Annotated in this window: 38 protein-coding genes (1 of these 38 only partly in view); 13 read left to right on the forward strand and 25 right to left on the reverse strand. The window is 43.5% G+C overall.

Going from position 1 to position 57,671, the window contains the following annotated elements:
- On the reverse strand, positions 1-1,354 hold a 1,354-nt coding region (locus tag ALKIM_RS19155), incomplete at its 3' end, for a CHC2 zinc finger domain-containing protein (RefSeq protein WP_052345415.1).
- A 165-nt stretch (positions 1,355-1,519) separates the two neighbouring features.
- Between ALKIM_RS19155 and ALKIM_RS0105020 the strand changes: the two genes are divergently transcribed.
- The gene (locus ALKIM_RS0105020) at positions 1,520-1,855 is read left to right on the forward strand and encodes a helix-turn-helix domain-containing protein (protein WP_026473679.1); all 336 of its coding nucleotides are present in this window, start codon (positions 1,520-1,522) and stop codon (positions 1,853-1,855) included.
- On the opposite strand, the gene ALKIM_RS0105025 is transcribed toward ALKIM_RS0105020, so the two are convergent.
- The 5 genes from ALKIM_RS0105025 to ALKIM_RS0105045 form a co-directional block, all read right to left on the reverse strand.
- Positions 1,856-2,197 carry a hypothetical protein gene (locus ALKIM_RS0105025; protein WP_157363787.1) on the reverse strand — a complete coding sequence of 114 codons (342 nt, stop codon included), beginning with the start codon at positions 2,195-2,197 and terminating at the stop codon, positions 1,856-1,858.
- Positions 2,198-2,277: 80 nt separating this feature from the next.
- Entirely contained in the window at positions 2,278-5,883 is a 3,606-nt protein-coding gene (locus ALKIM_RS0105030) for a hypothetical protein (protein WP_026473681.1), read from the reverse strand.
- 8 nt (positions 5,884-5,891) lie between these two features.
- Positions 5,892-14,024, reverse strand: a complete 8,133-nt coding sequence (locus ALKIM_RS0105035) for a T9SS type A sorting domain-containing protein (RefSeq protein ID WP_026473682.1) — start codon at positions 14,022-14,024, stop codon at positions 5,892-5,894.
- Between the two features lie 66 nt (positions 14,025-14,090).
- Positions 14,091-18,599, reverse strand: a complete 4,509-nt coding sequence (locus ALKIM_RS0105040; RefSeq protein ID WP_026473683.1) for a hypothetical protein — start codon at positions 18,597-18,599, stop codon at positions 14,091-14,093.
- 31 nt (positions 18,600-18,630) lie between these two features.
- Complete coding sequence (locus tag ALKIM_RS0105045) at positions 18,631-19,530, reverse strand: hypothetical protein (RefSeq protein ID WP_026473684.1); 900 nt, start codon at positions 19,528-19,530, stop codon at positions 18,631-18,633.
- Between the two features lie 341 nt (positions 19,531-19,871).
- Here ALKIM_RS0105045 and ALKIM_RS17710 point away from each other — a divergent pair, with 341 nt between their 5' ends.
- Genes ALKIM_RS17710 through ALKIM_RS20240 form a run of 3 tightly spaced genes read left to right on the forward strand, consistent with a single transcriptional unit; the run spans position 19,872 to position 23,553 of the window.
- Positions 19,872-21,614 carry a M56 family metallopeptidase gene (locus ALKIM_RS17710; protein ID WP_044117759.1) on the forward strand — a complete coding sequence of 581 codons (1,743 nt, stop codon included), beginning with the start codon at positions 19,872-19,874 and terminating at the stop codon, positions 21,612-21,614.
- Positions 21,615-21,625: 11 nt separating this feature from the next.
- Entirely contained in the window at positions 21,626-22,012 is a 387-nt protein-coding gene (locus ALKIM_RS0105055; protein WP_026473685.1) for a BlaI/MecI/CopY family transcriptional regulator, read from the forward strand.
- Between the two features lie 17 nt (positions 22,013-22,029).
- On the forward strand, positions 22,030-23,553 hold the full coding sequence (locus tag ALKIM_RS20240) for a TonB family protein (protein ID WP_026473686.1): 1,524 nt from the start codon (positions 22,030-22,032) through the stop codon (positions 23,551-23,553).
- Positions 23,554-23,639: 86 nt separating this feature from the next.
- Here ALKIM_RS20240 and ALKIM_RS0105065 read toward each other — a convergent pair whose 3' ends face one another.
- From ALKIM_RS0105065 to ALKIM_RS0105080, 4 genes are all read right to left on the reverse strand, one after another.
- A complete protein-coding gene (locus tag ALKIM_RS0105065; protein ID WP_026473687.1) occupies positions 23,640-24,029 on the reverse strand; it encodes an HU family DNA-binding protein in 390 nt (129 codons plus the stop codon).
- A gap of 112 nt (positions 24,030-24,141) precedes the next feature.
- Positions 24,142-24,720 carry an NAD(P)H-dependent oxidoreductase gene (locus ALKIM_RS0105070; protein WP_026473688.1) on the reverse strand — a complete coding sequence of 193 codons (579 nt, stop codon included), beginning with the start codon at positions 24,718-24,720 and terminating at the stop codon, positions 24,142-24,144.
- Between the two features lie 568 nt (positions 24,721-25,288).
- Positions 25,289-27,754 carry a bifunctional UDP-N-acetylmuramoyl-tripeptide:D-alanyl-D-alanine ligase/alanine racemase gene (locus tag ALKIM_RS0105075; RefSeq protein WP_026473689.1) on the reverse strand — a complete coding sequence of 822 codons (2,466 nt, stop codon included), beginning with the start codon at positions 27,752-27,754 and terminating at the stop codon, positions 25,289-25,291.
- A gap of 149 nt (positions 27,755-27,903) precedes the next feature.
- Positions 27,904-28,494, reverse strand: coding sequence for a thymidine kinase (locus ALKIM_RS0105080; protein WP_026473690.1), 591 nt, complete (start codon positions 28,492-28,494; stop codon positions 27,904-27,906).
- 101 nt (positions 28,495-28,595) lie between these two features.
- Between ALKIM_RS0105080 and ALKIM_RS0105085 the strand changes: the two genes are divergently transcribed.
- The 4 genes from ALKIM_RS0105085 to ALKIM_RS0105100 all read left to right on the forward strand — a co-directional run bounded on the left by ALKIM_RS0105085 (position 28,596) and on the right by ALKIM_RS0105100 (position 31,938).
- Positions 28,596-29,366 (forward strand): hypothetical protein, encoded by a 771-nt coding sequence (locus ALKIM_RS0105085; protein WP_026473691.1) that lies wholly within the window; start codon positions 28,596-28,598, stop codon positions 29,364-29,366.
- A 13-nt stretch (positions 29,367-29,379) separates the two neighbouring features.
- Entirely contained in the window at positions 29,380-30,057 is a 678-nt protein-coding gene (rsmI, locus tag ALKIM_RS0105090) for a 16S rRNA (cytidine(1402)-2'-O)-methyltransferase (RefSeq protein ID WP_026473692.1), read from the forward strand.
- Positions 30,058-30,250: 193 nt separating this feature from the next.
- Positions 30,251-31,123, forward strand: a complete 873-nt coding sequence (locus ALKIM_RS0105095; protein ID WP_026473693.1) for a Cbp1 family collagen-binding glycoprotein adhesin — start codon at positions 30,251-30,253, stop codon at positions 31,121-31,123.
- Between the two features lie 122 nt (positions 31,124-31,245).
- The gene (locus ALKIM_RS0105100) at positions 31,246-31,938 is read left to right on the forward strand and encodes a YjjG family noncanonical pyrimidine nucleotidase (protein WP_026473694.1); all 693 of its coding nucleotides are present in this window, start codon (positions 31,246-31,248) and stop codon (positions 31,936-31,938) included.
- Here ALKIM_RS0105100 and dnaB read toward each other — a convergent pair.
- Complete coding sequence (gene dnaB, locus ALKIM_RS0105105; protein WP_026473695.1) at positions 31,935-33,488, reverse strand: replicative DNA helicase; 1,554 nt, start codon at positions 33,486-33,488, stop codon at positions 31,935-31,937. The two genes, ALKIM_RS0105100 and dnaB, sit on opposite strands and share 4 nt — an antisense overlap.
- A 189-nt stretch (positions 33,489-33,677) precedes the next feature.
- Here dnaB and ispE point away from each other — a divergent pair, with 189 nt between their 5' ends.
- Positions 33,678-34,496 (forward strand): 4-(cytidine 5'-diphospho)-2-C-methyl-D-erythritol kinase, encoded by an 819-nt coding sequence (gene ispE, locus ALKIM_RS17720; RefSeq protein ID WP_044117760.1) that lies wholly within the window; start codon positions 33,678-33,680, stop codon positions 34,494-34,496.
- Here ispE and ALKIM_RS0105115 read toward each other — a convergent pair.
- The 8 genes from ALKIM_RS0105115 to ALKIM_RS0105150 all read right to left on the reverse strand — a co-directional run bounded on the left by ALKIM_RS0105115 (position 34,493) and on the right by ALKIM_RS0105150 (position 45,629).
- A complete protein-coding gene (locus ALKIM_RS0105115) occupies positions 34,493-37,831 on the reverse strand; it encodes a ligand-binding sensor domain-containing protein (RefSeq protein WP_157363789.1) in 3,339 nt (1,112 codons plus the stop codon). The genes ispE and ALKIM_RS0105115 overlap by 4 nt on opposite strands.
- Positions 37,832-38,090: 259 nt before the next feature.
- Entirely contained in the window at positions 38,091-39,530 is a 1,440-nt protein-coding gene (gene asnS / locus ALKIM_RS0105120) for an asparagine--tRNA ligase (RefSeq protein ID WP_026473697.1), read from the reverse strand.
- A gap of 163 nt (positions 39,531-39,693) precedes the next feature.
- Positions 39,694-40,851 carry a hypothetical protein gene (locus ALKIM_RS0105125; protein WP_157363791.1) on the reverse strand — a complete coding sequence of 386 codons (1,158 nt, stop codon included), beginning with the start codon at positions 40,849-40,851 and terminating at the stop codon, positions 39,694-39,696.
- 40 nt (positions 40,852-40,891) lie between these two features.
- On the reverse strand, positions 40,892-41,578 hold the full coding sequence (locus tag ALKIM_RS0105130; RefSeq protein WP_026473699.1) for an ABC transporter ATP-binding protein: 687 nt from the start codon (positions 41,576-41,578) through the stop codon (positions 40,892-40,894).
- A gap of 118 nt (positions 41,579-41,696) precedes the next feature.
- Positions 41,697-42,920: an ABC transporter permease gene (locus tag ALKIM_RS0105135; protein WP_026473700.1), complete on the reverse strand. Its 1,224-nt coding sequence runs from the start codon at positions 42,918-42,920 to the stop codon at positions 41,697-41,699.
- Positions 42,921-42,923: 3 nt separating this feature from the next.
- Positions 42,924-44,150: an ABC transporter permease gene (locus ALKIM_RS0105140; RefSeq protein WP_026473701.1), complete on the reverse strand. Its 1,227-nt coding sequence runs from the start codon at positions 44,148-44,150 to the stop codon at positions 42,924-42,926.
- A 30-nt stretch (positions 44,151-44,180) separates the two neighbouring features.
- The gene (locus tag ALKIM_RS0105145; protein WP_084555808.1) at positions 44,181-44,945 is read right to left on the reverse strand and encodes an outer membrane lipoprotein-sorting protein; all 765 of its coding nucleotides are present in this window, start codon (positions 44,943-44,945) and stop codon (positions 44,181-44,183) included.
- A 216-nt stretch (positions 44,946-45,161) separates the two neighbouring features.
- Complete coding sequence (locus tag ALKIM_RS0105150) at positions 45,162-45,629, reverse strand: GbsR/MarR family transcriptional regulator (protein WP_026473703.1); 468 nt, start codon at positions 45,627-45,629, stop codon at positions 45,162-45,164.
- Between the two features lie 286 nt (positions 45,630-45,915).
- Here ALKIM_RS0105150 and ALKIM_RS0105155 point away from each other — a divergent pair, with 286 nt between their 5' ends.
- Positions 45,916-47,943, forward strand: a complete 2,028-nt coding sequence (locus ALKIM_RS0105155; protein WP_026473704.1) for a S9 family peptidase — start codon at positions 45,916-45,918, stop codon at positions 47,941-47,943.
- A gap of 33 nt (positions 47,944-47,976) precedes the next feature.
- Here ALKIM_RS0105155 and ALKIM_RS0105160 read toward each other — a convergent pair whose 3' ends face one another.
- The 4 genes from ALKIM_RS0105160 to tgt form a co-directional block, all read right to left on the reverse strand.
- Positions 47,977-48,297: a biotin/lipoyl-containing protein gene (locus ALKIM_RS0105160; RefSeq protein ID WP_026473705.1), complete on the reverse strand. Its 321-nt coding sequence runs from the start codon at positions 48,295-48,297 to the stop codon at positions 47,977-47,979.
- Between the two features lie 11 nt (positions 48,298-48,308).
- Positions 48,309-49,853, reverse strand: coding sequence for an acyl-CoA carboxylase subunit beta (locus ALKIM_RS0105165; RefSeq protein ID WP_026473706.1), 1,545 nt, complete (start codon positions 49,851-49,853; stop codon positions 48,309-48,311).
- 343 nt (positions 49,854-50,196) lie between these two features.
- Positions 50,197-51,276, reverse strand: a complete 1,080-nt coding sequence (locus tag ALKIM_RS0105175; RefSeq protein WP_026473707.1) for an LptF/LptG family permease — start codon at positions 51,274-51,276, stop codon at positions 50,197-50,199.
- Positions 51,277-51,383: 107 nt separating this feature from the next.
- Positions 51,384-52,514 (reverse strand): tRNA guanosine(34) transglycosylase Tgt, encoded by a 1,131-nt coding sequence (tgt, locus tag ALKIM_RS0105180; RefSeq protein ID WP_026473708.1) that lies wholly within the window; start codon positions 52,512-52,514, stop codon positions 51,384-51,386.
- A gap of 150 nt (positions 52,515-52,664) precedes the next feature.
- On the opposite strand from tgt, the gene ALKIM_RS0105185 reads away from it, so the two are divergent.
- From ALKIM_RS0105185 to rsmG, 3 genes are all read left to right on the forward strand, one after another.
- Positions 52,665-53,801, forward strand: a complete 1,137-nt coding sequence (locus tag ALKIM_RS0105185; protein WP_026473709.1) for a glycosyltransferase — start codon at positions 52,665-52,667, stop codon at positions 53,799-53,801.
- A complete protein-coding gene (locus ALKIM_RS0105190) occupies positions 53,792-54,397 on the forward strand; it encodes an RNA polymerase sigma factor (protein ID WP_026473710.1) in 606 nt (201 codons plus the stop codon). The genes ALKIM_RS0105185 and ALKIM_RS0105190 overlap by 10 nt, the downstream gene beginning before the upstream one ends.
- A 76-nt stretch (positions 54,398-54,473) precedes the next feature.
- Positions 54,474-55,094, forward strand: coding sequence for a 16S rRNA (guanine(527)-N(7))-methyltransferase RsmG (gene rsmG / locus ALKIM_RS0105195; protein WP_026473711.1), 621 nt, complete (start codon positions 54,474-54,476; stop codon positions 55,092-55,094).
- A 5-nt stretch (positions 55,095-55,099) separates the two neighbouring features.
- On the opposite strand, the gene ALKIM_RS0105200 is transcribed toward rsmG, so the two are convergent.
- Both ALKIM_RS0105200 and ALKIM_RS0105205 read right to left on the reverse strand, forming a co-directional pair.
- Positions 55,100-56,461 carry a sensor histidine kinase gene (locus ALKIM_RS0105200; protein WP_026473712.1) on the reverse strand — a complete coding sequence of 454 codons (1,362 nt, stop codon included), beginning with the start codon at positions 56,459-56,461 and terminating at the stop codon, positions 55,100-55,102.
- Positions 56,451-57,671, reverse strand: the 3' portion of a protein-coding gene (locus tag ALKIM_RS0105205) for a sigma-54-dependent transcriptional regulator (protein WP_026473713.1). Its footprint extends 156 nt past the window's final position; only the last 1,221 of its 1,377 coding nucleotides appear in the window; its start codon lies beyond the right edge, outside the window; it ends in the stop codon at positions 56,451-56,453. Before ALKIM_RS0105205 ends, ALKIM_RS0105200 begins: the two co-directional genes overlap by 11 nt.

Consider the following 57,671-nt stretch of genomic DNA (forward strand, 5'->3'; position numbering starts at 1 on the left):
GTTGCGATAGGTCGTTTTCTACTAAATCGCTGCGTAAATCCAGCTTTTCGGCGGCTTCCCGGACTTCTTTTCTGACTTGCTTTTCTTCGTACAAATCCAATCTTGTGCGGTATTTAATGGCGGTTTCCAGATGCTGAACGTCCAGACTGATGGTCATGCGGTCGAAGGTCTTGGGTAGGCTGCCTTTTACTATGTAGCGGGCGGATTGGGTTTCGTAAATTATCTTGTTGAGGGTGGTGATATTTAACTGTTGAGACAGGGCACTGCGTCCGACTTTCGGCGGATGCCCTGTCTGGACGCTTCCTTTTTCTTCAATTGAAAAATCTTCAGTTGAAGAAAAAGATGGTGGTAAAGGTTGTTGGTTGGTGCTGCCGGCCGGCTGTCGTTCTTCGATTAATTGCAGGATGGCTTCCTTTCCATAGTTTATCCAAAGACTGTTGACGTCCTCGCCTTGGGGAGTGGCAACAATGCTGATTTTAACGCCCTGCCCTGCCAGTTCCTCGGCGTATTTAAGGGCTCCTTCTTTGCCGGCTTGGTCGCCATCAAAAAAGAAGATGATTTCTTTTTCTGTTGTTGTGTTTATTTCTAAAGGATTACTCCATGCTGTTATGGCCCTCTTGTGTTCTGTGCTTAGGCCATTGGTGCCGTAGGCGGCCAATATCGAAGCGTCTCTTAATTCTGCGATTTGGATAAGACTGGCAGCATCGATGATGGCTTCGGTAATGATTAATGTATGGGTGTCTTGTGGCGGATAGCTTGGATAAAGGCCTTTGCGGTTTTCGCTGTAGTAATGGCGGCCGTATTCTATGTTATAGCCGTTGCTTTCTGTTATTCTGCGGCCGTAGAGGCTTGTGATATTGCCCGCCTGGTCTTTCAATGGGAAGGTGATGCACTGTTTGAGTTTGTTCCAGTACTGGCCGCTGTTATAGCCGATTTCCATTTCGGGGTTTAGGCCGCGGCCTTTAAGGTAGTCCAGCGCTTTGGGGCTGCGGGGAAGGCTTGCTATTTGCCGGGCAAAAAGCCCTGCAAAATCTTCTGCCTTCCCCTTGGCAGCTCCTTTGGATGCAATCCCCATTACATCTTTAGCGTTGGTTTCTTCTCCGGATAGTTCTGTAGCTTTTTTCAAGGCTGCGTGCTTGCTACTCTTTTCGTATTTCTCAATAAATTCTATCTGGTCACCGGTGGCACCACAACCAAAGCAATGGAAGGTGCCGGTTTCAGGGTATATTTTACAGCTTGGTTTGTCGTCTTGGTGGAAGGGGCAGCGGATGTGGTTGTTTTTGTCAATTTGGATGTTGTAATGGGACAAAACCTTGGTTATGGGTAGTCGTTGTTTGATGTCGGGGATTTGCATGGTGAAAAATTCTTTTAAAATTTAATTAACCTTTTTCGGTCAAATTTAATCCAATCATATCACACGGGCAAATCTTTTTTATATTTTATTTTCTCTTAAAAGGGTTGTATTTTTACAAAAAATGCACAAAACAAGGTTAATACAAACCGCTTTAGGTTCGATAACATGGAGACTTTCGGTAAAAAACTGGCAATACTGAGAAAAGAGAAAAAACTATCTCAAACTGATTTGGCTAAACAGCTTAACACTTCGGTTAGTGTAATTTCTCGCTACGAACGTGATGAGATGACGCCAAGCATTGATGCAGCAAAAAAACTGGCTACACTGCTTGATACAACGGTTGGTTATCTTTTAGGAGAAAATGAAAATGCCGACATGTTCAAAAACCCGGATATGTTACGCCGCTTCAAGGACATTCTTTCGTTCCCTGAAGATAAACAGGAACATATCCTGTTTGCTATCGATTCGATGATTAAAGCGACTAAATTAGAGAGACTGTAGTTAGTCAATTACATTTATCACTTTGATATCATACTTCTCAAACTCATCTTTCATTTCCATTAACTCTTCTGCCTTAATTCCAGTACAAGCATATTTCAATAATCTATCATCACTTATCTGAACCTCAAGCCTTTGATAAGGATGTCGAGTTTTTCTTAAGTTTACAATCTGGACATATTCAATATTAGAATAATATATTAAACGCCTAAAAGGATATGGCTTCAAGCGGTTCTTGACAACAATCTTCTCTTCATCTAGAAAAAAATCATTGCTTTCAATTAACGAAATTCCCCAAAAAACAACATTTCCAACATATCCAATAAAAACAAGTTCATTCTCCAACAGAATTCCTGTTATCGTAATGAAACAAAATATTACTAATGAATAGATTACAAACGACTTCAAGCGACTTTTAAATATCATCATTTCGAAATTTCAATATCTTGGTATACTTCAACCCCCTGAATAACAACATTAGCTGCACTAACAATATCAGGATTCAATTTTAAAAATATTACACCTTCAACTACATCAAATACAGCATTTGCTGTCTGAAGCTCTTGAGATTCTCCTATAAAATACGTAATTGAACAAAAAACCACATCATTATAATCGGTGGGTATATATTTTAATTTTCCCTTTAGCTGTGAATTATCAGACAACCTAATAAACATCTGAGCAGTATTACCCACAAAAGAAACTCCCCCACCAACTAAAGTAACCCAGAAAACAGTACCTGTACCACCTGTTAACACAGTAACACCCACAGTTGTAAGTCCAATCATAGCATTATTATAGTTTCTTATTAATGCTTGATTTTCCTTCTCTATTTGATAAAAAGCCTTTAATCTATCGTATTCTCTTTTCCGTTCTGCTAAAATTCTCTCCTCCTTCTGTTTCGTCAATAAAACATCTGTGTATTGGCTAACAACAGTTTTACTTACTTCTTCTAACTCTTGAGCTCTGACATAAAAGACTTTCTTCAACCTATCTGCATCCTTCCTATTAATCTCAATTGAGTTAAAGACAAATGAAATTAGATACGATGTATATGAACGGAATAAAAAGTCATAGTAATAATATTGTCTAAAAACATCAATCTCCTCTTGGTCAGTAAAATATTTTGAATTTACAGCAATACTGCTAAAATAATCCTCTGCAGAACTTTCAAATTCTTCCATATAAAACCCCCACTGATTTATAGTCTTATCAAGATATACATACTCCCATGGCTTCGGCCGTTTATTTTCTTCAAAATGACTAAAAACATCTTCAAACTCCATCGTAACAAAACTCTCATACAAAGAAAAAGCCCCCTCCTCCTCATCCTGCGCCCACGAAAACAAAATCTTCTCCGGGTTATGAATCAAGTCCCATTGAGGTTTCCAGAGTTCGGTGCCGCCGGCGTAGTCCATGAGGTTTTGGGTTTGGCCTTCGCCAATGATAAAGGCTTTGGGGCTAAAGGTGTGCCGCATCATGAATGCGCCATGCGCCAGTTCATGGGCCACCACCTCGAGTGAGGGATTGCCATATATAAATCCTACCTGCCGTTGCAGGGGCATATAGCCCGCCAAACTGCGGTCTTTAAAGGTTACATCTTCCACAAAGAAGAGGTACAGACTGCCCGGTTCCATTTGTCGCCCGCTGCTTTCAAAGGCCGTGGCTATGGCACGCTGGTCGCTGTTATAGGTTGATGCGGTGCCGGAACCTCCATGTGTCATTCTACCACCGGGAAACGTTAACGTTACAGGGTCTTGCACAATAACCGTCCAGGTGCAAACGGCCTGACGGTATATACTGTTTAGCCGGGCTTCAAGTTCATTTACCGATGGTAGCCGGGCATTGTTCACCGAAATGATGTGTACGCGCCTTGGCTCTTCGTCGAAGCTCACTACGTTGAGCTTGCCCACTATCTCTTCCTCGCCATCGGCCGTTGGCCGATAGGCATATAAGGCTCTCTCGCTGCCATGGTAGGCACCGTTTACCGACATGCCACCATCGACCAATACGGAAGGAATGCCCATCTCGTCGCGGAAATGAAGTCCTTCTGTTATGTCAACACCTACCCTATCGGTTCGGAAACTGCCCACGCTCTTAAATGCCGGCCTGTATCCATTGTGCAAAGCCGGATAGTAATGCTGTATGGCTTGCTTCTGTTCGGTGTATTTATCAAACCCAAATGACTGCAAAGGATGTGCCACGAAATTCACCATGGCACTTGTTGAAAGGGAGTTGGCCTCCTTCTCCTTCTTGTAATTGTTCATCAGACGATTGTTGCCACCGCCCGTTTGCTGATACTCTTTTACGCCCATCACCTCGCCCCGGGAGGTAATTACCAACTCATCGCCGTTACTGTTGGTGATTAAGCATTTCTTAGCCTCTTCAACCGTAATGCAGAGGGGTGTTTCCTCAACCGTTCCATCAGGATTTAAAGTTATAGCAATCAACTGACCATCCCTAACATGAATATTGTCAAAACTGGCCACCACCTGTATCGTGTCGGCTATTTGAGCATCTGAAAAAATGACTGCACCATAATCGAGCAGTTCATTCACTGTTGAAGATAGTGCATCCAAATCTAACAAAAATGCGGGATTATTGATGCTTTTACACTCCATACTTACAATCACGTTATCGGTATTTACCTGTAAGTCCCAGAAGTCGCATGGTATTTTAATTTTCCATAACTCCGACCAAAAATAGAATACCCCCCTATAGGTATCAGCTCCTTGCTGCTCCACGTTTTTAATGATAAAACGCGTGGTTCCTGATTTATTTGAAAGCGTATCGCCAGAAATCAGGTTGGTTCGCAGGTCGAAATTGGTAATTTCAACTTTGGGGATGTTGTCGTCGCAAACACAATCCGGACAATCATCATTGATAATTGCAGGCTTTGGCTCAGGCATCACAAGCTGAACCCAATCCGAAAAATCGCTGGTAGTGTTTGGGTCGCCATTGCAAACTGACTGGGTACGCAACTCATAGGTATGCCCTGGCTCAAGGTTATAAAACTCCACTTTACTGTCGAAAGTCTGACTCGCCAGAAACCAGTTGTTGGCTTTATTACGCACTTCCACGTTGTAAGCTGTGTGATTTTGAGCAGGAGTCCAATCAAACGTACCTTTTTGACCGATTGTGGTGGTTTGTATTTGGTTTACCTTGTCGCATTTTGATTTATAAACAAACGTGCGCACTTCACTTTGCCCATTTTGTTCAAATGGCATCCGGCCGCTCTCATCAAAAGCTGTAACCCGCCATGCGTAAGTCATCCCTTCTTCCATCATAACTGATGCAGGGTTAAAGGCGTAAAGTGTTGTATGGGTTAAATGCTCATGAATGGCGGGCATTGAGGCCGCTACATTATATGGGTTAACACCTTGTACGCGCACCTCCCACAACTCGAATTTATAGCGGACACTTCCGGCAGAAACAGGTGAGCCCACACTACTGGCAAGCCACGAAAAGGATATGGGCATTCCAACAAACTGCCCCAACTCGACACCATTGTCTGGTGAGCGCAGCACAGGAGGCTTACCAACAGCCATCCATGCCGTGGCCGTACTGGTATTTGATATAACGCGATTGGTTTGAAAATGGAGCACCTCAACACTAAAACGATAGAAACCTTCAGGCAGGAGCCCGCTTCGGCGATAGGATTCTTTGCTGTAACCCTTAAACTGAAGGTTATTGATATTGAAATAATCGACAAAATCCTCTCCAAACAGAACGGTGGCACTTCCCCCATCTAAATAAATCGGGATGGTATTAATGGTTGGTAAAGTTTCGATGGTAACACCTGCTGTCTCCATTCTGATGCGAAGCTTAACTGGCAAATTGGTCACATCCAAATCTTTCACCACAATGGTGACCATAAGCCGCTGTGAGCCCTGAGCACTGTAGTCGCTCAAGTTTAATGAGTATGGCGGCAGCAAAGATGTGGTAACATAGATGGGGTAATTGCCCTGCGACCACAACGAAACAATGCACCACTGCAGCAAAAAAAATAGTATGGGTAGGGTTTTGCGCATTTCGGGTTTTATTCAATTATAATTTTAACTTGTCGCCTCTCGTTCCCGGCATTCAGTATCACCACATAAACTCCTGTGTTTACATTGGCAAGCGTAAAAGTTTCGGAGTAGAAATTGAACCCCGTTCTGGTACGTTCTTCCAACTTAACACCGCGGCTTATACTGAATACTGATAGCTGTATCGATGATTCTTCCTTAAGCTCTATATGTACCATGAAGCGACCGTCGTTGGGATTTGGTGACACAACAAATGACTTGATGAGCGGATCTTTGTAACCAAGGGCGTTTTCTTCTTCATCTGACAACCGTTCCGATTTAACTTCAACCTGCTTCACTTTTTTTGAGAAACAACCACCGGAAAAAGCATTCAAAACCACATTGTACATGCCTTGGTTGAGTGCTTTCAAATGAAGAATATAATTCTGAGCATCCACAGGAGTATGATCAGAAAAGCCATGAGTGGAGAACTCCCAGGTAAGATGGTCGAGGGGTAAATTTGAGAGTTCAAAAATCATTATCGTATCGCCAACAAATGCTTGAGATGCCATCAAAAAATCAGCTTTTAAAGCATCATTGCCAATGGAAACACGGATGGTATCATAGGCAAAACATCCAACGGCATTTGTCACCCTTAAATTGTAATAACCCTCGTCTGAAACAGTAAGATAGCGCTCTGTCGACAGCAATTTATCATCCTTCGTCCATTGGTGTGCCACAAAGTTTTGCCCATCAATTTCGATTGAATTACCCGGACACATTGTAAAGTCATCACCAACCTTTACAGTCTCCATGGGCGGTTCATCAATCATAAAGGAGGCTTCAAACAAACAGTTGTTGGCATCGGTATATGACAAACGATATGAACCTTTGCTTAGGTTTAACGCCACGGGCCCGGTATCACCATTACTCCATCTGATATTGTACCCTCCCACACCGCCAAAAGGCAACACCTCTATTTCGCCATCGCTATACCCATAACAGTGCGCATCTTTAAGTTTTAAAACCGACAACCCAAGGGTGTCTGGTGTGGCAATGTTAAAATATCTGGTTGTTTCACACTGGTTGGCATCCCTTACAGTTACAAAATAGCGGCCTGCTTTGAGCCCATCGGTTGAGAAACCGGTAGCGTTATTGGACCAATGCAATTCATACGGTGCGTATGGCACTGCGGCAGTCACCTCCTTAACAGTTGCGGAACCGTTGCTGTCGCCATAACATAATACGGGACTGGTTTCCAGACCCGAGATTTCCGGAAGTGTAGATGGATTAATAAAAAACTCAGTATTGAGGTGACAATTGTGCTTATCCCAGACATTCAACCGATAAAATCCATTCTGCTTAAGATTTTCTACAAAAAAATCACTGCCCACGGTTGCACCGGCAGCATTGCTCCATTGAAAACGGTAAGGCATGGTACCTCCGGAAATCTCTACAGCAACTCTTCCGTTGTCCAGATTGCAGGTTGTATGTGCCACATCGGCATCGCTTAAACTTAGAACCTCTGGATGAGGAACAACAACTGTCACACTTCCCTCGAAAGGGCAGTTGTTGGCATCGGTAAATTGGTATAAAAGCGTTCCTGCTGACAATCCATCATCAAAGTAAAAAATCCGCTCATCATCATCTGTATCAAAAACCTCGGTTTTATTCTGCCATAAAGGTTGAGAACTAACCATGGCATACTTGTAAGGTGCGGTTCCCCCGTTGATGTCGAAAAAGACTCTGCCATTGGACTCACCAAAACATTGAACGCCATCAATACGCTCAATTATTGCACTCAAAACATCCGGCTGGGTGATGGTTATCGACACACTGCTCTCAACGCCTTTCTGGTCAATCACAAAAAAAGTATGCTCTCCTACTGGCAAATCATTCCATCTGAAATAGTTTTGAAAAGTACCTGATGCTTCGTGTTTGTATTGATAATTGTTCCATCCACCAGCAGCGCCCACCTGCACCCATGCATCTTCAAATCCTTCACAGCTCTGATTCTGAAATCGGGACACAGTAATCTGAAGTTCCTGATCAGGTTGAAGAACCACGAAATCATACGAAATGGTATTCTCATACACATCGGTAACATCCACTCTGTAGCTTCCAGCTGTCAAACCATGCGCCTTGGCTAAATTACCAAACGACTCAAATAACACATCGAGAAGCAGCCCTGAAGCGTCATACCAATTATAAGAAAAACCGGGTGCCCCGCCTGTGATAAAAACCATTACTGAACCATCGTCTTCACCAGGCTTGCTCACATTATTAACCTCTACATTTTGAAAAACGAAAGGTTTGTATGGTACAATATTAAATACAGATATTTCGACTTCATTCTCTCCAAATGCCTTAACCAAATAGCTGCCTGAGGGCAAGTTTACAAGACTTATCTCGCCCTGTTCAACCGGTAAATCATCGTCCGTTAATACATCCACCCTATTTCCCGGGTAATATATCTCTATCGATGTAATATTCTCTAAGCTTGAAACCAACACAGCATACCCATCGGCAGCTTCAAAGCGCGTTTCATGCCCCAACTCTTTTATTTCAAGCAATCCATCAGAAACTGAGGGCAAATATATTCTGTCAGAAACTGCACAACCCTCAGTCTGGCTTACCAACACTTCATAATACCCTGAACCTATTCCAGATACCTCCTTTTGATTTAAACTGAGCAACGCCCCATTTTGAGTAATGTTTCGCCATTCATAAGTAAGTTGGGTGCCACCTCCACTCACAATGACTGCTATCAGTCCATCCTCGGCTCCTTCGGCCGAAGGCGATTGTGTCACAAACCTATCTATCTTCAACAGACTCGATGCAGATAAGTCGGTAATGGCCAAAGCCTCACACCCGTTTTTGTCTTCCACTTTAACACTATAACCACCTGCTGCTTTGCCCTCAAATTCAACGAGTCCTGGCAGGTCGAGGATTTTACTTGAAAGCCAGTTATCGATGCTTACTTTATACGGTTCGGCACCTCCGGACACTTCCAGTTTTAAGGTACCATTATTGCCACAAGTTGGATCGATGTGGTCAGTGGCTTTAACCTCAAGTTTACCCGGCTCACCTATTTCAATCAATGTTGATACAGAAGCGCCCAACTTATCCTGCACAAAAACTTTATAAGAACCCGCACTTAGCTCCTCATAATTGGAGATTGAAGTTGTGCCCGTATGTGTAGCCAATCGATAGGTGTAATCGCCCCAGCCCCCGCTGCCTTTTATCTGAAAGCTACCTAACCTGGCATTGCACAGCGCATCTTTTACTGACACTATCTCAATCTGGAGAGGTGATGGTGGCGCTGGCACCTCTATTTTTTCGCTGGTAAACACACACCCATTGCTGTCTGTAACCTCTATTTCATAGAGCCCTCCGGATAAACCGGCTAGTTCAAATTGATGTCCTGCCGCCACATCCCTTACAGGAAGCATCTCTGACTCATCCTCGCCAAGCAGTCGTTTTGTTTTTATCTTCATTGAACCTTTCAGCTTGCCACCTACCGTCCTGGCTCTTATCAACCCGTCGCCGTTGCCAAACACGATTTCAGGTACGATTGCTCTCACCTCAAGACCAAGCTGTTCAGGCTGACCTATGGTCACCATTAACGGTTCAGATTCACAATTTTTTGTATCTTTCAGCAACATGGTGTAGCTCCCGGGGGCCAAATTTTTCACCTTAGAATCAGCACTGAGATTTACTTCCTCGAGCTCTAAACTTCCTTCAGACATAAACAGTTGGAAGACATTATCACTACCCGAAACATTCTTAATTTCGATATATCCATCTGTCAGACCATTGCAACTCACATCTGCAAACGTATAGCTATCAATTTTCGGGTTTTGATACTGCGCAACCGTAAACGAATCATCAATTATACACTCACCAACATCAGAGACAGATACAGTGTAATCACCTGCACTTAAATTTTGGAATGTGAAGTGGGGCAAATCTGAAAATTCATCTGACTCATTAGGGAATTCCATCACCAACACATTACCCTTCATTATTTTATAGCGATAAGCATTGTTTCCGCCCGACACATAAATTGTAGCAGCCCCTAAACCAACTGCACAAATAGGGTCAGTTACATTCACATCATCAATCTTAAGCAAATGCGGTTCTGTAATTATGGCAACCCCAATGTTCACCTCCTGACAACTGTTCTTACTATCCTTTAAATAGATGTCGTAACTACCGGGAGATATTTTTTTTGCAGATTCTGATGGATTCAACCATGAATTGTTATTTCCGTACTTCCACTGATAGGTACCACTTCCGCCCTCCAAATCTTTAATAGAAATTACACCGTTGTTTTTGCCATTACAAGTAACATTATTAACTGACAGACCTGCCCGTACGGGGGTAGGGGCAACAAACTCTTCTAAAACTTTACGAACCAGCACTTTTGAAAACGTTACTTCACAATCTAAAACAGGAGTATCCTCAACAACTGTGTTTTGAATTAAGACTTCTCCTATGGACTCCGAAAAAGACCAGGAAGCTTTATTTAAGAAGTCAACACCATTATCACTTAACAGATATGAGCCGTCGGAAAACCCTCCTCCCAAATCGCTAAAATTCAACACAAACAAATCTCCCGGGCAATTAACTGAATTAGGGGTTAATGTAAATGTTAATAAAGGGATAGGCAATGTGAATGTGGCCAAATCCACTTCGCCATTATCACATGAAAACGCAAACCGGTAAACCCCATCCAGAGATAAAGCCTGTTTTTCGAATCCATATATTTCATTTTCTAGCTCGATTGATTTCTCAAATAAAACCGCAGCATCCTTATATATTCTCACCTTGGGCTCAGAATTGGCTAAACCATTCAATTGGGTAATTGTACCATTTAATAGCACAGTAGCGCCATCCTTATCTTGTTCAACAAGTAAATCAATTGACGCGTTGACCTTTGGCCCACCTACAACAATCTCTGGCAATGAAAACCTACATGTTTGATCATACACATCCGTATGCAATGCAACAAAGCTATAATTACCCTGGGGCACCCCAACTTCGCCATTATCCCAGTTGTTGGGCAAATTGTCATTACCTAACCAAGTAACCAGTCCTGTTTGATTACTAAAATCAACCTTCAGTGTGCCTGTGCCACCGAAAGTAGTTGCATGCTCCGGAGCGCAAGTCACCGAAAAAGCCTTATTCAAAACCGGTATCGTGTCTGTGAAAACGCAACAACCATCAATATAAACCTGAACATCATATAACCCAGCAGTCAACTCATCAATGCAATTCCAAAGCCCATCGGCAAAAAAACTCTCTTTCTTATACACATTTCTTGTTTCAACATGCATTAGTTTAACTATAACCATGGCATTTTCTTCTAGGGCAAAGCCATTCAAGGCAATAGATACTCGTCCGTTTGAAACATCACCAACCACGCATGTCACATTTTTTACTTCAAGCTCAACACTTCCGGGATTTAACAAATTAATTGGGTATTCAGCAGCTACTTCGCCATGTTCATTTATCAAACTAACAAGTTTCACAACCCCATAACCAAGGCCACTTATTGTTATCTCATCACCAAATTTCTCTAAAATTTGGTCTTCGTAATGATACACAGGGTGGCCTCCTCCCTGATAGATTATTTTGGCTTCTCCATCATTCAAACAAAATGAGGATGGCTGTTTAGTTATAACATGTGTCAGGTTTGGTTGAGGAGGAATACGCACTTCAACTTTAAAGGGAACACTGCAATTGTCCTTATCTATTAATTCGTAATGCTCAGTTATATTCGGCGTCACACCATACAACCTGTAACCGAATCTGTTTTGTATCCATTTATTCCAATAATTACTTCTGAACTGCTCTTCCCACTCTTTAAAATAATTGAGAGTGAAGAAATCGTTATAGTAGTGGTCAAAGTCATAAATCATGGAATACAACACATTGTTGCTTTTAATAATACACAGCCTATTAGCTACATCTATTCCCTCAATGCTGGTTATTTGCAATGAGTTACTAATAACTCTGACACTTACGCCATCATACATATAGAGAACAAAGCCATCATTTGAGGTAAAAAAACAGAGTTGTCCATCATTTGACACCCTGATATTCTTGCCAGAGTCGGCAATCTTCTTCTTTGTAATTTCACCATTTGAACCAATGGTAGTCCAATAGAATGGGTCAGAATCAGAACTTAGGTTCGGTTCTCGAGTAATCAGAACATTTGAACTACAACCATATACTACCAATGAAAACTTAACATTGTAAAATGCAATTTGTGTCCGTGTGCTACTGATAAAATAATAAAGGCTCCCATCATCATCAGCTGAATAAAGAACATTGTTGTGATAAAGATTTGAATCCCAACCAAATTCAACTTTTACACCTTCTGGATACGTCAACACACCTCTCTCTCGATTATTCAGATTTTGAGGATCAAAGAAAAAAAGATACTGTTTATTTGGTGAAACCAGATGTTTATTACTCTGGTTAAAACCGTTGGGAGGCAGATACACATTCGTAGGTTGTACATAGTTACCAGTATATTTATAAGGGGTTTGTCTCTGCGATTTCCAAATATTAAAGCGTGTCTCAAAATAGCGCCCAAACGCACAATCTCTATTCTGTTGACAAAGCAAATTTTGATACTCCGCTTCAAACACACTTTCTACTTCGGCCTTTTCAGCATCACTGAGTTGGGTAAATAAAGGCGGAACATTAACGGGAACTTGCTGAACAACAATCCCATTTTTGGTTATCACATAAGGCTTGCGCAAATTTGCATACTCATAGTCATCTACAATATTTAAAATGGCGTAAGGATTAGTCATGCTAAGCAGATGATAACTGCTTTCGCCAATTAGATTTTTCGCATCCTCCTGCGAAACTTCAATCGATCCGGGTTTACCCGAAACTTTAAACTCACGGGTGCAAAAAACTTCTGATTCATTTGGACTTGATAACTGCAAATAAAATGTTGACTCCTCGGTTACTTCCTTAAAAGGATCATCTAACTCACCATTTGTAAATGGAATCAACCTATAAACCAACCCTCCTGAGTTTAACTCACTGTTTTCATACAGCTCCATGGAGCAATTTCCTGAACTTACCAGATTACCCGAAACTAATAGCTTATATTTCCAGACAAACTGTTCATCGGAATCCTCCATATACCAGGCATCAGTAACATCGGGGAGATGAACAAAGATATTTGCTTGGGTTCGTCCATCCGTTACTTCACAGGCAGTTCGCGTCACATCAGAAATGTAAAACTGTGGACCTGGAGGATCAAAGCGGGCGTCACCAGTCCCCATGCCATAGCTCAACTCATTGTTCATAAGGGTTTTCTTAACCCTGAACTTCAAATTCTTTCCTATTAACTCCTTATAAAGCGTTGAGTTTTTCTTTCCTGCAATTTGGGAAAAGTACAGTTTAATCTCTGAATTAGGTAGGATTCTTATATGAGGTAAATCAATCCATTTAGGTTCTAATGTATCATCACTAATCGCAACCTGTAATACAGGTGAGCCTTTTGCATTCTGATAAAAACTCCCTACTGAAATAATCAATTGTCCCGATTCTGAGGGGAGACGTAATGCATTATTTCCTTCGGCATTGTTAGCAAAACCGATATGAACTGGATCATCAACAATCACGTCAAAAAAGATATCATACGACTCATGATTACCAAAATTAATCCAATTGGAACATGGGTCGCTTGCACCAAAGCGTTGCGATTCATTTAAGCCAACAAGGCGATTAGGCTTACTCTCATTATCAAAAAAATCTCCATATATATGTGTGTCATTTAATATGTCGGTTACATGTAGGTCATAATGAAGTTTTATATCTATACCATTATTTATCGCCAAGTTAAACTCTCTTCCCAAGGCTCCTGTTCCTTTTAATACATGGTTAAAAAAGACTCCCGATCTCAATTGGCTTATGGTTACACCCTTTATTTCACCTTTTTCAACCAAACCATCCATCAACCTAATATCCAGCTCTTTAAATGCAGGCTTTTTACCTCTATTGCATTCGCTTGATGAAATAAACCGCCCTTTAACACCTATACAATAACGTAAGTTGTTATCCCCTTCTATTGAAGCTTGTGCAAATAGGTTAGGCCAACAAAGTGCAATTATTAAAAGGGTGACTGTAATCTTCATTGTTCTATTTTTTTGAACTTACATCTGTAATTCTCACACATTATAAAACGCAACGAACGATATAACTCATCTAATATCAACTACCCGGCTTACATTGGACGTTCGGATTGCTTTCCCCGGTAAACGATAATAAAATTTCAGAGCATACGCTCCATTACCCAAAGTCGGAACGTGATTGGCTTTTAAAATATCTACCAGAGCGCTATTTGCAGAACCTGATACCAAGAAATGCCTTATAAGCAAATTTCGTATGGTCAAGAAATCACTATCAACATACCATGCCACGTTATAATTTATAGCACCCAAACGAGACATTGTAACTCTGCCACCTGTTTGTATGGCATTATCAGTCAATAAAACCTCGCTGGAATGCAAACCCAATACTACTACCCCCTCTTGTGTTGGAGGACTCAAATTCTCCAACTGCAAAACAGAGTTTAAAATCTCATTTTCATACAGGAAGCCCTTGATATAAGTGTTATACCATTGGGTGTTCTGATAATCGGGAATAATCTCAATTAAATTTTGCTCTGATTGGGTCATATTTTGCTCAAACAAATCAAACATTTCAGTAGGCTGCGCCGCCTCATTAAAGTTTGAAATCAACTGATAAACATAGGGATACACCTGCCATCTCACGCCATCAAAATTTTTCACACCTCCCATCTTCTCCGCAAAAGTTTTATAGGAACTGCTTCTAAAGTGAATGGAGAATAATGCTTCCTCCTGTAGCAATAAAAGAGAGCCCTCAGCTTGCTGAGTTCGAACAAAAAGTGAGTCGGAACCGCTAATGTTTGTGATATTGGTCGAGATATTATCTATTAATCCGGAAATGGAGTTGGGAACATTCAACAACGCCAGACTATAAATTTCATTGTTACGGAAATTAAACCCTGCAAGCGAGTAATCAATCTCCATCTGGATATCACCACCAGTAACGTTTGTGCTAAATGTGAAGGTGGTGGATTGTGCATTACCATTGCTGTCTGTTAACCTTATTTCCTGTCTGAAACCTTCAGGCGCATCGGTGGTAAACAAATAGTCATAATTTTTACTTAGCAGCAGGTAACCTTTGTCATATTCATTGGTGTAAAAGTTATACTGTCGGTTGATAGGATAACTGTATTTAATATGCTCAGGCAATATAAATTTAGGTCGATTGCCACTCTTAAAGGTCACTTCTTTCTCTTCAAATACAGGCTTGCCATCATGTCCTGTCACCTTGCTCCAATTGCCGGTAACCCGACGTTCAAAGCCTACTTTGGCTCTAACCACATAATCAGACTGACTTTCGAGAATATCATGCGAATCAAACACCAACACCCGCCCTTCATCAGAGAACTTGCGGGCGCCTTCAACCTCTTTACCTGTAGCTTTATGAAAAAACCGAAACTCATCGAGTGTGACTCTGTACCATGCCTTTTTACCCTGATCTTCCTCCACTTCCATCTCTAAACCTACCGGAATACTAAATATCACCTGAGGAGCAACAAACACATTTACATCTGACTCCTCCGCGTTGGGTGTCAGCTGTGCAATAATGTCATCTCCAAACGGGCTTCCGCTTACAATACGGCATTCGTCACCTATCTCAAATCCAAAATCACATCTGCCTGAAATTAATCCCCCCATCACACTAAACCGACCACCAACTGTTCCGGCAAAATAAAGAGGGTTGGGGCCTGCGCCTTCGAGCAGTGCCGCAGCTGATATATCTAGGATACTAAATCTTCGTCGGCTACCAAATACTCTTGCCTGCAAACCTATATCTGCCTCAACCCATGCCCATGCTTGGGCCCGCGCATACCAGCCGTTTATTCCTAAAGGAGGTTCACTTCCGGCGCAGAATGCGCTTGCACCATAATTCTTTAATAAAAACTCAGCACCCAAGCCGGCACCCATTCTTGCATAAAAAGGAGTCATCTCGGCATTAAACTTTATGCTTAACGACTGGCCAAAGGCAATGCCTTTACCCTCTGCTATTTCGTAGTCAGACCTACTGTTTAAACGCTCCTGTTTTGCTCGACTAAAATTACGGAGAACATTCTGTGGAGGTGGAGGAAGCTCCGGAATATTGTCGCCTAGCATAAAATACCCTTCGGTTCGGGCTAGCTTCATTATCTCAATGCCCAACCTATCCTTAGGTGTGCCTATATGCGCATACCATTCGTCCTTAGCTACCCTAATCGAAGCCCAGCCCATGCGGCCTTCTGGCCCTATGCCCTTAATAAATCCGGCATTTAGGTATGAGTTTAAATCGGCATTAAACACTTTGTGTGCAACATCGTACTCCATGAGTATGGAAGCGGTTAAAAAACCACCGGTTTTATTCCCAGGAATGCCGAGCTCACTCTTTGTTGATGGCGTTAACTCACCTCTGGCAGATTCCAATTTACCTGCCGCCGATTTAATGCTCTCAGACATTTTACCCCACTTGGCAGGACTATCCATAAATGCAGCATCGCCCCTTAATTGCACAAAGTTCATCCCTCCATCCTGATTAAACTGAATCTCAAACGTAACTTTGGCATTAAATGCAGATGGAACAGCCAACATACCAAATTTGGTAGAAGTCATAAACCCCATTCCAACAGAGCGATCGGGCTTATAATTAATGCCCGACAGAGATTTACCAAACTCACTCGACGAATCCAACGAACTGGTTTGCTGCATCTTTCTATATAGTCCACCCCCAAAACCATAAAAAGAGATTGGCACTGGTGCCAGAACGATACCGCGTTCTGGCGAAGTTTCAAAATACACATCCGTAAGAAAATAACGGTAATCATCTTTCTTGCCGAAGACACCCACCGCATCAAAAGTAAAAACATCAAGTATCTCAAATTTCACATCGCCTCTAAAGCCACTACCATAAACCTCATCCCCGCTTTTAAACTCTACCAATCCTTTTACATTGTAAGCAGACGATTTGTAATCCACTTCTACTTTCCCTACATCCACACGATCGAACTTCCATTTGGAATAATCACCATATAATTCTAAGGCTACTTTCCCTCCAAAAACATCGCTCAATATTACGCCTGCCTCAAAAGCAAGCCCTGCCCCTTTCTGACTATTAATTGGATTAATGTTTTCTATGTATAACTCAAATCCGGCAATATCGGGCGATGTATGTTTACCGGTAAGGCCTACCACCCCTATTTCAAAATATGGAGCAGCCCTGCTTATACGCATATTTTCAAACGGAATGTCCGGAATTTTTAGTCGTTTTGAATCCTCTCCCTTACCCAGTGGTGCATCAATAGAAAGAATACCGCATGCATTTATTGTAGGATAGATGCCCCCATTCTTCACCTCTATCTCTACATAAGAGTTTTTATTTAAATCGAGTGTACATCCCAATGTTGAAAACTCAAATTTCCCATGAACACCGACCTCAAACTCATAGCTATTAGTTCCCAGGTTAAAAAAAGCACGATATGGAAGCAATGAGTTTTTTCCGAAAGGCGGAATGTTGATGTCACCACTGAATCCTAAACCTGCCACACTGTTTTTTAACAGCTCAAGCGAAAATCCACTTAAAGAGATGCCCCAACTATCCTTTTCAAGTAAACTACTGCTAAATATTTCTGATTGAACTAATGCTTTGCCTGTAAAGCCATTGCGATCCAGAACAACATTCTCAAGTCCCAATGTAATGCGGTCTGCCAATGCAGTTGTCTTACCTTCTTCAATCTGCACACCCGGCTTAGAAAAAAAGTCTGGAAGTGTGACTGTGGCACTGGTTATCGACACTCCCTTCCACAAGTTACGGGCATCCACATCTCCATTTGGAAAGTATCCATCAGGGAAACGGGCAGTGGCAGGCGTAAACACATCGCTTTGATCAAGTGTTGCTCCCTTTAGATTAAACACAAAACCTTCCAGTCCCTCAAAAGCAAATGATTGCCCAAACTCAAAATTGAGAGAAAAATTATCGAAATCATCGAAGTAGCTTTCAAGAGATGCAGTTAACCATCCCCCAGAAGGATTACCGTTGGCATCAACGGGGAATATTTTATCGGAGTTTACGACTAAATCCATTTTCGCAAAGAAGGATTCAACGCCATCACAACCAAAATTAACCCGTGTGCCGCGATTAATAACAAGTATGAGGTTGGAACCCATATCTCTTCGCACAGGTGTAATCAACTCCAATGAGCCAGAAGTGCCTAATCCTTTCTGTCCCTCAATATCCACATAACCTTCAAAAGCGATACGTGCTCCATCCTCCTTGAAAGTAAATACACAAGAGGCCAGCACACGGTTTTTTCCTGTTGCATTATTATAGGATAGTTCACGCAAAACTAAGTCGTAACCATTTTTGCGAATTCCAACCGGGAGAGTAAGGACCTGGTCGCTAATTAATTCACTAAATGAATTGATATAAGCACCGGCGTTTTGAACTGTTGCCATTGCAGCAAATGCAGCCTCAACTTTTTTCTCATTTAATTGCTTATGTTTACCTACAAGGGTTAACAAATCATCGGAAGCAGCAAATATCCCAACGGCAGGAAAACATAAGAGAAGCCCAAAAAATAAAGCCAGGCGGCGGTATCTGAAAAAGGTTAGCATGAATGGGTCAGGGTTAATCAATTTGGGTTTGTCAATAAGCGTTGGTATAAATCTTATAATTGGGATGGTTTAAGAACCAACTACGAGCTGTGAGCAAGGCTTTGTGATAATCATCAGTATCCAGACTTCCAATAGCACTCACTTTGATTGGAAAATCGACGATTACCGGAGCCAAAAGTTCTAAAACCCGATATCCGCAAAGCATCTCAGTCTCATAATCGGGATCAGCTGATATGCATGCCATCTCGTCGCTCTGAATGTATTCAACACAAATATTCAGCAACTCACGTTGGCGGGTGTATATAATATCTGGCAAAACATACTCAACAAGTTGATTATTCAACACCATTGACCTTAGTGTTTCAGCACATGCAAAGATACTTGCATCATCTCCCATACGTGCCAAAGCCAATTGTACAGCCCATCTTTCAGCTGGAGGCAAGTCATTTTGCATTACCTGTTTCCTCATCCATTCCCGACCAGCTCCAACATACCCGGCGAGCATAATCATTCTTTTGCGATGTGGCATCCTGCGATTTAACAGGTAACTTTCAAACATATCAACAGTCTCGGGTGAAAACGCTTCTGAACCAAACGATTGAAGCCAGATAAGAATTTGTCCTACCACGCTCCCATCAGGATCGGTACAGCCCTTTAAGAGCGCTGAAACAAATAAATATTTCTGGGATGCAGGAACTTGCAACCCCTTGCGGTAGATAAATGAGTAAGCCTTTTGGCGGAAGCTGCGTAGGGAATCTTTAAGAAATGGCTGTAAAAGAAGCGGAAGATCTGCTCGGGCATCAACCAGCAGTTCATTCTCCTTTTTTAAGTTGCTTTGACCGGTTAATCGGAACTCTTCCAGATATTTATCTATCTGTCCGAAAGCCGGTATCCCTATGAAGAATAGAGCTAATAGAAGAAAAGGTTTCATGATGTCAGGTTAAGGTACTTTTGCAAAGAAAATAACATTTTTTAAAAGTCAAGCGCTTCGGGAATTAATTTAACACTATTCACAAAAAAACTCGGGTAAAAAATCGTGACTTTCAAATATCACAATCTGGTTTAACACCAATATAATCGACCAGATACATCAAGTGAGAAACATTTAAACAGTCATTTAGAATAACCAGAAATGACTACTCAAATATTTTTTTGACTATCTTTTTAGTCGTTTTTTCACCAAACCTATTGCGCAACTAAATATTTAGTCATAAGTTTGTGTTGAAGGATTGACAAAAACAACTGAACCATTCACCCTCTAACCATTGCTGTATGGAATTTCTACCCGAATATCTGCTAAAATCCTCGAGTTGGCTGATCTGCTTTGCGCTGACATATTTTCTGTTTCTTCGCAACGAAAGATATTTTCTCCTGAACAGGATTTTTCTGATTATTGGCGCATTGGCATCGGTAGTTTTTCCTTTAATAAAGTTTTCATACACGGTGAAAATTGCTCCGGCAATCATTATACAACAACCCATCGGCACCATTACAGCGTTAACAGAGGCATCTCCGGTTGAAACAACTGCGCACACCAATTGGGAACTATTAATCACCCTGGCATTTCTGGCAGGCGCTTTGTTTTTTCTGGGTCGTATTTTTAGTCAAAGCCATAAATTTTTCAGAATTATAAAACACTCTGGATACCGGCAGGAAGGAAACATCAAAGTGGTAACAACCGATGCTATTAAGGCACCATTCTCTTTCTTTTCCTATGTGTTTGTCAATCCTTCAACATCAGACAATGCAAAAAGGGAAATAGTAAAGCATGAAGCCGAACACATTCGTCAGTTTCACTGGATAGATTTGGTTCTATCTGAACTAATTTGCATCCTGCAATGGTTTAATCCTTTTGCTTGGGTATATGGGCATTTCGTAAGGCAAAACCACGAATACCTGGCCGACAGCAAAGTAATTCAAACTTCTGAAAATCCGGCCATTTACAAGGCAGTCCTTCTTAACCACCTGCTTGGAGCAGAGGTTATCAGAATTGGACACTCCTTTAGCTATTCTCTTAACAAAAAACGATTTTCAATGATGACAAATAAACCAACACCCACCATCAGGAAGATGAAAACGCTTCTCATCTTACCAATGATAATTATTACATTTTATGCTTTTGCTAAGCCGATTTATGTATATAATCAGGCAGAGGCAACACCTCAGGTTGAAACAAACGAAACACATGGCAAGACCGTTTCAGGTTTGGTTTACAACGAGGATGGCAGCCCTTTGCAAGGTGCCAGCATAATACTTCGCGGAACCACTTTAGGTACAGTTGCAGATGAAAACGGAGCATTCATATTATCAAATGTACCCGAAGAGGGGCAAATCGTGATTTCATTCATGGGAATGACATCCGAAACCGTAAAACCAGAATTCGACAGTACAATGAAAATCACGCTCAAAAAAAAGATTGAAGAGCTTGACAGAGTTGTTGTAGTAGGCTATGGCGAGATGAATCCATCGGCCGCCACAAGCGATGTCGTGGAAATAAGACACAACAACTCTGCTGAAACTGAAGCACTGCCCCTCTATATTCTGGATGGCATGGAAGTCTCCAAAGCCGAGGTTGACAAACTGAAGCCCGACAACATTGACCACATAAGCGTAATCAAAAACAATGAGTCCATAGCAAAGTATGGAGACAAAGGCAAAAACGGTGTGATTGAAATAGTCACCAAAAAACCAGCAGAGAAAGCACTTTTCTTTGTTGTGGAAGAGATGCCGGAGTTTCCTGGTGGCAATGAAGCGTTAATGCGATATATTGCAACCTCAATCACTTATCCGGCCGCCGCCATGAACAACAAGATAGAGGGAAGAGTTTATGTGCAGTTTGTGATTAAAGAAAATGGACTGATTTCAGATGCCTCCATCATTCGAGGCGTGGATGTCAGTCTGGACGAAGAAGCCCTACGTGTAATACGTGCCATGCCACCTTGGAAACCCGGCAAACAAAGAAACATCCCCGTGAATGTGTCATACACATTACCCATCGATTTTGTGTTACAATAGAAAATAGAGCCATGCAACTGACCAAAGCTGAAGAACAAGTAATGCAGATATTATGGCAACTGAAAGAAGGGCCTGTACGTGATGTTCGCGAACAGTTCCCGGAGCCACGTCCTGCACGAAACACCGTCTCCACCATTATCCGCATCCTTGAAAAAAAGGGGTATGTGGATCACAAAACCTTTGGGAACGTTCACGTGTACTTTCCGCTGGTCGATAAAGAGGATTACTCAAAGAGCCAGTTATTTGGGCTCATTAAGAACTACTTCAACAACTCTTTTCCGGCAATGGCATCATTCTTTGCCAGGGAAAAAGATTTGTCGATAAGTGAACTGGAAGAGCTTCTGGAGGAAACGCGAAAGGAACTCCGAAAATCAGATGAAGAAAGCAACAACAAATAACCTTAAAAACAAACACAATGGATGCTTTAACCCTCTATCTGGTAAAATCATCACTTTGGCTTAGTGCTTTTGCATTGGTTTATCATATTTTTCTGCGCAACGAACGGTATTTTCTGCTCAACAGGCTTTTTCTGAATACAGGTCTGTTGGCTTCGTTGTTAATGCCATTTGTCTCCATCAATCTGCCGGTTAAAACTGTTGAAACCGCAATCAATCATGCCTCCGTAGCAGTTGATTTACCTGTTGCACAATCCATTGTATCCAATACAGTCACATCATCCATCAGTTACACCTATGTACTGAATCTTTTGTTCATTGCCGGATTGATAACATTTATCATTCGTTTGAGTTATCAGACCATTAAAGTATTTCTGATAATACTGCAAAGCAAAAGCGACGTAGATGGGAATTTAAAAGTGATTAAAACCGATCTGTTTCCGGCTCCGTTCTCATTCTTCTCCTACGTGTTTGTCAATCCTTCAATTACAGACATCGAAACCCGGGAGATTGTGAACCACGAGGCCGAACACATCAGGCAGCATCACTGGCTGGATCTTATGCTCTCCGAAATGGTATGCCTTGTGCAGTGGTTTAACCCCGTAGCATGGCTTTATGGCCACTATATAAGGCAAAACCATGAATACCTGGCCGACACAATGGCGCTTAAACGGACCAATAACCCGGCAGTGTACAGAGCTGTTCTCATTAACCAGCTACTTGGTGGCGAAGCCATCAGGCTGGGGCACATGTTCAGTTATTCACTCAACAAAAAAAGATTTACAATGATGACACATATCTCAATAAAACCGATTCACAAGGCAAAATTACTTTTGGCAATTCCGGCCATAATAGGCGTACTATTTGCCTGTTCAAAACTTGATGAAAACTACGGAAGCCGCAATGCTTCAAAAACCAGCTCTCTAAACATACCTGCCAAAGAAGATGGTATGATTGTATACGTTGACAATATGATTTACGATATTCAGGAAAGCATATTAAACGACCTGCTTAAACCAGAGTTACTCCAATCCATCAACGTTCTAAAAGGTGACGATGCGCTGCAAAAATATGGCGTACTGGGACGCAATGGCGTTATTGAAGTCACCACAAAAAATGGCGACTTCGCCAATATCTACAAAGACTTCGTAACCAATTTGACCGAAGAGCAGCAAAGTAAGATGAATTGGATAGACCAACGCACCAAGGATGGTGATGAGATTTTTATGCTGGTTCAACAGATGCCTGAGTTTCCGGGTGGCGATGAGGCACTAAGAAATCATCTGGCTACCAGTCTCAAATATCCCGAAGAAGCCATGGCCCAAAACATAAGCGGGCGAGTTTATGTACAGTTTGTAATCAACACAAAAGGCAAAACCGAAGGAATAAAAATACTAAGAGGCGTCCATCCTTTGCTGGATAGTGAGGCATACCGCGTAGTAGATGAAATGCCAGCCTGGCAACCGGGTATGCACGAGGGCTCTCCTGTAGCAGTATCGTACACTGTACCAATCAACTTTGTGCTCGGTTCATCCGCCCAATAAAAACTTCCCGCCCAATAGTCTCTTTTCCCATCCGGCGTCCAAAACCCGTCGGATGGGAACTTTTCCAATCCGGCACGCAGTATCCACTACTTCTTAACCAGGCTAAATTTTGCGCTTTGCAGATTCTGCTTCAATCCCTTATCGGGAATAAAACTCAGACGCAGGGCTTTGATGTTTTTTGAAGTCACTGCTCTGGCTGTTGATTCCGTCAGCACCTTGGCATGTAATCGAAACGTACCAAAGCCATCTAGATGCAAAGTATTGCCCGAGAGCAACAATTCGGGCATTAAATCGAGCAATGCGGTAAGAACCAATTGCACATCGGCACGGCTGGCCGTGGTGCGTCTCTGAATCTCCCTGGCAATTTCATTCTGGCCCATTCTTGTTGAACCGGTAAGCTTTGGAAACCACAACTGATCGCCATCTTTTCCTTTTCCTGGCTGGTAGGTAGAAACAACTTTATATTTCAGCGTCATGTTTTTGCTTATAGTATTAAAATTCTGGCTCAGACACTTAAAACCCGAGCCTGTTAAAATTTAAAGAAGTAGCGCAAGTAGATTAACACCACAACCTTGTTAACAATAGGCGCTACTTTTGCTCAAATCCCAACTTCTCTACCGCTGTCATCCATTTGTTTCGCTTGGCATTGCCTGATGACTTCAGCGGGCCAAACGCCGTAATTTTAACGGGCTTAATGCCACAAAACTCTAAAACGCCTTTCTTCATGGAGTGGTGACCAGGAGCTTTAAATATTAATGAATAGTACCATTTAGGTGTATCCATCGTCACAATTAACCTGGCAGATTTCCCTGTAAGCAGTTTATCCCAGAGCAAGGAGTTTTCGCGATACTTAAAAGCAAATTTGGGCAGAAACACTCTATCGATAAAACCTTTTAACAAGGCCGGGTAAGTACCCCACCAGTTTGGATATACAAATACAAGATGGTCTGATTCGGTTATCGCATTTTGCAACTTTATCAAATCCGGTTCAAGTTCAGTGCGCTGTCTGTAACCAAATCGCAAAATCGGGTCAAACTCCAGATCAGCCAGATTTACCAATATGCAATTGGCCGATGACTTATCCGCACCTCTTTTATAAGCCAACGCCAATTCGTTGCAAAAACTGCTTTTATCGGGATGTCCGTTAATGATAAGGATTCGCTTCATTAGTATATATTTTTAGCTATGTTACTGAAATGCGTCTTGAAGATTTTAAGATATTAGATATTAAGACTGATAGACAAAATTAAATAGATAATAAGATCAATCTAATCATCTTTCGCAACTAATCTATCTGTCTAATATCTAATAGTCTTCGCGTCTATAACCTATTTTAAAAATTAAATTTAAACAGTTACTTAGACTGATAGACAAAATTAAATAGATAATAAGATCAATCTAATCATCATCCTCAACTAATCTATCTATAATCTGAAATCCTTCGCATCTATAATCACCTTCAGTCAATACTTCCGACAAACAAGGTTTCTGAAAGCATCAGATTACCATATTAGAAATGATTATACAGCATCAAATATATTTCTTATGAGCATTAAAGTCAATTTTAATGCGCATTAAAATAGAGTTTATCGTGCATTAGAACAATAAAACTATTGCATCAAAACAATACTTTTTGACTTACAAAAACACGAGATATAAACTTGTGATAACGCACAAATCACTGATTCATGCTGGCTGTTTCACATCGAACCGAAAGCCGGTTGAATACTGCCAACTACTCTCTGAAATAGACGCGCTTCACACGGCGGCTGATGCCGGTAAGTATTTCGTAGGGGATGGTATTTAGCTTGGAGGCCATGACAGTGAACGGATGATTGTCGCCAAAAACAATGACCTCATCACCTTCGGACACATCGAGGCCTGACACGTCGAGCATGCACATATCCATACAGACGTTGCCAACGATGGGAACAAGGTGTTTGCCAATGAGCACCTCGCCCATGCGGTTGCTCAGGTGTCGGTTCAACCCGTCGGCATAGCCAATGGGGATGACAGCAATTTTACCGCCCGTGGGCACTTTCCCAGCACGCCCGTATCCTATGGTAGCCTCTGGTCGCACAGTTTTTATTTGTGAGATATAGGTTTTGAGGGTGGCCACGTTGCTCAGGCGAACATCCTTTGTGGCGCTGATGCCATAAAGGCCAATGCCAAGCCGCACCATTTCATATTGCTGTGCGGCAAACCTTTCAATACCCGCCGAGTTGAGGGCATGGCGCATAAATTTGTAACCAATGCCCTTTTCCAACTGCTGACAAAAACGCTCAAAAAGGGCCAACTGATGACGCGTAAAATCATCGTGTACCTCCTCATCGGTACCGGCCAGATGGGTAAATAGAGAGCGCACACGCAGATGGGTCATTTTGCGCAAGCACTTCACAATCTCATCGGCATCGTCATCAAAGAAGCCCAGACGATACATGCCGGTGTCCACTTTGATGTGGATATTCACCGAATCGGCACCATAATCCATCACGGCCTTGTTAAAGGCCTCCAGTAATTTAAAACTGTAAATTTCAGGCTCCAGATTGTATTGCAACATCTGGCCAAAACTCTTCTCCTCAGGGTTCATCACCATAATGGGCACAGTGATGCCTGCCTGCCGCAGCTCCATGCCTTCGTCGGCATAGGCCACACCCAAATAATCCACCTTCTGATGCTGCAAAGCACTGGCTATCTCAAACGAACCACTGCCGTATCCAAAAGCCTTCACCATGGCAAGCACTTTGGTGCCGGGCTTAAGCCGTTCACGAAAAACGTTCAGATTGTTGACCAGCGCATTCAGGTTAATTTCCATCACGGTGGCATGTTGCTTCTGCTCGAGCAATGCCGACACACGCTCAAAGGCAAACGCCCGTGAGCCTTTTATCAGGATGGCCTCATTGCGCATCGAAAAGCCTGGCAAAGCCTGAATGAGTGCTTCCGTTGAGGTGTAAAATGTATCGCCAGACCTGAAATATGAGGCAAATCGGGAGATTTCATTTCCTACACCAATGAAACGGTCAATCCCCTTGGCCTGCACCAAATCGGCCACACGCGGATAAAGCACCGAATCATCCAATCCCGTTTGAAACATATCGGAAAGGATGAGTGTGCGCCCCCCGCCTTTTTTCAACCCTTGCTGATTCAGGAAATCCAACGCAACCTCCAGCGAGGTGAAGTCGGAATTGTAACTGTCATTGATTATGAGCGACCCATTGATGCCCTCCTTCTGTTCCATGCGCATGGCCACCGGCTGCAACTGCGAAACACGCGCTGCAATATCCGAAAAGGCAAAACCGCGATACAAGAGAAAAAGAACTACCGGCATCACATTTTCTACAGAGATGGCGTCGGTAAAAGGCAGGTCAACCACAAAAGTCTCCTCGCCCCAGACCAGTTTCAGCTGCGTGGAATAATCCCTGTTAACGGACAAAAGCTGCAAGCTGGCACCCGAATTTCGGCCCCATGTAAGAATTGTTTTATCAGGATAGAGGGTGGAAACTGCATCGTAAATCATCCTCTGGTCGAAACTGCAAAACACCACTTCGGCTCTAGCGAAGAGTTTGAGTTTTTCGTGCAGTTTCTGTTCTATAGAGAGGAAATTCTCCTGATGCGCAGTTCCAATATTAGTAATGATGCCGATGGTTGGGTGGATAATCTCTTCCAGGCGGGGCATCTCACCAGGTACGCTTATGCCAGCCTCAAAAATTCCAATGGTGGATGCAGCGTTTAATTGCCATACCGACAGCGGCACGCCAATCTGACTGTTATAACTTCGTGGCGAGCGGGTCACTTTTTCCACACCATCCAACACCTGTGCCAACCACTCCTTCACGATGGTTTTTCCGTTGCTGCCAGTAATGGCTACCACCGGAATGTGAAACCGGGCGCGATGTAAAGTAGCCAACTGCTGAAGAGCTTTTAAAGTATCTGGCACCACAATAAATGCAGCCTCTCTCAACTCATCTGAGATCCGGAATGTGATGTCGACCACAAAGTTGCGCACACCCCGCTCAAAGAGCCCAGAAACATAGCGATGCCCATCGTTATGGCCTCCTTTAAGAGCGAAAAACAACACACCTTCGGGTTCAAAGACCATGCGACTGTCGAAAACAAGTCTCGACACAACGTCGAATGATACTCCAACAAGTTGGCCGCCGGTTACTTCGGCTATCTTCCCAATGGTGTATTTAACTGACATCTGAAATGAGTAGATATAAGATGATTAGATGTAAGATATTTAGATATAAGATGATTAGATATAAGATGTTTAGATGCAAGATAGTTAGATATATGATGAATAGATGCTTAATCTCAATTACTAAAGATACTCATCCATATTCACCAGATTCAGATTGCAATCTGCCCGCTCTTGAGTTTGTTATAACAACTGCGACATACCGCCTCATAGGATTCAGAAGCACCTACTTCAACCAACTTCTCACTGGCTTTCAAACGAAATGAGTGTTGCGCCAAATCACCACAGCGCACGCAAATGGCATGCACCTTTGTCACATATTCAGCGCAAGCCATCAACCCGGGCATAGGGCCAAAGGGTTTACCTTTAAAATCCATATCCAGACCTGCCACAATCACCCGCAAACCTTGTGCTGCAAGGGTGTTACAAACCTCAATAAGTCCGTTATCAAAAAACTGGGCCTCGTCAATACCCACCACATCGGTGTTGGAACTTAGTAGCATGATGTTACCCGAACTATCGACCGGTGTACACCGAATGCTGTTGGCATCGTGCGACACCACATCCGACTCGCTGAAGCGCTGATCTACCAATGGCTTGAAAATCTCTACGTTCAGTTTGGCAATGCGGGCTCTTTTTAACCGACGAAGCAACTCCTCCGTTTTGCCCGAAAACATGGAACCCGCAATCACCTCAATCCATCCCTGACGCTTCTGTCTGTTGGTTTTATTCTCAAGAAACATAATAAAAACTTCAAAAAATTTTAGATTCGGCTGATTTCTGTTTTGGTCAGGTAATTGTTACCTTTGCAAATGTAACGAAAAATGGTTGTCAAACAGGCATTATGGAAAAGGAAGCACTGCTTAAAATCATCCTTCAGGATATAAAAGAACTTGAAACGCTGGTAAACACTTTTACCGGAAAGGAGTTGATTCCCGACGTGTTTATGCAACTGGCGAGGAGCAAAACCCAAGGCATCCTTAGCGAAATTGACCTATTAGATCAACTGGAAAAGCATGTTTTCAGCAGGGTTAATGAGCCAGTGACACCCATTCAGGCATTTGTTTCAGCGCCGTTTCCGGCGCCACCAGTGTCAGAAATACCGGTTACAGCCACCTCTGTGCCTGAGCCACAACCGCGCATTGCAGAACCATTACCACCGCCCCCGGTGAAAGAAGAGCCTATTCTGACCATCGACGAAGAGCCGGTTGTAGCTGTGAAAGCATCTCCAACACCTACAGTTAAAGAGCCGGTAAAAACAGAATCATCACAGGACAATGGACGTAATCAGGCCATTCTTGGTGATGTACTTGGCAAGAACAAACACTCGTTTAACGAGCTTCTCGCTCAGAAAAAAGATTCTGACAACATCCCAAAATTCCACAAACCAATAGAAGACCTGAGAAAAGCTATTGGCATCAACGATCGATTTTTATATCAGAGAGAGCTCTTTGGCGGCAATGCCGACCTCTTTAACCAGACCATTGAACAGCTCAATACAATGAATAACTTTGATTCGGCAGAGGGATTTCTTTTGGGCAACTTCAACTGGGATCACAACAACCAGGCAGTAGTGGCCTTTAAAGAGTTGGTTAAACGTCGTTTCATAAAATAACCCTGCTTAAATCATGGGCAAACTCATACTGGTACCCACCCCAATTGGCAATCTGGAAGATATCACACTGCGCGCCTTACGAGTGCTAAAAGAGGTTGACTTTATTCTTGCCGAAGATACACGCACCACCGGTTTTTTGTTAAAACATTACGGCATTGAGACCCGGATGTTTTCCCATCATAAATTCAATGAACACAGCACCACAGAACGCGTGATTCAGCGCTTACAAGCAGGCGAAACAGCTGCTATGGTTTCAGATGCCGGCACACCCGGCATTTCCGACCCCGGCTATCTTTTGGTGAACCACTGCATCAAACAAGGCATTACTGTGGAATGTCTCCCCGGTGCCACCGCACTTATTCCCGCCATTACTGTGGCAGGACTCCCCAATGACCGGTTCACTTTTGAAGGTTTTCTGCCTCAAAAGAAAGGAAGACAGAAAAAATTCACCGCCCTTCAGGACGAAACGCGCACCATGGTTTTTTACGAATCGCCGCACAGATTGCTGAAAACACTGGCTCAGTGCATCGATTTTTTTGGTGCCGACCGACAAGCAGCCGTCTGCCGCGAACTATCCAAACTGCACGAGGAGATAAAACGGGGAACAGTATTTGAACTTCACAGTTATTATGAACAACATCCTCCCAAAGGGGAAATAGTTCTGATTGTGGATGGCAAAAAAGATATTTAACTTTGGCTAAGGCAGAAAGCAATTCATCTGATAATTTAAAGAATGCAAGCAGTGCACTTTTCAAATTCATGCAATTCTTCTGTCAGTAAGGTTAACAATGGATGCTGACGATTTACTTTAAAAAAGTTAGAGATGCATCCAGCTTTTGCCTTAAACATTTCTGCAATAAAAAAAATTAAACATCATTGGAATTATGAAAAAACTGGCTCTACTATTAATGATTGTGCCACTATTTTGGCAATGTACCACCGGACCTTCTAAAACGGAGCTCCGGCAAATGAATGACTCACTTCTGATGGCTACAGCTCAGAAGGAGATTCAGATGAACCAACTCGTTGGCACCCTTGCCGACATCGAAGAGAATCTGCGTCTCATCAAAGAGAAGGAGCAGATTATCTCATTGCAAGCTGAATCAGGTGATGTGCGCGGCCGTGCCGGCGAACAGATCAATCAGGATATTCAGCTCATCTATGATATGATGGTTCAAAACAAAAATCGCATCCAGGAACTTGAGCAACAGATGAAAAAATCAGGCGTTGACAACCAGCGTTTGAACAGACTCATTACCGGACTTAACGAGCAGTTACGTGAAAGAACCGAGGAAGTTGTGAGGCTACAGGAACTGCTTGCCCAACGCGACTTACAGATTGGACAACTCAACACCGAAATCAGAGGTCTGAGCGATGAGATGGATGCCATCCGCAAAGAGCAGGATGCCACCCGCAGACAACTGGATAGCACAACCGACCTCTACAATACAGCCTGGTTTGCCATTGGCACACGCAGAGAGTTGAGAGACCAAAAGATTTTAACCCGCGACGGATTCCTCTTCTTTGGAAGCTCACGCGTACTTAAGGAGGATTTCGACAATCAATATTTCAACAAAATTGATATTCGCGAAAAAGACCAATTCCCGCTTTTCAACAAAAAAGCGGAAGTAATGACAGCTCACCCTGCCGGCTCGTATCAGTTGGTAAAAGAGGAAGATGGCAACATTACCCTGGTCATTACCGATATCAATCAATTCTGGAGCATCTCCCGTTATCTGGTGATAAAAGTAGGATAAGGCATAAGACCCGACTCAAAACAAAGCAGAAACCCTTCCCGCCGGTGGCACCCAGTGTCCCGGCGGGATTTTTTTATCCGCAGTGGTGTCGTATCTTTGCATCACGACCTACAAGAAACAAAATGCGCAAATACAAACATCTTTTCTTCGATCTGGATCATACAATCTGGGATTTTTCGACCAACGAAAAAATAACGCTCTCTGAGCTATTTGATAAGTATAACCTTGAAAAATATTTTGCCAATTTCGATGATTTTTTTTCGAGTTATAAACCCATAAATGCCGATTTATGGCTTAAGTACCGATTGGGAGAGATAAAAAAAACAGACTTGAGCATTGGCCGTTTCTACAATACCTTTCTAACCGTTGGTTTTGACGATCACCAGGCAGCCACTCAGTTTGCCAACGATTTTGTAACCATCAACCCAACCAAAACATCTGTTATACCCCATACATTTGAAGTGCTTGATTATCTCAAACCACATTATCAGATGCACATCATCACAAACGGTTTTGTGGAAACCCAGCACGTAAAACTTGAGAAAAGCGGGCTTCGTCCCTATTTCAGTAAAATATTCATTTCAGAAGAGATAGGATATCAAAAGCCCAAGCGAGGCTTTTTTGAGTATGCCATCAAGAGTTGCAATGCACGCAAACGCGAAAGCCTGGTGATTGGCGATAGCCTTGAAGCAGATATTGAAGGGGCAAAAAATTTTGGACTTGACCACGTCTTTTTCAATCCTGATGGCATTGCAGTTGATGCCCCTGTTTTTGCCGAAATACGCTCACTGCTGGAGCTCAAAACGATGCTCTAAAACGGATTGTCGCGTTCAAAACTACTGCCCAAAGGCAGGTTGCTGCCAAAGTTTCCTGCAGCCGGAGCGGGAGTTGGCGGCAATACCGGATTGTTCATACGAGAACCAAAAGTCATGGCCTCTCCCACCGGCTCCATACCAAAACCACTGCCATAGTTGTCCACCTCAATGTCTTCGAATCGGATGGCCTCCGGACGGAAACGCAGACGCACGTCGCCGGTGGCACCGTTACGGTGTTTGGCAATGATAATTTCAGCAAGGCCAATAAGACTATTACCCTGCTCATCCTCGGTAATTTTATAATACTCCGGTCGGTGTATAAACAAAACCATGTCGGCATCCTGTTCAATGGCTCCCGACTCACGAAGATCGGACAGCTGTGGGCGCTTTCCATCGCCAGTACGGTTTTCCACTGCACGGCTCAACTGTGACAGGGCAATGATAGGCACATTGAGCTCTTTGGCAAGACCTTTTAGCGAACGTGAAATCATACTTACCTCTTCCTGCCTGTTGCCGGGATTCATACCACTGGCATTCATCAACTGAAGGTAGTCGATGATGATTATCTTTATATTGTGCTGTTTTTTTAATCTTCGGCACTTCGCCCTTAACTCAAACACTGAGAGACCGGCCGTGTCATCCACAAACAAAGGCGCATCTTCCAATGACTTTATCTTATGGTCAAACTGCTCCCATTCGTATGGCTCAAGTTTACCATTCTTGATTTTATCGGGATGCAGCTCTGTTTCGGCCACTATGAGACGGTTCACCAACTGCACATTTGACATCTCAAGCGAAAAAACGGCTACTCCCTGACGGTATTTCACAGCCATATTGCGCGCCATTGAAAGAACGAATGCGGTTTTTCCCATTGCCGGGCGCGCCGCAATCACAATCATATCGGACGATTGCCAACCGGATGTGATACGATCCAGCTCGGTAAAACCACTCGGCACCCCACTCAAACCATCGGTTCGTTTTCCGGCTATTTTTATCAACTCAATGGCCTCTGTTATTACCGGCCTAATGGGCACTGCATCGCGCTTCATGCTTCCCTGCGAAAGCATGAATAAAGAGTTTTCTGCCTCTTCGAGCAAGTCATTCACATCCTCTGACTCATCATACGCCTTGGTTTGAATCACACCCGAGATACGTATCATTTCGCGCTGCAAGAACTTCTGGTAGATGATTCGGGAATGGTATTCGATGTGGGCAGCAGAAGCTACACGGCTGGTGAGTGTAGTCACATAAAATGCACCGCCCACCTCCTCGAGGCGCCCCATCCGGCGAAGCTCTTCGGTAACTGTCAGAATATCGGCAGGCTCCTGTCGGCCATTCAGATTGGTGATGGCCTCATAAATATACTGATGGGTATCTTTGTAAAAACAATCCGGCTTAAGAATCTCTGAAACGGTTACAAAAGCATCCTTCTCCAGAAGCATTGCTCCCAGAACAGCCTCTTCCAGCTCAAGGGCTTGCGGAGGCATCTTGCCCACACCAAGATCCACCGCCTCAGTGGGCTTGCGCTTTGTATTTCGTTTCTCTGCCATAATTCCGGTTTTTTTAAAAGACGGATTGCAAAGGTACAAAAATCGGGCACCCTGAAAAACATTAACCGACTCTTAGTGTAAACAAACCACCAACAGGCTTATCAACAAATTGTTAATAACCACAAAAAAACTAAGACTACCAACTTATTCAGTAAAATCTCTATTTTTGAACCCAAATAAAACATTGATATGATTACTTTTCCCAATGCCAAAATAAATATCGGTCTGTTTGTTACCTCAAAAAGAGCCGATGGTTACCACAACCTGGAGACACTCTTTTTCCCTGTGAAGCAGTTGTGTGATGCACTTGAAATATTAATACACAACGGAGAAGAAGACCAGTTCTCAACCAGTGGACTAACGATTGATGGACATGCGCAGGATAATTTATGTATGAAAGCACTTCAACTCATGCGCAGTGAGCATCCTATTCCGCCATTAAAAATACATCTTCACAAGAAGATTCCATTTGGAGCAGGACTCGGCGGTGGTTCGGCAGATGCGGCGTTTATGCTAAAAATGCTCAATCAACTATTCAACATTAACTATTCTGACAGCCGGCTCGAGTCTATGGCAGCATTGCTCGGCGCAGATTGCCCGGTATTCATCAAAAACAGACCTGTTTTGGCCAAAGGCATCGGTAACGAGTTCTATCCGACTGACATCAACCTAAAGAGCTACTGGCTTCAAGTGGTGATACCTCCCGTTCATGTGCCTACTACCACTGCGTATAAACACATCATCCCAAAAACACCAGACAAACCGCTTGAGGAGTTAACCAAAACCTCGCCTCAAAACTGGAAAAACCTCATGAACAATGACTTTGAAACCAACGTTTTCAGCAACTATCCTATTGTAGAGTCGGCAAAAAACAGGTTTTACGAGAATGGCGCCATATATGCCTCCATGTCGGGGAGTGGCTCATCGGTATATGGGCTCTTTGTTACTGAACCTCAGATTGCATGGCCGCAAGACCACACAGTGCATACGGAACAAATAATGGATTAATTTCGCGCAGGGGATTCCGGTAGTGTGAAGCTGAAGACACTTCCTTTGCCCTGCTCACTCTCAACCATAAAAACACCTCCGTTGCGTGCAATAAACTCTTTACACAACACCAAGCCCAGACCTGAACCTTTTTCGCCCTCGGTGCCATTTTGTGAGACACCAATACCTGTTGTCAATATGGTATTAACCGCTTCCGGAGAGATGCCGATGCCAGTATCAGCCACAGAGATTTTTACAAAACCATCACCCCTTTGTACTGATACCGAGACCTCTCCACCTCTACTGGTAAACTTTATGGCATTTATAAGCAGGTTACGCAATACCGTGCGCATCATGTTGGCATCTGCAAAAACACGATACGCCCCAAAATCGCTGCTACTAACCGTGATTTGCTTTTTAATGGCGCTTTCACGCACGAGGTAGATGTTCTCAAGTACTATTTCGTTGAGATTTATATCCGATGGGGTAACCTGAATTTCGTTGGTTTGAGACCTTGCCCAATAAAGCAGATTCTCAAGAAGATTAAACACCTGAAGAGAAGAGTCGTGCACATAGGTTGAATATTTACGAACCTGCTCTTTGTCGTCCACATCACAAAACTCCATCAATAAGGAAGAGAAACCCATTATGGTATTAAAAGGTGTGCGTAAGTCGTGAGCTATGATTGAGAATAACTTGTCCTTGGTTTTTATCAACCGGAGCAGTTCTACATTGCTTCTCTGCAGGTTCTCTGCCTGCGACTCCAGCTCTTCGGCCTGTTCAATAATTATTCTTTGCCGCTCACCAAGCACCTGATTGATGTTGTTCAGCTCAACCGTTCGCTGTTTCAGCATACGGTTATTCTTACGTAGTTTCCACGTTTGTTCGGCCACCAGATGCGCCAAACGCCGCTTTTGTCTTCGCAACGAGTTGGTGCGATAATTATGAACAAGCAGCGTAATAAAAAATAAAAAGACGATTATCAAACCATAAAACCAAGCTGTTGCCCACCACGGTGGTAACACACGAATGCGCACAGAAATTCCTTCCTCGTTCCAAACGCCATCGTTGTTAGCCGCTTTCACCCTAAAAGTGTACTTCCCGGGAGGCAGATTCATGTAAGAGGCTGTGCGCCGATTCCCCAAATCAACCCAATCATCGTCAAATCCCTCCATAATGCAGAGATATTCGTTTCTACCGGGATTAAACATATTGAGAGCCACAAACTCCAGAGAGAAGAAGTTCTGGTAATGACGCAACACAATCTCATCTACAGCATCAATATGCTTATCCATCACTTCTCCGGGGCCAAATTCGGTAACCTCTTTGTTAAAAAGAAGAAATCGGGTGAAACGCAACTGTGGTGGCTGTAAATTGTAGTGCAGTTTATTAGGATTAAAAGCATTAACACCCTTACTGCCTGCAAAAAACAAAGCATCGCCCCCATTATAGTAAGATGCGTTCAAATTAAACGCATTTCCTTGAAGCCCATCCACTTCATCAAAATAGAAAAATGTATCTGAATCGGGATTTAGCTGATAAAGACCTCCATGGGTGCTTATCCATAAATGCCCGTTTAAATCTTCTTCGATGCTGCTTATGTATTGATTCTCGAACCTTGTTCCCCGTCTGACAAAGCTATCGGTTTGCGGTTCATGGTAATACAAACCAAAGTTGGTTCCAAGCCATATCCGCCCACGGCTATCGAGGAAGAGAGAAAAAATTTGATTACCAAGGAAAATTTGCTCATACTCCCCCCCGGCAAAATAGTTTTTGAACACCTTTGCACCTTTATCCAGCACACTCAAACCGTATGCAGTTCCTACCCACAGCCTGCCATCGGCATCAATAAGCAAGTCATTGACCCAGTCGGAACCCAAATGACTGTTTTTACTATCGTAATGATGAAAATAGTTGCTTTGCCTGTCAAAATAATTCACACCCCGACCGTGTGTTGCTACCCACAAATTCCCAACCTCATCCTCAGCAATGGCGCGTACGTCGTTCATTGATATGGAACCTGGCGCATCGGTCTGTCGCCATGACACGAAGCGATTGTTCTCACGGTCGTACCATTGTAATCCACCACTGTGGGTGCCAATCCACATCTCGTTGTTCCTGTCGCGATAAATGGTTAGTACACTGCCGCGTCCAAGTCGGTTGGGCAGGTTATCACTGGCCTCATGACGAATCATTTGGCCGGTTTGCCATTCAAAAATATCGATACCGCCATTAAATCCGCCCATCCACAAATTACCTTCAGCATCCTCACAAATCGAAGAAATATTCTGATTGGTAAGATGCCAGTAGAAACGGTTCGACTCATTAAAAAGCTGAAAACCCCTGTCGAGGTAACTCACAAACACCCCTATGCCATTGTGATAAGTGTAATAGTTGCCTTGAAAATCCTGAAACAGACCCCGAACATTTGGCCGCAGCGAAAAATCCTCCTGTTGAATGTGATAGTAACCTCTGAACGCTTCCTCCGCTTCGATATAAAGCTTCACACCGCTATAGTCGCACGACCAGAGATTTCCTTTGCGGTCGCGGTACAAATCAAAAACAAAACGCTCCGATGTACCTTCAAAGTACTTTTTTACTTCGCCCGACTTAAGTGTATATCTTACAAGCCCCCCCTCCTCAATACCAATCCACAGATAGTTGTCATCCACACTGATATCAGTGACTGTGAAAGATGGCTTTATTGCGAGCGACTCCCCATTTAAAACGATACCCGGCATTGAATCTTTGTAGGAAGCATAATAAGAAACTTCTCCGCCATTGTAATGCCCCAACCAAAACCCGCCATTTTTATCAAAATCTATTGCAGAGATGTCTCCTGATGGAGATGTAAAGATGTGTTCAAACAGAAAAGTCTGCTCGTTTAGATAGTGTAGCGTATTTGCAACACATACAACAACGCGTCCATCAGAATCCTGAACGATTCGACTAATGGCAGCATCTGGAAAACCCGCAAGTTCGTAAGTAGTTATTACCCCATTAAACCGATCCTGTTCAACGTTGTAAAGTGAAATACCAAAAGGAGATGCCACCCAAAGGCGGTTGTAAGAGTCGACTAAAAGATCGTCGATCTGATTGCCGGCCAACCCTGGTGTGTTGAGACCTTCGCGCGAACGATATGCCTTAATGTCCTGCCCATCGAAGCGGTTCAACCCATCCACCGTTCCAATCCAGATATACCCATCAGCTTCCTGCACCATCTTGGTCACAAACAAACTCGACAAACTGTTATAGGATGAAATACGGCTAAAATTGAATTCAGGAGCCTGAGCCAGACTATTAACTCCACTCAATGCAAGAACAATGGCTAAAAAGTAAATAATAGTCCCCTTCACAAATCCAGATTTTCGATATACAGTTATACTTATAAGGGAGGAAAAGGTTATACCTAAACAGATATGTTTTTTAACATTCAATCAAAAAAAGCAAATGTTTTTAACTATAAAGAATTGGAACGCACCAATTCTGCCTGACACATATTATCATAACAATGAATATGCATTAAACTAACAATGTTTCTATGTTGCTTTATGACAATAAAAAAACCGGTCAGAGTATAACCGGTTATTAAATATCGATGATATTATAAAACTTTTAGAACTCGGCATTTTTTGGTGTGCGCGGAAATGGAATCACATCACGTATGTTGCCCATACCTGTTACGAATAACAGCAGCCGTTCAAAACCCAATCCGAATCCACTGTGCGGCACCGCGCCAAACTTACGGGTGTCAAGGTACCACCACATCTCTTCAACCGGAATATGCATCTCTTGCATACGGGCTACCAGTTTATCGTAATTCTCCTCACGCTGCGAACCACCAATGATTTCACCAATTTGAGGGAAAAGCACATCCATGGCACGAACCGTTTTATTGTCATCATTCAACTTCATATAAAAAGCCTTAATCTCCTTGGGATAGTCGGTAAGAATAACGGGCTTTTTAAAATGTTTCTCAACCAGATAACGCTCGTGCTCACTCTGTAAATCGGCACCATATCCTTCAATTTGGTACTTAAACTGACCCTTCTTATTGGGCTTGGACTCTTTGAGTATTTCGATTGCTTCTGAATAGGTTAGCCTGATGAACTCATTGTTCAGCACAAACTTCAACTTTTCAATCAATTCCATACTGCGCTCGTCGGCCTTTTTATTCTTCTCCTCCTCTTCCAGACGTGAACTCAAAAACTGCAAGTCATCGCTACAATTATCAAGTGCATATTGAATCAGGTATTTGAGAAACTCCTCGGCCAGATCCATGTTGTCGTTAAGGTCGTAAAAAGCCATTTCAGGCTCTATCATCCAAAACTCAGCCAGGTGGCGCGAGGTATTTGAGTTTTCGGCTCTGAAAGTAGGTCCAAAAGTGTAAATATCGGCCAGACCCATGGCAGCAAGTTCTCCTTCTAACTGGCCGGACACAGTCAGATTGGTCGCCTTGCCGAAGAAGTCTTCTTTGAAATCAATTTTTCCTTCTTCATTGCGTGGAATATTCTCCAAATCGAGGGTGGTCACCTGAAACATTTCACCGGCTCCCTCAGCATCAGAAGCAGTAATAATTGGTGTATGGATGTTCACAAACCCCTTGGATGAGAAGAAACTGTGCACGGCAAAAATCATGGCATGGCGCACGCGTGCGATGGCGCTGAATGTGTTGGTCCGAAACCTTAAATGGGCTATTTCGCGCAAAAATTCGAGTGAGTGCTTTTTGGGTTGCAATGGATATTCATTCACATCGCAATCGCCAATGACTTCGAGCGTTCGAGCCAGAAGCTCCACATTCTGACCGGTTCCCTGCGAGGGAGCGAGCTCACCTCTTACAGCGATAGACGCTCCGGTGGTCACACGACGCAGCAACTCTTCACCAAACACCTCCACATCTGCTACAACCTGTAAATTGTGTATGGTTGAGCCATCATTCAAAGCTATAAAATTCACCTGCTTGTTTCCCCGGCGGGTTCGCACCCAACCTTTCACAACTATTTCGCTGCCTATTGCATCACTCTTTAAAACATCCGTGATTTTCGTGCGTCGCATATCAAATCGTAATTAAAATCGTTTATAAACTATCAAAGTGAAAAAATAAAGGCTTTGCAGCCTTTTAGCCTGTAAAAATAGTGAAATGTTTACTAACAAAAGTCTGATTTTACTCAAAATATAACTTTTTTCTACGAATAGGTGGTAATTACATGGTTCTTGCTCAAAAAGAATATTTTAATGACACAAACCAGGCCGATCCAGCACCTGCAAAGGGAGAATCACCGGAACCGGTAAACAGCTGCCCCACAAACTCAAAATCCCAATCCTGAGTGAGTGAACGGGCGAAACCGGGCGAAATAAATATGGCTTCTGCATCGGGCAAAGCCATAATGGCCAGATTGGCACTTAAAACCGGGCTAAAAGGATGTGTGGCACTCGCTGTCATAGCCCATTGTGAGAACATGATATTATCCGCAGCTAAAGGTGTGGTAATCAAAACCATATTCGCACCTTGTCGTCTGTGACCACCATTATAAAGCAACTCAAACAGACCGAAAGTACCTGTAGCAAACAGATGGTCGACTCCGGCAGCAGCAACAAGGTTGCCACGCCTGGTGCTCGGTTGTGCCTCTACATCATAAAACCAGGTGGCCTCCCCCTTAAAACCCATCTCACCGATACTGCCGGCCCATCCACCTCCAATGGCCAATCGGTGGCGGTAATAACCGGCCAATAACTGAAGGTCGTACCGGCTGCGATTAAATGCATACAATGCTGCGGCCACGCTCTCCCTGCTATTGTCGGCAGGGTTGTAAACCAGCTCCAGCCGCGACAAGTCGCCGGTAAAATATTGAAAACGAATTGCATCGGCACCTGGCCGTTCGGGGTAATCAAAATCAAAAAATGAATATGTATTAAACAAATCGTTGGGATTGGAAACCATGTTAATACCCCAATTTACCCGTTGTCGCCCAATACGCACCTGCCAATCACCCTGCCGCCAGTCGACAAACAACCGGTCAAGGTTTGTCACTCCAAGCCACCGGCTCTCATCAAGCCACACTCCGGTAAGGTTTACCAATCCATTGTCGCCACCAAGATAATCCTTATAAAACGGGAACTCTACAAACAAAGGGTTATACAACAAGCGGTTACGAGCCTCGCCGGTAAACGAAAAACTGTCGGACAATCGCCATCTCAAATTCAAACGGTTGTGCACAAGATTGTTGAAGGTGACCTCATCAAAACCCTCATCAATTAAAAATGATGGCATGGTTTTAACATATCCGCGCAACGACAAATCGCCGGATGTGGCATTGCTTACCAGACTCATCGTCCACATAAGCACCAGCATAAAATATTTCAACTTGCAACTCATCAACCGAACTGTCAGATTAAAATTTTACATCAAAAAGGGATTACCGTCGTTCATCAGAGGCAATTTTGCCATCTACCAGTTTGATGACCCTTCGTGCCCGGTCAATCACACGCTGGTCATGCGTGGAAAAGAGCAGGGTAATGTGTTCCTCTTCGTTGAGTTTCTGCATAATATCGAGCAAGTTAAAGGCCGACTGCGTATCGAGGTTGGCAGTGGGTTCATCGGCCAGCACAAATTGTGGTCGCGAAGCCAACGCACGTGCCACGGCCACACGCTGCTGCTGTCCGCCGGAGAGTTTCTGTGGTCGCACATCGGCTTTGTCGGTCAGCCCCACCTCTTGGAGTAGCTGTATGGCCCGGGCTTCCATCTCCTCTTTGCTGCGTTTTTGCAGCAACATGATAAACGAAATGTTCTCTTTTGCTGTGAGCACCGGAATCAGATTGTACGATTGAAACACAAAACCAATGTTGCGAAGCCTGAAATCGATAAGTTTGCTCTCTTTTAATGCGGTCATTTCGGTGTCGCCCACAAACACGCGTCCTGATGTGGGGTGGTCCAGACCGCCAATCATGTTAAGAAGCGTTGTTTTTCCGCTGCCCGAAGGCCCAATGATGGCTGTAAACTCGCCCTTCTCAACCTCTAAATCAACTCCGCCAAGCGCATGCACCGGAACCACTGTATGGTTATAAACTTTTGTCAGATTTTCTGTTCGAATCACCTTTGTCATGGCTATATTCTTTATATGGAAAACTCGTTTAGATAGATAAAAGATTTTTAGAAGGATAGACTAGATATTGCGACTGAGTTATGCTTTGCCTCTAAAAATCTTGTTTTAATAATTCTTGTCAATCTTTACGGATGGCCTCAGCCGGGCGCATTTTCAATGCTTTAAACGCGGGATAGACCGACGCCAGAAACGATGTACACAACACCAATATCACAAGATTCAGAAAAAAAGAGGTATGCAGTTCGGGAATCACCACGGCATCGTAACCAAAGTCGGTAAGCGTATCGCCTCCCACGCCGGACAAATCCACCCCATTGCGCGCCGTTAGCCAAACAGTTCCGCCTCCCAGCAGTATACCCACAATGGCTCCGGTAAACGTCAGAAAAGTGGTCTCTAACATCACCATCAAAAACACACGCTTTTTGTTCATGCCAACCGCCATGAGCATGCCCAGTTCACGGGTGCGCTCATACACCGTCATCAGCATGGTGTTTAGCAGTCCAAAAGCCAGTGCCAGCAATATGATGATGATAATTACCAGATAGGTGATACCTGCCATCTCCTGCATGTAACTCACTTCAGGTGAGATTTCGGCATAACTGCGGATGGACAGTTCGGGATAACGATTCTTTAACTGCGCAATTACATCGGATAAATGCTCCACATCGTTCAACAAAATGGCAATCTCATTCACCGGCTCACCCTCGCCCACCAAGGCTTGCAGGTCGCTGCGCCGCACATAAAGTCTTAGCTCGTCGAGTTGGGTATGTGTGGTCTGATATATACCGGCAACCCTGAACGATGCCCTTACAATTTCACCCTGCATATCGGGAAAAGTAAGCACCAAACGGGAGCCGGGCTCAATCTTCATCTTATCGGCCAGTCGCTTGCCAACAATTACCGGATTGCGACCTGCATCGGTAAAATAGTCGCCATCCACAACAAACTCATCAAAACGCGTGGTGGCGCGCTCCTGCTCTGCGTCCACACCAATAATCTGCACGCCGGCAGTAATAGCCGATGAAGCCACCATGCCGCTGGCCATTGTGCGCGCCGAAACGGACATTACAAAATCATCGGAACTCAGGTGACTCACCAGTTCAGCAGCTTCAGGAATATGGTATTTCACCTCATCATAATCTATAAATTTTGGGTGATGTATCTGCATGTGGGATATTTGACGCTCAATGGCTATCCTAAACCGCTGCGTGACCATGCCGGTTGCAAGCCCAGTGGCAAAGATGCCGCCCCACAGTCCCAATGCCACAGCCATTAATATGACTAGGCTCCGGCGCTTATTTCGCCAGACATTACGCCATGATATTTTTACGATTCCATTCATTCCTTAAAGTTTTGATGATTCAACCACTTTCATGGAATACACTTTATAAACCGGATAGATGCTCACCAGTAAAGAGATGACAGAGACCACATAAACCTGTGACAAGAAATTGATGGCCGACATTGAAAACGGCATCACCGGCTCAAAACCGTAATCAATCATCACATTGGCCAATTCGCCAGACAACTGAATTGGATTGTGGTGAAAATAGTACACCACCGGAAAAGCAGCCAACGCCCCGGCAATAACGCCCAGCAGAGTCATCAGAACCATTTCAATCACACATACCACCGCCAGCTGACTTCGCTTCATTCCTACCGAAATAATCATGGCCAGCTCCTTGGTACGTTCCACCATCATGGTTAAAACCGTACCGTAGATGCCAAATGCAATAATCATATAAAGAATATAAAGAAACACCTTGTTGGCAGCCACATCAAAAGCCATTAACTTGAGAAAATCGGCCAGCAACTCCTTCCATGTTAGCAGGCGAAACCATTCAGCATCGAGGCCCTTCGCCATGGCATTGGCCAAACGTTCGGTATCGGCCGGATTGTTGGGCATCACAATAAGTGACGTCAACCTCTCATCGGCCTGAAAAAACCATTGCGCTGCTGCCAAAGGCATTAAAATTGTGGCTCTGTCCATCTCCGGCACCCGAATTCGCACTATGCCCTTCACGGGAAAAAGACCGGCGGCTGATGCGCCCTGAAACCCTTGAGAAATAAACACGAGCGTATCACCCACCTCGGCATTCAGTACTCTGGCCAATCCGGATGAGATTAAAACCGATTGGTCGCCGCTTTCCAAATAGTCACCCGCCACAATATTCTCCCTGAAATCATTGAACTGCACTTCCGAATCAGGATTCATCCCAATGAGCAACGCGCCGCGTGTGGTCTCATCATTGGCCACCAGCGTAAAACCCTGGATGCGCGGCACCAGATAATCGATACTTTCAGCATAGGGCTTTAGTGCCGATTGCAGCGCATCGTCATACAACAGAGAGTTGTCAATGGATGGTTCATCATGATACATCACATCCTGAACCTTTAGATACCCGGTGCTGTACTTTACCATATTGTCAATCATCATTTCATAACTACCCCTTTGAAATGACTCGGAACAGATGGCCAGCAACACCGCAAAAAACACCGATGCCACCGTAATAATGGTTCGCCGCTTATTACGCCATAGGTTGCGCCAGGCAAGAATCATCAACATCTTCATAAGCTACTATATTTATTGGTACCGCATTGGCTATTTTAAACTGCGCAGATTTTGCTGCGAAAAAAAGCTGTCCTGAATGGGAATGTCAAATTCGATATGATGCGTCTCAATAACGGTTTTATGTCCGGATTTGTCGTGAGGCACCATCTCCATTATGGCAGGAATTTCTCGTCCGCCCATCATCCTGATATCACTGAACGTGATGGTGCTTACACAGTCGCCAAACTCATCATAGTTTTCCACTTTCATCTGGATGTACTCCTTCTTATCTACCCAAATCAACACTTTGTCGTACACAATAGCCGCCTCGGGCAATGGCACCAGCTCAATCACATAGCAGTCGCGGCCATTGAACAGCTCCGTGCGCAGCAACTTGTGTTGGTAATCCTCAACCGTTGAACTGCCGCGCACCAGGTCATCGTTGGAAAAATCGCTCCCCATCCACGATTGCGACATCATTGATGGTGGCATTTTAATGGTTCGGTCGATGGATGGCACAAAGTTCCATATCTCCTTACCACGTTTCAGAAAACCAGTGCCTTTATCACGAGCCGGAGCGGTGATGAAAATGAGCGAAAAATCATCGCCTTTACTCCAGGCTTTCATGGAAACCTCGCGGGTATAGCGCGGCCTTACGGTTTTCATTGTCATCTCCGCATAAGAAGAGTTACCTTGCATGCGCTGCTCCATCTTGCGAATGATTTCAACCGGATTATCTGCCACAGATATCGCTACAAAACAGAATAGCGTAATGGCCATCATTGTCAATCGAAAAACCAACAGACTTCTTTTCATACTAATAGATATTTAAACTGTTTAGTTTATGTCGGGCTTTATTTATTAGATGATTAGATGCTAGATAATTAGATGCAAGATGATTAGATAATCGGATAGACTGGTTTGGAAAGAACTTATAAAACCAGAATAATACCACTTTCCATCTTACATCTAATTATCTTGTATCTAAACATCTTCTATACAACCTTAAACCAATAGCAACTTAAGTCAATCTCAAATCTTATTCTCTGCCTCCCATTCCTCCATCAAATTGGGAAACTTCTCCATGATAAACTGATAAAAACTTATTGAGCGCCGAAGCCAGTTGGTTGCACCATCGGACTTTCCGCCCCTCAATTCAATGCCCTTATTAAAGAGCGCCAACATATAGTCAATCATTTTTAACCGCTGACGCATGATGGATGCCCATGAAATATGCTCATCCAAACTATAATAGGTGCGCCTGTCGCCCGGGAAAGTTATTGGCCTCAGAAAATTTATCTGAACCAATGTTTTAAGATTTGTGCTGATGGTGCTTTTTGAGGCCCCCAATCCGGTTACCAGCTCATCAAAAGTCACTCTTCCTTCGGGCGCGATGGCCACATACCCAAAAATTCGTCCCACCATGCGGGTGGTGCCTAGCGCTTCAAACATAAGACCGCTGTCTTCGATGAAGCGCTCCCGTTCATTTACTTCTTCCATACTTGAAAAATAGCTTTGATTAGTTTACCTGAGACAATACAAAAATATTATGTTTTTCTAGTTCTGTCAATACCGAACCAATAAAGCCTTATGTGATTTTTATCAGATATCTCTACCTGAAAGATATCATATCAAACTACTTCCGGATTGATTATTTTGCACGTTGGTTAAACCCGACGAACCTTGATTTGTTAAAAATGGGGAGTCATAATGCATTCAACAATCAATTATGAATCGATTAACCACGTTGCAACCATCTGAATATAAACTCAAAATCATATAAAAAATGAAAAAAGCAAGTACGCTGGCATTGTTGCTGATGATTATGACGCCATTTTGGCTCGCAGCCACAGAGCAAAAACCAATCACTGCAGAAAATTTATGGGAAGTAAAACGTGTTGGAGCACCCGTAGCTTCGCCAGATGGCAAACTGACTGTTTTCACAGTGACCGAATTCAGCATTGGTGATAACAATTCTAAAACACATCTGCACCTCATGGACAATGAGAGCGGAGCCATCAAACAGATAACTTTTGCAGGCAGCGAAGGTGCACCTGTGTGGTCGCCCGACGGCAGTCAAATCGCCTTTACCTCGCGACGCAATGGCGCACAAGCGCAACTTTACATCCTACCGCTACAGGGTGGCGAAGCCAAAAAAGTAACTGATTTGCCAGTGGGAACCTATGCCCCAAAATGGTTCCCCGACGGGAAAAAACTGGCCTTCGCCGCCAACATTCACCCCGACTATAATGGTGATTGGAACAAACTAAAAGAAATTCAGAAGCAGCAAAACGAAAACAAAGTGACTGCAAAGGTGACCGAAGATGTGATGTATCGCTTTTGGGACAGATGGCTCACCAATGGTTTTTATCCGCGCTTGTTCTCATTAGAAATTGCCTCAGGTGAAGTAACTGACCTGATGCCGGGCGTCAACAATTTTTTTAATATGATGGGCGGCGTATCTTATGACATTGCACCAAACGGCCAACAGATAGCGCTTAGCATGAACGTTACCCAACCACCCTACGACAGGCTGAACTATGACATCTTCCTGTTGTCAACCGATGGTTCAGGAAAAATGACCAACATCACCGAATCCAATCCGGCTGACGACCTCAACCCGGTCTTTTCGCCCGATGGCCGACAGATTCTATACGGCAAAAAAGAGATTTACCACTTTTATGCCGACCGGGTGGTAATGGCTCTTCACGACCTGCTAAGTGGCGCGCAAACAGCGCTGACGCATCACATCGACCTCTCGTGCGACAACTGGTTCTTCAGCGCCGATGGCCGCACCATCTTTTTCGAAGCGGAGGACAGAGCCATGCAGTCTCTTTTTAGCATTCCGGCCAAAGGTGGCAGCCACAAAGAGCTTTTCCGTGGTGGCACCAATGGCAATGCCGCGCTGGCAGGCCCGCGCCACCTGGTATTCAACCATCACAACCTTAGTGCTCCACCTGAACTGTACAAACTGGATCTCCGCCGTGGTCAGGCTCAAAAGATGACCTCCTTTAACGATGACCTGATGGCTGGAATCAAACTCGGGAAAACCGAAAACATAACTTACAAAGGGGCGAATGGTGCCGATGTGCAAATGTTCATTCAGTATCCACCCGATTATGATCCCACAAAAAAATATCCTCTGGTGCTGATGATTCATGGCGGGCCACATGGTATTTTTGGCGATTCGTTTCATTTCAGATGGAACAGCCAACTTTTTGCGGCACCCGGATACATCGCTGCCATGCCAAATTTTCACGGATCAACAAGTTTTGGCAACAATTTTACCATGAGTATCCACGGTTCACATGCAAACCAGCCGTTTGAAGACATCATGAAAGCCACCGACTATTTAATAGAACGCGGGCTGGTGGATGAAACCAAAATGGCAGCTACCGGCGGTAGCTATGGCGGCTACATGGTTAGTTGGATTGCCGGTCATACCGACCGCTATGCTGCACTGGTGAACCATGCAGGGGTTTACGACCTGCATTTGCAGTTTGCCTCAGACTACTCAGGAAATCGCGCCTATCAATATGGCGGCTCACCTTGGGAGAATTTTGACCAGCTCAACGCCAATAATCCGGCACAATTTGCCCACAACTTTAAAACACCTATGCTGGTAATTCATGGCGAACTCGATTACCGCGTACCGGTTGCACATGGATTTCTGGTGTACGGCATCTATCGCTCGATGGGGCTGGATTCCCGATTGGTTTATTTTCCCGATGAAAACCACTGGATTCTGAAACCGCAAAACTCCATCTATTGGTATCAGGAACTCCACAACTGGCTTGAGAGATACTTAAAATAGAGATAATAAAAACGCCCCTTTCGGGGCGTTTTGTTATTCAAGTTCTATTATCACCTGACCTTTGGGAACTTTCTCCCCCTCGGTCACATAAATCTTCTTCACTTTTCCATTAAAAGGTGCCTGAACTTTATTCATCATCTTCATAGCCTCCAGAATTAACAGGGTATCGCCGGCCTTAACCTTCGCACCTTCCTTCACTTTCAGCTTAATGATGGTTCCTGGAATATATGAGCGAATCTCATTGGGATTCGGCATCTCATACTTTTTCCTGTTGGCAAACTTTATGGTGAGCAGAGTCTTATATTTACGCGCAGTAACGGCGAAATCGACCAGCTCCAGCTTTTTGTCGTCCATGGTTTCGCTCATTAAAATGGTGGAATTCCGTGTTTTTTGTATGGTCTTTGGTCATTTTTATTGCTTGACACCTCGATGGCATGCAATAACAACTGACGCGTCTCTGACGGTTCAATAACGGAATCGATATAACCTTTTGCCGCAGCCACATAAGGATTGGCAAAACGCTCAATATATTCCTGCACTTTAAGTTCACGCATTTTGTCTGGATCTTCAGCCTCGTCAATCTCTTTCTTAAAGATGATGTTGGCGGCACCTTCAGGTCCCATTACAGCAATTTCTGCAGTAGGCCAGGCAAACATGAAGTCGGCACCTAGGTGACGGCTGTTCATTGCAATATAACCTCCTCCATAAGCTTTACGCAAAATAACTGTAATCTTAGGCACAGTAGCTTCTGAATACGCATACAACACCTTTGCGCCGTGACGAATAACGCCAGCATGTTCTTGATCCACACCGGGTAAGTAACCAGGCATATCTTCAAGCGTGATGATTGGGATGTTGAAGGCGTTACAGTAACGGATGAAACGCGCTGCTTTATCAGAACTGTCGCAATCAAGTACACCTGCAAGCACCAAAGGCTGGTTGGCTACAAAACCGGTAGTTTGTCCGTTCATGCGTCCAAAACCAATCACAATGTTTGGGGCAAAATACTCCATAATTTCAAAGAAATCGGAGTCATCCACTATAGCCTTGATTACATCGCGTACATCATAAGGCTGCTTTGGATCAGAAGGAATAATATCCTCGATATTGCCCTTAAATTTAGGCTCACGTGGTGGGAATGCCTTAGCCTTCTGGGTATTATTCCATGGAATAAAGGTGATGAGCTTTTTAATCTGCTCAAAACACTCCATCTCGCTTCCGGCAAAGAAGTGCGCATTACCGGTAATTTCGGCATGAACACGGGCTCCACCAAGTTCTTCCATCGAAATCTCTTCGCCAAGTACCGTTTTGATTACGCTTGGACCCGTGATAAACATTTTCGAAATCTGATCAACCACAAAAACAAAGTCGGTAAGTGCAGGAGAGTAAACTGCACCCCCGGCGCAAGGCCCAAGGATAACTGAGATTTGTGGAATAACACCTGAAGCAATGGTATTTCGGTAGAATATTTCACCGTAACCGGCCAACGAGTTAACCCCTTCCTGGATTCGTGCACCACCTGAATCGTTGATACCGATAAGCGGCACCCTCATTTTCAGGGCGTGATCCATGATTTTGGTAATCTTACGGGCATGCATTAGCCCCAAAGATCCACCGGCAACAGTAAAATCCTGTGCAAAAATACAAACCGGTGCTCCATAAATGGTACCAGTTCCTATAATCACACCATCTCCGTGCAATTCCTTTTTATCCATCCCGAAATCACGGGCTTCATGCTCTACAAAAAGGTCATACTCGGTAAAAGATTCATTGTCGAGAAGTGCCAAAATACGCGAGCGGGCGGTCATTTTGCCCATAGCCATTTGTTTCTCAATGGCTTTCTCACCACCTCCCAACTGAACCTTCTCTCTTCGTTTACGAAGATCAAGGATGTGCTTTTTCAATGACATACTAAAAAAGTTTTGGTTAATTTGATGCTTATCAGATTATTACAACATAAAATAATAAGCCAAACAGGGTACATAATTACTAATTTTACCAGCAAACACATTCATTTTGCAGGATTATTTTTCACTGCAAATTGCTTAAAAGCTGGTTGTCAAAAGATTAAAAATGTGCGTTTTTAACGGAACATTTTTGTCAGATGTTCAAATTCAGAACATTATTAAAATTACGAAAGAAATTGACGAACAACAACTGAAAAACGCTCCAATACTTTTCTTGCCAAATAAACCATCAGGAGCAATTATACAGAAGCACACAGAAAGAAGAGAATAATATCTGAACAGAGCGCTACTTGGGAGCTCTGTGATATAAAACTGCGGCCACAATAGAGAAAACGAAATTGGGAATCCACACGGCCAACCAAGGACTCATATTTCCATTCACAGCAAATGTGGTGGATATCGTCATAAACATAATATAGGTAAAACTAAGTGCGATGCCCACACCAATGTGTAGCCCCATCCCTCCACGCACTTTTCGCGAAGCAAGTGAAACCCCCATTATAGATAGAATAAAAGCTGAAAAAGGTGCTGCCCGTCGACGATGCTTCTCAATCAGAAACTCCTCCACATTCCCTACGCCCCGCTGCATCTGCTCCGTGATATACTCATCCAGTTCGCGACTGTTCATTGTCTCATAAAACTTACGCTCCTCCTTAAAATCAGCGGGTTTCATATTCAGCATGGTATCAAGCTGTGCCCCTTCGGTGATAAGCTGACGGTTCTCAGCCAAAAAGTCGCGTCTCACGTAGTTTCGCAGGGACCATCCATGGTTCGATGTGTCGTAAACGGCTGTGGCAGCGGTAATTTTCTTCACAAGCTGCTTCCCATCAAAAATTTCAAGGCTAAAATCGTCTCCCACCTCCCGCAACGAGGAGTATCTACGAACATATACAAACACACCGGGTTCAATCTGCATGTGGATGTTATTCATCCCGGTTTCCCTGCGCTTCTTAATGTATGTGTTTTCAAAATCGAGGCGCACTTTATTGGCAGGAGGTATTATATAAGCACCTAGCACAAACGAAAACGCACCTATAATGGCGGCACCTATAATATAGGGCACCATCAAACGCCGAAAACTTACGCCGCTCGACAAAATGGCGATTATCTCTGTTTGATAGGCCATTTTTGAGGTGAAGAAAATTACTGCAATAAATACAAAAAGGGGTGTAAATAGATTCGCAAAATAGGGGACAAAATTTGCATAGTAGTCAAAAACGATTGCTCTCAGCGGTGCTGCATGCTCCAGAAAGTCATCAATTTTCTCGGCCATGTCAAACACTACTGAGATACTAATGATAAGCAGAATAGCAAAGAAAAAAGTTCCAAGGAACTTCCTTAAGATATATAAATCCAGTTTTTTCAAATCCGCTCTGTTTTTGTCGGCTCTCGCCGCTTTCAGTTAACAACAGGATGGCACCACCTGATATACATTCACAAAGGAACAAAAAATCAAAGAGTAAAAAAACTCTATTACAAACGTACTGCAAGTTGTTTTACCATCCGCTCTTTCCACTCAAAAAACGTGCCTTCTAATATCCTTCGGCGGGCTTCACCAACCAGCCACAAGTAAAACGTCAGGTTGTGGATTGAAGCTAACTGCGGCCCCAACATCTCCTTCGACACAAATAAATGACGCAGATAAGCTTTTGAATAGATGGCATCGAGCGTACAATGCGCATCCGGATCGATGGGTGAAAAGTCATGTTTCCACTTCTCATTTTTTATGTTGATGATGCCTTGTGAAGTAAACAACATACCGTTGCGCCCGTTACGCGTAGGCATCACACAATCAAACATATCCACACCCAAAGAGATTGCCTCGAGTATGTTAACCGGAGTGCCAACTCCCATCAAATAACGTGGTTTATCTTTTGGTAGGATGCCATTCACAACCTCAATCATCTCATACATCACCTCTTCGGGTTCGCCAACAGCAAGACCGCCAATGGCATTACCTTCACGGCCAAATGCCGCGATGTACTCGGCCGATTGCTTTCTCAACTCCGGAAAACCGGCACCCTGTACGATGGGAAAAAAAGTTTGATTGTATTCGTACAAAGGCTCAGTTGAGTCAAATCGGTCGATACCTCTCTTAAGCCAGCGGTGAGTCAGATGCATGGATTCTTTGGCATATTTGAAATCCGAATCGCCGGGCGGACACTCATCAAAAGCCATGATAATATCGGCGCCAATGGTGCGCTGTATATCCACCACACCTTCGGGTGTAAACACATGGCGTGAACCATCTATATGCGATTGAAACTCTGCTCCGGATTCATTTAACTTACGCCGATGGCTGAGCGAAAACACCTGAAAACCTCCACTGTCAGTTAATATGGGACGTTTCCATCCATTAAAACGGTGAAGCCCGCCAGCTTGTTTCAACACATCAAGACCGGGACGCAGATAGAGGTGATAAGTGTTTCCAAGTATGATTTGAGCATTTACCTGCTCTTCTAAATCTTTAACATGAATACCCTTTACCGAACCCACAGTGCCCACCGGCATAAAAATCGGTGTTTGAATCGTCCCGTGGTCGGTGGTAATTTCTCCGGCTCTGGCTGCCGAAGCGCCATCCGTCTTTTGTAAAACAAAATCCATTGATATGTATTCAAATTTTGGATGGCAAAGATACAATTTAGAACCGATTTCACAGCCAATGCACAAACCAGTCGCAAACACATCTTTAAAAACACCTCTTGTCTCCGTTAAAAAAAAGTTGCAATTTTGACCCAAACTATTTCTTCACTTATGGATTTCTCCTCCCTGTCTGTCAAAGAATTGATATTTGCTGGCTTAGCCCTTTTTGGTCTGCTTGTGCAATTGTGGTTTCTACTCGTAAGAGTGCGTCCGCTCGCATTTTTCAAACAGGCAGACACCACCACACCATTTTCAGAACCGGTGTCAGTCATTATTTGTGCAAAAAACGAAGCCGACAACCTCGAAAAATTTCTACCCGAAATACTCACACAAGAATATCCCGAATTTGAAGTTATTGTGGTAAATGACTGCTCAGAGGACGAAACAGAGATGGTTCTGGCACGCTTAAAAGAGAGATTCCCAAAACTTTACTACACCTCCATTCCGGTTGATCGGAAGTTTTTTCATGGCAAAAAGCTGGCCCTTACAATCGGCGTCAAAGCTGCTAATTCAGAATACCTTGTGTTGACAGACGCTGATTGCAAACCTGCCGGCAGCCAATGGCTAAATCAGATGGCGCAAGGGTTCTCAGACAGAAACAAAGAGATAGTACTGGGATTTGGCGGCTACGAAAAAAGAAGAGGCTTTATCAACCAACTGGTTAGGTACGACACCTTTTTTGCCGCCATTCAATATATGGGTTTTGCTCTGAGTCGCAAACCATATATGGGCGTAGGACGCAACCTGGCTTACAAAAAAAGCCTTTTCATCAGAAACAATGGCCTTAAGAACCATGTCCACATTCAATCTGGCGATGACGATCTTTTTGTACAGGAAACAGCAAGCAAAACCAACACCACTGTGGTGATTCACCCCGAAGCGCAAACCATCTCAGTGCCACCACAAACACTTAACACATGGCGAAACCAAAAAATGCGCCACCTTACCACAACATCCCTCTACAAATCAGGAATTAAAACGGAACTTTTTCTTGAACCATTCAGCAGAATAATATTTTGGTTATCGGCTATTGTTTTAATATTTTTTAATACTTTTGCGTTAATGGCTGCGGGGGCGATGCTATTCAAATGGCTACTCCAGATAACCTTATGGAGCCTGATTTCCAAAAAGTTAAATCAGGGGAGGATTTTCTGGACGATGTTTTGGTTTGAGTTTCTCCACCCGATATTATTAATGTGGGCCTTTTCAGGCAATCTGTTCAGTAGAAGTAAAAGCAAATGGAAATAAATCCCAATCTCTCGGATAAGGCGAAGTATGACCTCGAGTTGGTGCAAAGAGCTGAGAATGGCGACCAAAAAGCATATGCAGAGCTGATGGCACGTTATAGGGATGCCATCTATTTTATGCTGCTTAAGATGATCAACAACAAAACCGATGCTGAAGATCTCACCATAGAAGCTTTTGGAAAGGCATTTAAAAATCTGGGGCAATACTCCCCGAACTACGCTTTCAGCACCTGGCTTTTTAAAATCGCGTCCAACAACTGTATCGACTACCTGCGCAAGAAACGCTCAAATCATATTTCCATTGATGGCAGTTTCACCGATGAAAAAGATACGGAGCCACAAATTCATTTGAAAGATGAGACGCCCGACCCGGAAGAGAACCTCATCAGAGAGCAAAAAGCCATATTGATGCGCACGGTGGTAAAGAAATTGAAGCCACGTTACCGCACCCTGATTGAACTACGTTATTTCAAAGAGTACTCCTATGAAGAGATTTCCGAGGAGTTGGATTTGCCCCTTGGAACTGTAAAAGCCCAGCTCTTCCGTGCCCGTGAACTACTCTACAACACACTGAAAAACACCGAAGTTAAGCATTAACGGAGCACATTCTCAACACTCACAGCCGGGCCATCGTCCGGCCGTTTTGTATTGCATTCACCTCAGCATAAAAAAAATGGAACTCATATTAAAATATTTCCCCTCACTTACCGACATCCAAAAAGAACGATTTGCCAGATTGAAGGATATTTATGCCGACTGGAACAGCCGCATCAATGTCATTTCCAGAAAAGATATGGATGCGTTTTACGAACACCATGTGCTCCACTCTCTGGCAATTGGTCGGTTTATTCAGTTCACGGATGGCACCAAAATTATTGACATAGGCACAGGAGGCGGCTTCCCCGGAATTCCATTGGCCATCCTCTTTCCAAATGCGGACTTTACACTTATCGATTCAATTGGAAAGAAGATTAAGGTAGTACAAGCTGTAGCCGAGGATCTCGGATTGGAAAATGTTGATGCCTGCCAGTCGCGTTCGGAGCAATTCAAAGGGAAATTTGATTTTATCGTGAGTCGCGCCGTTACTGCGCTGCCAACATTTGTAAGTCAATCGCGCCATCTCATTGGCATAAAACAAGCCAATGCAATTTCAAATGGCATTCTCTATCTGAAAGGTGGTGATATCACGGCTGAAATACAACCATTTCAAAAAACACTTTCGGTAATAGAGCTTGCAACTTACTTTAAAGAACCATTCTTTGACACTAAAAAACTGGTGCACTTGTCACTTTGAACCCATCAGAAAACAAGTGTAAAGCGGGTTTCAACATCGGGTTCGGAATAGACATTAATAGTTCCGGAATGCAACCTCAGTATCTGACGCGACAAGCTGAGCCCTATACCTGAACCCTGCGGCTTAGTAGAAAAAAACGGAATGAAAATTTTGTCCAGTACTTCGGGTAAAATACCTGCGCCATTGTCGGTTATCTGAATGGTAATTTTACCCCGGCGATTTAGAAACGCCTTCATCTCAATCTCAGGAGATTCTCGTCCCTCGATGGCGTGGATTGCATTCTTCACCAAATTGATAAGCACCTGCTCAATCAATTGTTCATCGGCATAAAGCTCCAATGTAGGGGGATCAACCACAATCTTGCAGGCCACATGCTTCTCATTCATCTCCTGACGGTGAAGCTCATAGATATTATTAAGCAACCGTGTAACCGGAAAAATATTGAAGTTTGGCGTGGGAATGCGGGTGAGATTCCGGTATGTATTCACAAAATGAATTAGCCCTTCTGTACGTTTCTGAATGGTTTGAAGAGCACTATAAATCTCCTGAAGACTCTCCACATCATCTCCACAGCTATCCTTTTCTTTAAGTGAACCTATCACATCATCCATTAATAAGTTTACTGTAGATGAAAGCGATGAGATGGGTGTTATGGAATTCATTATCTCATGGGTTAACACCCGAATCAGTTTTTGCCATGACTCCATCTCCTTCTCATCCAACTCATGTTGTATGTTTTTAATGGAGACCAGAATAATGGTACGGTTATGAATCTTGAACTCAGTGCCATACACCGAAAGCTGCAAATAGTCGTCCTTTTCGCGAATTTTAACCAGAGTGTTTTCACCATGCTTTATGGTTAAAAGCCTCTGTACCAAATCAGGACTGTAGTCTCGAAGATTTTGAATGTTATTTAGCGTTCGTACTTGAAAGAGCTTTTTAGTGGCATTGTTGATCAACTCCACCGATCCATCTTTTTGAAAAGCGATTAATGCGATACCAATATGCTGAATCACAGTCTGCAAGTAGTGATAACTCTCCTCTTTTTCGGCACGCACCGCCTGAAAATCACCAATAACATCGTTGAAGGTCTTCTTTAAACGATTCAAGGAGTCGTCGCTGCTTTCGACCTGAAATGTTCGGGTAAAATCTGAATAACGAATAGATTGAAGAAAACTATTCAGCAGGCGGTTGGTTGAATCGGCATGACGAATAAGTGACACTACTTGAAAAATGGCAATAACCCCAATCATGGTCAGCGTGATGGTCAGTTCGGTTTGCATCAGCAGAAATGCAAAAGCCATCAGCGTTGCCGTTAGCAGGATAATCCTGATTACTATATTGACACGAAAATTTCTAAAGGCCATATTTCTCCATTCGGCGATATAGTGAAGTACGCGTCAGACCCAATTCGTATGCGGCCTTAGATACATTCCCAAGGTTATTCTTGAGCACCTTTTCAATAATTCTTCGTTCCACTTCCTCAAGGTTGTAGGAGTCAAGTTCCATACCTTCACTGGGTGCTGATTGCACATTAAGCTGAAAATCATGTTCGGATAGCGTATCGGATTCACTCATAATAAGTGTGCGTTCAATTACGTGTTGAAATTCACGCACATTACCGGGCCATGGATAGTTTGTGAGTTTGCGAAGAACCGCGCCGCTCAATTTGTTAACCTTTTTATAGTACTTTTTGCTGTATATTTTTATGAAATGATCAGCCAACACAGGGATGTCTTCATGGCGCTCGCGCAAAGGCGGCAAATCTATCTCCACAGTGTTGATACGATAGAGTAAATCCTGACGAAAGCCCCCTTCGGCAGCCATCTGCTTTATACCCATATTGGTAGCACATATCAGACGAATATCAATAGGCTTGGGTTTGTTAGCGCCCACCCGTGTCACTTCTCTGCGCTCGAGCACAGTGAGCAACTTGGCTTGCAGAGGTAGTGACAGGTTGCCTATCTCATCGAGAAAAATGGTGCCGCCCGAGGCCAACTCAAAACGACCGGGACGGTCAGCCTTGGCATCGGTAAAGGCTCCTTTCATGTGTCCAAATAATTCGCTTTCGAAAAGGGTTTCGCTTAAAGCACCCAAATCCACGCTGATAAATGCTTCGTCGCAACGCTTTGACTGTCTGTGCAGCGCCCGTGCCACCAACTCCTTACCTGTTCCGTTTTCACCAAGAATCAGCACATTGGCGTCGGTAGCAGCTACTTTTTGAATGGTGCTGAATACCCTTTGCATGCCGGGAGATACGCCAATGAAGTCAGCAAAAGGTTGATCCATTATACTGCTAAGTCCAATTTGGCGCTCTTTCAACGATGACACCTCAAGGCGCGACTTGCGCAGCCTTATAGCTGACCAGATGGTAGCCAGCAACTTCTCATTTTGCCAAGGCTTAATGATGAAATCAGATGCGCCAGCCTTAATGGCTTTAACAGACTTTTCCACATCGCCATAAGCAGTGATAAAAAGCACAACGGCAGCAGGATCTATTTCAAGAATGCGGGCTAACCAGTCAAATCCCTCTGTGCCACTGATGGCATCCTTATTAAAATTCATGTCAAGCAGTAT

Source organism: Alkaliflexus imshenetskii DSM 15055 (assembly GCF_000517065.1).
Taxonomy (GTDB): domain Bacteria; phylum Bacteroidota; class Bacteroidia; order Bacteroidales; family Marinilabiliaceae; genus Alkaliflexus; species Alkaliflexus imshenetskii.

Coding starts and splice junctions, on each gene's coding strand:
- ALKIM_RS0105075 (WP_026473689.1), bottom strand. CDS start 27,754: ATGTCAGTTAAATACACCATTGGGAAGATAGCCGAAGTAACCGGCGGC.
- ALKIM_RS0105070 (WP_026473688.1), bottom strand. CDS start 24,720: ATGAAGCGAATCCTTATCATTAACGGACATCCCGATAAAAGCAGTTTT.
- ALKIM_RS0105065 (WP_026473687.1), bottom strand. CDS start 24,029: ATGACGCTGAAATATAAAGTTGTTTCTACCTACCAGCCAGGAAAAGGA.
- ALKIM_RS0105085 (WP_026473691.1), top strand. CDS start 28,596: ATGGAAAAGGAAGCACTGCTTAAAATCATCCTTCAGGATATAAAAGAA.
- ALKIM_RS0105200 (WP_026473712.1), bottom strand. CDS start 56,461: ATGGCCTTTAGAAATTTTCGTGTCAATATAGTAATCAGGATTATCCTG.
- ispE (WP_044117760.1), top strand. CDS start 33,678: ATGATTACTTTTCCCAATGCCAAAATAAATATCGGTCTGTTTGTTACC.
- ALKIM_RS0105100 (WP_026473694.1), top strand. CDS start 31,246: ATGCGCAAATACAAACATCTTTTCTTCGATCTGGATCATACAATCTGG.
- ALKIM_RS0105095 (WP_026473693.1), top strand. CDS start 30,251: ATGAAAAAACTGGCTCTACTATTAATGATTGTGCCACTATTTTGGCAA.
- ALKIM_RS0105185 (WP_026473709.1), top strand. CDS start 52,665: ATGGATTTCTCCTCCCTGTCTGTCAAAGAATTGATATTTGCTGGCTTA.
- ALKIM_RS0105035 (WP_026473682.1), bottom strand. CDS start 14,024: ATGAAGATTACAGTCACCCTTTTAATAATTGCACTTTGTTGGCCTAAC.
- ALKIM_RS0105140 (WP_026473701.1), bottom strand. CDS start 44,150: ATGAAGATGTTGATGATTCTTGCCTGGCGCAACCTATGGCGTAATAAG.
- ALKIM_RS0105080 (WP_026473690.1), bottom strand. CDS start 28,494: ATGTTTCTTGAGAATAAAACCAACAGACAGAAGCGTCAGGGATGGATT.
- rsmI (WP_026473692.1), top strand. CDS start 29,380: ATGGGCAAACTCATACTGGTACCCACCCCAATTGGCAATCTGGAAGAT.
- ALKIM_RS0105055 (WP_026473685.1), top strand. CDS start 21,626: ATGCAACTGACCAAAGCTGAAGAACAAGTAATGCAGATATTATGGCAA.
- ALKIM_RS0105020 (WP_026473679.1), top strand. CDS start 1,520: ATGGAGACTTTCGGTAAAAAACTGGCAATACTGAGAAAAGAGAAAAAA.
- ALKIM_RS0105165 (WP_026473706.1), bottom strand. CDS start 49,853: ATGTCATTGAAAAAGCACATCCTTGATCTTCGTAAACGAAGAGAGAAG.
- ALKIM_RS0105125 (WP_157363791.1), bottom strand. CDS start 40,851: ATGAGTTGCAAGTTGAAATATTTTATGCTGGTGCTTATGTGGACGATG.
- ALKIM_RS0105130 (WP_026473699.1), bottom strand. CDS start 41,578: ATGACAAAGGTGATTCGAACAGAAAATCTGACAAAAGTTTATAACCAT.
- ALKIM_RS0105030 (WP_026473681.1), bottom strand. CDS start 5,883: ATGCGCAAAACCCTACCCATACTATTTTTTTTGCTGCAGTGGTGCATT.
- ALKIM_RS0105145 (WP_084555808.1), bottom strand. CDS start 44,945: ATGAAAAGAAGTCTGTTGGTTTTTCGATTGACAATGATGGCCATTACG.
- ALKIM_RS0105045 (WP_026473684.1), bottom strand. CDS start 19,530: ATGAAACCTTTTCTTCTATTAGCTCTATTCTTCATAGGGATACCGGCT.
- ALKIM_RS0105190 (WP_026473710.1), top strand. CDS start 53,792: ATGGAAATAAATCCCAATCTCTCGGATAAGGCGAAGTATGACCTCGAG.
- ALKIM_RS0105155 (WP_026473704.1), top strand. CDS start 45,916: ATGAAAAAAGCAAGTACGCTGGCATTGTTGCTGATGATTATGACGCCA.
- tgt (WP_026473708.1), bottom strand. CDS start 52,514: ATGGATTTTGTTTTACAAAAGACGGATGGCGCTTCGGCAGCCAGAGCC.
- asnS (WP_026473697.1), bottom strand. CDS start 39,530: ATGCGACGCACGAAAATCACGGATGTTTTAAAGAGTGATGCAATAGGC.
- dnaB (WP_026473695.1), bottom strand. CDS start 33,488: ATGGCAGAGAAACGAAATACAAAGCGCAAGCCCACTGAGGCGGTGGAT.
- ALKIM_RS0105040 (WP_026473683.1), bottom strand. CDS start 18,599: ATGCTAACCTTTTTCAGATACCGCCGCCTGGCTTTATTTTTTGGGCTT.
- ALKIM_RS20240 (WP_026473686.1), top strand. CDS start 22,030: ATGGATGCTTTAACCCTCTATCTGGTAAAATCATCACTTTGGCTTAGT.
- ALKIM_RS0105135 (WP_026473700.1), bottom strand. CDS start 42,920: ATGAATGGAATCGTAAAAATATCATGGCGTAATGTCTGGCGAAATAAG.
- ALKIM_RS0105150 (WP_026473703.1), bottom strand. CDS start 45,629: ATGGAAGAAGTAAATGAACGGGAGCGCTTCATCGAAGACAGCGGTCTT.
- ALKIM_RS17710 (WP_044117759.1), top strand. CDS start 19,872: ATGGAATTTCTACCCGAATATCTGCTAAAATCCTCGAGTTGGCTGATC.
- rsmG (WP_026473711.1), top strand. CDS start 54,474: ATGGAACTCATATTAAAATATTTCCCCTCACTTACCGACATCCAAAAA.
- ALKIM_RS0105160 (WP_026473705.1), bottom strand. CDS start 48,297: ATGGACGACAAAAAGCTGGAGCTGGTCGATTTCGCCGTTACTGCGCGT.